Source organism: Gimesia sp. (genome assembly GCF_048260065.1).
Classification (GTDB): Bacteria; Planctomycetota; Planctomycetia; order Planctomycetales; family Planctomycetaceae; genus Gimesia.
Genome location: NZ_JBLXHC010000001.1, coordinates 760,818 through 818,488 on the forward strand (window position 1 = coordinate 760,818; position 57,671 = coordinate 818,488).

Annotated in this window: 34 protein-coding genes (2 of these 34 cut by a window edge); 21 read left to right on the forward strand and 13 right to left on the reverse strand. The window is 50.5% G+C overall.

The annotated features are described in order from the left end of the window. Positions 1-495: the 5' portion of a DUF1559 domain-containing protein gene (locus tag ACN0YN_RS02655; protein ID WP_417383429.1), read on the reverse strand. Its footprint begins 594 nt before the window's first position; the window shows 495 of its 1,089 coding nt (coding positions 1-495); the start codon lies at positions 493-495; its stop codon lies off the left edge, out of view. After that, on the reverse strand, positions 485-1,618 hold the full coding sequence (locus ACN0YN_RS02660; protein WP_417383430.1) for a DUF4339 domain-containing protein: 1,134 nt from the start codon (positions 1,616-1,618) through the stop codon (positions 485-487). The genes ACN0YN_RS02655 and ACN0YN_RS02660 overlap by 11 nt, the downstream gene beginning before the upstream one ends. Positions 1,619-2,005: 387 nt before the next feature. On the opposite strand from ACN0YN_RS02660, the gene ACN0YN_RS02665 reads away from it, so the two are divergent. The 6 genes from ACN0YN_RS02665 to ACN0YN_RS02690 all read left to right on the forward strand — a co-directional run bounded on the left by ACN0YN_RS02665 (position 2,006) and on the right by ACN0YN_RS02690 (position 10,389). Next, positions 2,006-2,293, forward strand: coding sequence for an integrase core domain-containing protein (locus ACN0YN_RS02665; protein ID WP_417383535.1), 288 nt, complete (start codon positions 2,006-2,008; stop codon positions 2,291-2,293). 402 nt (positions 2,294-2,695) lie between these two features. Next, positions 2,696-3,868: a hypothetical protein gene (locus ACN0YN_RS02670; RefSeq protein WP_417383431.1), complete on the forward strand. Its 1,173-nt coding sequence runs from the start codon at positions 2,696-2,698 to the stop codon at positions 3,866-3,868. Positions 3,869-4,544: 676 nt separating this feature from the next. Then, positions 4,545-5,636, forward strand: a complete 1,092-nt coding sequence (sbnA, locus tag ACN0YN_RS02675) for a 2,3-diaminopropionate biosynthesis protein SbnA (protein WP_417383432.1) — start codon at positions 4,545-4,547, stop codon at positions 5,634-5,636. A gap of 91 nt (positions 5,637-5,727) precedes the next feature. Next, positions 5,728-7,440, forward strand: coding sequence for an FAD/NAD(P)-binding protein (locus ACN0YN_RS02680; RefSeq protein ID WP_417383433.1), 1,713 nt, complete (start codon positions 5,728-5,730; stop codon positions 7,438-7,440). Between the two features lie 6 nt (positions 7,441-7,446). Beyond that, positions 7,447-8,964, forward strand: a complete 1,518-nt coding sequence (locus ACN0YN_RS02685) for a Y4yA family PLP-dependent enzyme (protein ID WP_417383434.1) — start codon at positions 7,447-7,449, stop codon at positions 8,962-8,964. Positions 8,965-9,033: 69 nt separating this feature from the next. Continuing rightward, complete coding sequence (locus ACN0YN_RS02690) at positions 9,034-10,389, forward strand: dihydrolipoyl dehydrogenase family protein (RefSeq protein ID WP_417383435.1); 1,356 nt, start codon at positions 9,034-9,036, stop codon at positions 10,387-10,389. A 97-nt stretch (positions 10,390-10,486) separates the two neighbouring features. Here the strand turns inward: ACN0YN_RS02690 and ACN0YN_RS02695 are convergent, their stop codons facing one another. Beyond that, positions 10,487-11,113, reverse strand: a complete 627-nt coding sequence (locus tag ACN0YN_RS02695) for a hypothetical protein (RefSeq protein ID WP_417383436.1) — start codon at positions 11,111-11,113, stop codon at positions 10,487-10,489. Positions 11,114-11,435: 322 nt separating this feature from the next. On the opposite strand from ACN0YN_RS02695, the gene ACN0YN_RS02700 reads away from it, so the two are divergent. The 7 genes from ACN0YN_RS02700 to ACN0YN_RS02730 all read left to right on the forward strand — a co-directional run bounded on the left by ACN0YN_RS02700 (position 11,436) and on the right by ACN0YN_RS02730 (position 19,937). After that, positions 11,436-14,171, forward strand: coding sequence for an MGH1-like glycoside hydrolase domain-containing protein (locus ACN0YN_RS02700; protein ID WP_417383437.1), 2,736 nt, complete (start codon positions 11,436-11,438; stop codon positions 14,169-14,171). Between the two features lie 332 nt (positions 14,172-14,503). Then, positions 14,504-15,481 (forward strand): DUF1559 domain-containing protein, encoded by a 978-nt coding sequence (locus ACN0YN_RS02705; protein WP_417383438.1) that lies wholly within the window; start codon positions 14,504-14,506, stop codon positions 15,479-15,481. A gap of 75 nt (positions 15,482-15,556) precedes the next feature. Beyond that, on the forward strand, positions 15,557-15,982 hold the full coding sequence (locus ACN0YN_RS02710; RefSeq protein ID WP_417383439.1) for a hypothetical protein: 426 nt from the start codon (positions 15,557-15,559) through the stop codon (positions 15,980-15,982). Positions 15,983-16,069: 87 nt separating this feature from the next. Further along, positions 16,070-17,107 (forward strand): phosphotransferase enzyme family protein, encoded by a 1,038-nt coding sequence (locus ACN0YN_RS02715; protein ID WP_417383440.1) that lies wholly within the window; start codon positions 16,070-16,072, stop codon positions 17,105-17,107. A gap of 176 nt (positions 17,108-17,283) precedes the next feature. Continuing rightward, a complete protein-coding gene (locus tag ACN0YN_RS02720) occupies positions 17,284-18,273 on the forward strand; it encodes an alpha/beta hydrolase (RefSeq protein ID WP_417383441.1) in 990 nt (329 codons plus the stop codon). 184 nt (positions 18,274-18,457) lie between these two features. Next, positions 18,458-19,291, forward strand: a complete 834-nt coding sequence (locus tag ACN0YN_RS02725; protein ID WP_417383442.1) for an SUMF1/EgtB/PvdO family nonheme iron enzyme — start codon at positions 18,458-18,460, stop codon at positions 19,289-19,291. A gap of 85 nt (positions 19,292-19,376) precedes the next feature. Further along, entirely contained in the window at positions 19,377-19,937 is a 561-nt protein-coding gene (locus ACN0YN_RS02730; RefSeq protein WP_417383443.1) for a hypothetical protein, read from the forward strand. Positions 19,938-19,971: 34 nt separating this feature from the next. On the opposite strand, the gene ACN0YN_RS02735 is transcribed toward ACN0YN_RS02730, so the two are convergent. The 3 genes from ACN0YN_RS02735 to ACN0YN_RS02745 all read right to left on the reverse strand — a co-directional run bounded on the left by ACN0YN_RS02735 (position 19,972) and on the right by ACN0YN_RS02745 (position 22,825). Continuing rightward, positions 19,972-20,451 carry a hypothetical protein gene (locus tag ACN0YN_RS02735; protein ID WP_417383444.1) on the reverse strand — a complete coding sequence of 160 codons (480 nt, stop codon included), beginning with the start codon at positions 20,449-20,451 and terminating at the stop codon, positions 19,972-19,974. Between the two features lie 34 nt (positions 20,452-20,485). Beyond that, on the reverse strand, positions 20,486-21,832 hold the full coding sequence (locus tag ACN0YN_RS02740; RefSeq protein ID WP_417383445.1) for a dienelactone hydrolase family protein: 1,347 nt from the start codon (positions 21,830-21,832) through the stop codon (positions 20,486-20,488). Positions 21,833-22,132: 300 nt separating this feature from the next. After that, positions 22,133-22,825: a DUF1559 domain-containing protein gene (locus tag ACN0YN_RS02745; protein ID WP_417383446.1), complete on the reverse strand. Its 693-nt coding sequence runs from the start codon at positions 22,823-22,825 to the stop codon at positions 22,133-22,135. A 127-nt stretch (positions 22,826-22,952) separates the two neighbouring features. On the opposite strand from ACN0YN_RS02745, the gene ACN0YN_RS02750 reads away from it, so the two are divergent. Both ACN0YN_RS02750 and ACN0YN_RS02755 read left to right on the forward strand, forming a co-directional pair. Then, positions 22,953-23,855 carry a cyclase family protein gene (locus ACN0YN_RS02750; protein WP_417383447.1) on the forward strand — a complete coding sequence of 301 codons (903 nt, stop codon included), beginning with the start codon at positions 22,953-22,955 and terminating at the stop codon, positions 23,853-23,855. 79 nt (positions 23,856-23,934) lie between these two features. Beyond that, positions 23,935-24,342, forward strand: a complete 408-nt coding sequence (locus ACN0YN_RS02755; RefSeq protein WP_417383448.1) for a hypothetical protein — start codon at positions 23,935-23,937, stop codon at positions 24,340-24,342. 69 nt (positions 24,343-24,411) lie between these two features. On the opposite strand, the gene ACN0YN_RS02760 is transcribed toward ACN0YN_RS02755, so the two are convergent. The 4 genes from ACN0YN_RS02760 to ACN0YN_RS02775 all read right to left on the reverse strand — a co-directional run bounded on the left by ACN0YN_RS02760 (position 24,412) and on the right by ACN0YN_RS02775 (position 31,302). Next, positions 24,412-25,437: an alpha/beta hydrolase family protein gene (locus ACN0YN_RS02760; protein WP_417383449.1), complete on the reverse strand. Its 1,026-nt coding sequence runs from the start codon at positions 25,435-25,437 to the stop codon at positions 24,412-24,414. 161 nt (positions 25,438-25,598) lie between these two features. After that, positions 25,599-26,612, reverse strand: a complete 1,014-nt coding sequence (locus ACN0YN_RS02765) for a WD40 repeat domain-containing protein (RefSeq protein WP_417383450.1) — start codon at positions 26,610-26,612, stop codon at positions 25,599-25,601. 211 nt (positions 26,613-26,823) lie between these two features. Then, a complete protein-coding gene (gene ilvA, locus ACN0YN_RS02770; RefSeq protein ID WP_417383451.1) occupies positions 26,824-28,344 on the reverse strand; it encodes a threonine ammonia-lyase, biosynthetic in 1,521 nt (506 codons plus the stop codon). A gap of 867 nt (positions 28,345-29,211) precedes the next feature. Further along, the gene (locus ACN0YN_RS02775; RefSeq protein WP_417383452.1) at positions 29,212-31,302 is read right to left on the reverse strand and encodes an amidase family protein; all 2,091 of its coding nucleotides are present in this window, start codon (positions 31,300-31,302) and stop codon (positions 29,212-29,214) included. Between the two features lie 581 nt (positions 31,303-31,883). Between ACN0YN_RS02775 and ACN0YN_RS02780 the strand changes: the two genes are divergently transcribed. From ACN0YN_RS02780 to ACN0YN_RS02800, 5 genes are all read left to right on the forward strand, one after another. Continuing rightward, positions 31,884-32,756, forward strand: a complete 873-nt coding sequence (locus ACN0YN_RS02780; protein ID WP_417383453.1) for a sulfite exporter TauE/SafE family protein — start codon at positions 31,884-31,886, stop codon at positions 32,754-32,756. Continuing rightward, the gene (locus ACN0YN_RS02785) at positions 32,756-34,219 is read left to right on the forward strand and encodes an MBL fold metallo-hydrolase (protein WP_417383454.1); all 1,464 of its coding nucleotides are present in this window, start codon (positions 32,756-32,758) and stop codon (positions 34,217-34,219) included. The genes ACN0YN_RS02780 and ACN0YN_RS02785 overlap by 1 nt, the downstream gene beginning before the upstream one ends. 292 nt (positions 34,220-34,511) lie before the next feature. Next, positions 34,512-35,762, forward strand: a complete 1,251-nt coding sequence (locus tag ACN0YN_RS02790) for an FAD/NAD(P)-binding oxidoreductase (protein ID WP_417383455.1) — start codon at positions 34,512-34,514, stop codon at positions 35,760-35,762. Between the two features lie 58 nt (positions 35,763-35,820). Further along, positions 35,821-36,855, forward strand: a complete 1,035-nt coding sequence (locus tag ACN0YN_RS02795; protein ID WP_417383456.1) for a DsrE family protein — start codon at positions 35,821-35,823, stop codon at positions 36,853-36,855. Positions 36,856-36,986: 131 nt separating this feature from the next. Beyond that, complete coding sequence (locus ACN0YN_RS02800; RefSeq protein ID WP_417383457.1) at positions 36,987-37,820, forward strand: c-type cytochrome; 834 nt, start codon at positions 36,987-36,989, stop codon at positions 37,818-37,820. 79 nt (positions 37,821-37,899) lie between these two features. On the opposite strand, the gene ACN0YN_RS02805 is transcribed toward ACN0YN_RS02800, so the two are convergent. Beyond that, entirely contained in the window at positions 37,900-38,490 is a 591-nt protein-coding gene (locus tag ACN0YN_RS02805; protein WP_417383458.1) for an antibiotic biosynthesis monooxygenase, read from the reverse strand. A gap of 361 nt (positions 38,491-38,851) precedes the next feature. Here ACN0YN_RS02805 and ACN0YN_RS02810 point away from each other — a divergent pair, with 361 nt between their 5' ends. Further along, a complete protein-coding gene (locus tag ACN0YN_RS02810; protein WP_417383459.1) occupies positions 38,852-39,457 on the forward strand; it encodes a glycine zipper domain-containing protein in 606 nt (201 codons plus the stop codon). Here the strand turns inward: ACN0YN_RS02810 and ACN0YN_RS02815 are convergent, their stop codons facing one another. Further along, positions 39,458-44,596, reverse strand: coding sequence for a protein kinase domain-containing protein (locus ACN0YN_RS02815; protein ID WP_417383460.1), 5,139 nt, complete (start codon positions 44,594-44,596; stop codon positions 39,458-39,460). It lies immediately after the preceding gene. Positions 44,597-44,726: 130 nt separating this feature from the next. Further along, positions 44,727-57,671, reverse strand: the 3' portion of a protein-coding gene (locus ACN0YN_RS02820; RefSeq protein WP_417383461.1) for a LamG-like jellyroll fold domain-containing protein. Its footprint extends 3,600 nt past the window's final position; only the last 12,945 of its 16,545 coding nucleotides appear in the window; its start codon lies beyond the right edge, outside the window; it ends in the stop codon at positions 44,727-44,729.

Genomic DNA, 57,671 nt, shown 5'->3' on the forward strand with positions numbered 1-57,671 from the left:
TCCGACTCCACTGCTGACTACAAAAGATAAATTTCCCTGGCCGGGAACTTCTGAAATATCATCCGGACAGGTTAAGACGGGGATATGCGTTTTTGCCAGCGGAGCGTTCACTGGATCTTTATAGTTTTTCTCGACATCCCATTGATTATAAAGATTTGCCTGATCGATGAAGGGCAGGGTTGCCACGACCCAACTCCGGTAAGAACCTCCTGTGGCAGGTGTACCATCACCAAAATAACCACAGGCCGGAAATCGGTTGGCACTGTCCGTTGACTGCAGTATTCCCAATGTCACATTTCTCATGTTGTTCAAGCATTGGACTTGTCGGGCTGAGTTACGTGCTGACTGCACTGCCGGGAGTGCCAGTGCGATTATAATACCGATCACTGCAGTGACAACCAGCAGCTCCAGAATCGTGTAACCGTTTCTCAGAGGAGACGAAACGGTAGACGGGATTTCTCTCACGTTATCAGCAACTGTGCGTTTACACTTCATCAGCGTGAGCCTCCAGCCACCAGGCAGCAAGGTAGGTGAGAACTGCGACAAAAATGACGACATCCACAAAGTACATCCAATAAGCGAATTGCGAACATTCACCCATGAGAGGAAAAATCAATTTTGCTTCAGTCTGTTTCCGCGAAGGGAAAATCATGTTCTGTTGCTCTGACCAGTTTAGCAGGAAAAGCACGGTAACACTTCCTGTCACAATGGCGGCTCCCAGTTTGTAGCCGAGACGCAGGTAAGGCGAAGCAACATGGACGAGCAGCGGCACCAGTGTGATGGCCACCAGGAAAGAACAGGCCGAATACACGAGAAACAGTAATGGAGAGGTTTCGCCAATTAGTGGAAAGTAGAGTTTTCCCTGCCCCATCCAGCTGACAAAGCCGTAAATGCCAACACTGGCGCACAGGACCAGGGCACAGGCAAAAATCAGCTTACGAAAGACCGGATGTTCCAGGAAAGAAAGATTGATTGCGGGTACCATCTGCCGGGGAGGGGGTACCTCTTCCTGTTTGGGGGCCCGCGCATCAACCCGTTCGACGGCTGCATTCACCGTTGAAGCCCAGGTCTCTTCTGAGTACGCGCCAGTCGATGCCTCATCATCCGCTGATCCAACGAGTTCGTCTGGCTCTGGCAGAGTGTCTGTTTCAGAATAGACCTCGTCTCCGGGAATTGTTGAACCATTCGGAGCAGGCCGACTGAGATCGACACTGACTTCACGCTGCGGATCGACGGGCACCGGGGGGATTTTGCTGCTCCTTAAAGAAAGCAGGCGCTTGAGCCAACCCGGCTGTTGAATTTCCTGCTGCACATCATCGCAGGCAGTTCCCTCAGGCTTAGCTGATTCTTCCAGAAACGCATCCAGGTCATCTACATCAGCAAACGTGTCGTCCGACTCATTAATAGAATGATTGACAGCAGGCAGTGTGGCGGGATCCCGTCGGGCCATATGAAACAGACCAACCACGGAATCAGCTCGCTGCCATTCGTCCATATAGTCAGGACGCACCATAGTCTCAGGCAAAAGCTGCTCTTCGCGGACCATCTCCACCAACTGTCGGAAGGTGACAGGCCCAACCTCTTGATCAGACTGTTTATAATGCCAATTGGTTGCCATTTTCAGTCACTCTGATAATTGAAGAATGTTATTTTATGCCTGAGATACTTATCTACCCTACTTAATAAAATGGTAAAATAACAGATCGCAAAGCAGTATACAGTACAGTATTGGTGAATGCAAACATTTGCTCACTAGCCTGTGTTCTGTTTTGTTGTCACGTCTCCGTTGTCACGTCTCCAGGGTTGTTTAGTAAGAAGTATCTTAGTTTGAGCGGCATTACGGTTAAATGTGATGTGTTCCAGCATTTGTGATGTCAATGTTGATGAGATGAAATGGTACCCAGACTGTGATTGCTGCTCTGGCCGAGTTGTTTTCTTCCCGAGGAGTGCCGCAGCGCATCCGGAGTAACAACGGCCCGGATTTTGTCTCCTGAGTCATTCAACACTGGCTGAGTCAACTGGAGATCAACTCGTTGTATCTCGAGCCGGGAGCCCCCTGGATAAATGGTTATGCGGAAAGTTTCAACAGTCGATCCCGGATGAACTCCTGGCAGTCGAAGTGTTTGAGAAGCCGGGAACAGCCTGCAGGCTCACAACTGTCAGGCAGGAAGATTACAACGGCCAACGCCGACATGGTTCGCTGGGAGATACTACCCCGGCAGAGTTTGCGAGTCGCTGTGCAGTTTCCAATCGAGCTGCGCCCTCATTCCCACTGCACAGCGAAATCACCTAAACCAACCTGCATAAGACCTGGTACAGGTTTTTGAGGTAGGTCAGATGCAGCTGAATTGAGCTTATTGTTTCCTAGAAATCTAAGTTAAATATTTTACTTCATGGAGCTTGTTCGACTAGACTGGTTGTTACTCTGCCGTAGTCTGAGAAATATTGGCTTTGTTCCGTTTAGTTTTAATCATTTTATTGTACAAGGCATAATTAGCAGAATTATGACCAAAGCCTACTCGCCAAGTGCCTCTTGATTAATTGACGAAGTGTTGCTGCGATGCTCGATAGAGATTGCAAGAGAACGTAAAACTTCTAAGTAATTTATTCAACTCAAGGAATCTTACTGTAGATTCCCATTATGTGTTGTTCTTGTGATGCCGGTTAAGAATCAGGCTCTATTGGAGGAATCCAAATGAAACAATTCTTCATCTTATGCACCTGGCTACTGGCCACGCTGATTCCTCTGATTCAGGTGTCTCAAACACAGGGAGCAGATTCAAAGCCAGCAATAATTTCGATCAATGAGTTCGTCCAGTTGGATACTGTTGAGCAAAAAAAACTGTTGCTGAAAATGTTTCAGAAGCGGTTAGACCATTCCAAAAATCTATTTTATGACGTCGAAATAACTTCATCTATCTTTTATAACGAAAAACCTGGAGAACTGAAGGAGCTCAAAAAGAAGACACCTTTCAGGAGATACCAGGAATGGAAACTGAATGATTCGTATAGGATGGATACGGATATGTATCGATCTGATGGCACCACACTTTCTGAGCGGATTGTTGATGGATACGATGCTAAAGAAGGCGTGTCCCGCGGTACAATCACCTATCTTAATAATAAAGAATATAATAGCGCGCGGATCGATACAATACACGATCCTATCGTCGGTGATAATCGCTACATCTTCTGGTTGAGTGGTGAATACCCCCACAAAGAATTGTATTTATTTCAGTATCTTATCAATCATAAAGATGAGTTCGAAATTGAAGCTCCAGTGAAGGGAGATAAAGTACAACTGACAGTAGGGTATCAACCACACTGGACAACGAAATTTGGTGGGAAACGTGTTTTCATTCTTGATCCTGAAAAAGGGTGTCTCCCAATTGAAGGTACTTCACGTTGGAATGAAACATCTGAAAATAACGGTAAGAAGTATTGGCGTGTCGAGAAGTTTGTTGTCACAGAGAGTGAGTTGGTTGGAGGCGTTTGGATGCCAGTCAAAATACGGGAGATCATTGATGCTTCTTCAATACCGGACACTGCCGCAGTTTATGATATTGAAGTCAAAAGAATCGAACATGGCACAGTATCGTCTTCTGATTTGAATGTTCGTTTCCCGGAGGGATATACAGTAGTGGATGCGATCAAGGGGGTCTCTTATACCACTGATGCTACCGGGAATCCTGCTGGACCAGTAGAACTTGTCATGGGAGGCCCTCCTGTAGTGAATAGTTCTAAACCAGTCCAAAATGAGGTAAACCCAATCTGGCGATACATAGTCGTTTTGAATGTGGTGATGTTGGCCTGTTTTATCTCTTTTTTGTTTTATAAACGACACAAAAGGCGTGAAAGTGTGCACTAAGCTCTGTGGCCTATGATATTTCCAAAGGATAGATTAATAGGAAAGTGAAAGATCTAATTCGTAGGGACTGACTGTTTCGCGTTCCCGCATCACTGACGATCACAGCGGGAGAAAGTTTTACCTTAGCATGAGGAACAATGGCCCCTCCGTCAATCAGGCATGCCAGATAGCTAAGAAATCCCGGCACCATTTGACGTAAAAGTATTCCACATTCAAAAGATTCGAGAGCTGATTCATGGAACGAATCGTGAAAACATTTCCGAAGTTGGGTAGCTGACTCAGGCAGCTTTATTTAAAGACGGGGGCTCAGTTGATAGTTTGATCGTCGATTTGATATTTCAATTTCACGTTGAGTTGTTAATAACAGTTCAACGGTTTTTTTATTAAGTGTTTGTTGAGTAAGCAATCTCGCAACCGAGCAGGGCCTCTCGATCTTTGAAGACCGGTTTTCTTAAATGCGGAAGCTTATTGTCCGCTGCCCAACCAGGCTGGTAGTTGGGCGCTCAGGTGATTTTGCCTCTTCCCCCGCTTTACACATGTTTTCGGTGATCAAACGGGGGGGGAAACAGATGCAACGCCGATCTTATCGGGTTTGGCACATTTTTCGCTAACCTTCTGGTATTCCTGTTTTGCAACAACAAAACTTCCCCCAGAGTTTAACCAGAGGTCGCAGCCGATGATTGACAACCGCAAAAGTACTGTGAACAGCTTTCAGGCCCGTGAAGGGGTACTGGAAACCATTGGGGCGACTCCCTTGATTCGCCTGCGTCGCTATCTGGGCAGCTCCGATGTAGCGCTGTTTGCTAAAGTGGAATGTTTTAATCCGGGAGGCAGTGCGAAAGATCGGCCTTCACGCGCCATGATTGAAGAAGCCTTTCATACGGGCGAAATTCATTCGAACACAACGATCATCGAATCTTCTTCAGGGAATATGGGAATTGGTCTGGCACAGGTCTGTCGCTATTACGGGCTGCCGTTTATCTGTGTGGTCGATGTGCGGGCGCAACCTCAAAATATTGCGATTATGAAAGCCCTGGGGGCAGAAATCGAAATGGTAACAGAACCCCTCGAAGGCGACTTTCTGAGAGCGAGACTGGCAAAGGTCAAGTCTCTGCTGAAAACGATTCCTGATTCGTTCTGGCCTAATCAGTATGGTAACAGGCATAATCCCGGGGCACATGAAAACGGAACAATCAAAGAGATCGACGAAGCACTGAATGGTCAACTCGATTACCTGTTTGTCGCGACGAGCAGCACGGGAACGATTCGTGGTTGTCGCGATTATCTGAGGAAGTGCGGTCGCAAAACAAAGATCGTCGCCGTCGATGCGATGGGTAGTGTTTTGTTTGGAGGCAAAGCAGGCGTCAGACGCATCCCCGGACTGGGGGCTGGGAATATCCCCGAACTGGCAGAGGGACAGCAGTTCGATGTGGTACGCCGTGTATCGGAACTGGACTGTGTGGCCGGCTGCTGGCGCATGGTTCAGAAAGAAGCAATGCTCGTCGGCGGTTCAGCAGGCGGCGTTCTGGAAACGGTGCGCGCGATGAAACACGAATTGCAGGATAAAATCTGTGCAGCGATTCTCCATGACTCAGGCACACGTTACCTGGACACGATTTTTTCCCCGGAGTGGGTAGAAAACACCCTGGGGTATACCGAATCCGAAGTGCAACAGCGGCTGGAGAGTAACCTCTGTATCGACTGTGGCCTGCGTGATCGTGGTTATGCCTTCCATCCCCCTCAGTGCTCAGACTTGTCCTCGTTCTAAAACGCATCACTTTTCGTAATAGCGTCTGTCATTCTAATTAACTCGGTCCCAATGGATCTCGAGTCGTTACAGTAAATCTGGACACAGTCTAATGCTCGGTCTGATTGAACAAAAAAATGAACTTACCGTACCCGCGAGTAAGCGTCCTCCGTATCGTATTGCGTTGGTGGGCTGTGGTCCTAAAGGCATGTACTGCCTGGAACGACTGATCCATCGCATCAACCTCTTCGACTCTCATAGTGAAATTCAAATTATTCTATTTGAACCAGAGAAATACCCGGGCGCAGGCCCCATTTATCACCCCGATCAACCGCACTATCTGCGGATGAATTATGCGTCCGGAATGATCGATACGTGGTCTGAAATACCGACTCCTCGAGAGAAAGATGTGTATCCGGATCTGGTTCACTGGCTGCAGCGATATTACCCGGAAATGGCGGACCCGAACGGGGTCATCCCGCGCGCTGTTACGGGAGAATACCTGATTGACTGTTATCATAAAATCCTGCAGTCTTGCCCGGACTTCTGCAGCATTGAACACAGACAACAGAAAGTGATTGATCTCAAACGGTCTCATGGCCGCTGGATATTGAAAACGGACACCACGTCTGAGAGCTACGATGAAGTCCTGATCTCTATCGGACATGAGGGCTGGCGCAGTGCTTCAGATGATCAGGATCAGTCTGAAACCGTCCTGCCTCATGTTTTTCCCGTGACAGAGATGCTCTCTGAACAACGCATCCCTGCAGGAGCGAGTGTTGCAGTGCGAGGGTTTGCGCTGACGTTTATTGATGCCTGTCTGGCGTTGACGGAAGGGCGGGGGGGATCATTCTCCTGTCATGCAGGCAAATGGAAGTATCAACGATCGGGAGAAGAAGCAGGCTGCATCCTGCCCTTTTCGCGCAGCGGTCGGCCGATGTTTCCCAAGCCGGACTATCAACAGCTTGCATTACCGGGACAGCTGGAAACCATCTGGGAGCAGGGACGGTCTCGTCTGATGCATCTGGAACAGCCGGAGCAGGGACTGGAATTTGAAACCATGATCTGGCCTGTCCTTTTACAGACAGCTGCCAAAGCGTTAGTGCTGGTCAATCCCCAGCAGTTTCCACAGATCAAGTCGACAGCGAAACAGCTGGCATCCTGGTACGCTCTATGGATCAGCAGCACCTGTTCTGCCGATGAAGTTTATGTACTCTTGACGCGTGCATACGGCGTCGCGACCGGGCGGGAACGGCCGGATGAAATCTGGGCACTGGGTGAAGCATTTCGACAGCTCTATTCGACACTCGTCCGCAGAATCAGTCACGGCGGTTTATCGGATTCCAGCTGGGATGGCTTTTCGAAATGTGCCATCGAAATGGAGCGTCTCGCCTTTGGGCCTCCGGCTGAAAATACAGGACGGATGCTGGCGTTGATGGAAGCGGGTCTGATCAATCTGGAATTTCTGAACGGTAATATGATTCAGAATGGAACTACTCTGAAACTGAAACAGCAGAACAGAGTACTTGAGGTGGATCGTCTCGTGCACGCCGTCATTCCCCACTGCCAGCAGTTCGCTGAAGGTTCCATTCTGTCCAAACTGATCTCAAGTGGCTGGGCGCGTCAGATGAAGGGAGCAGGTGCCATCGACATCAATCGGTCGGGACGTCCTGTTGCTGAGAACGGAGCGGTGACGCGCGGACTGGCAGTCATCGGACGCGCGACCGAAGGTTGTGTACTGGGGAACGATACCCTGACGCGACAGTTGCATAAGCATCCCGATCAGTGGGCCCGTTCTGTCTGTCGGCACATTCAACAGAGGTAATACCGTATGAACACGCTCCAAATTGATGATCCTGCTTTAAGTTCCCGCTTCGAAAATGAAGAAAATCCGGAGAGATTACGGGAATACTGTCGGGGAGTTGCCCCGCTGCCAGCCCGACTGGAAACCTGGATGCAGTCATTGTGCAGCGGTCCGGTACTGGCTGAAATGGTGCAGGAATATGGCTCGCCGCTGAATCTACTCTGCACTGAGCCTTTTCAGCGGAATATCAATCTGCTGCGGGAGACTGCCGGTGCATTTCAGTTGGATTTTGAAGTCTATTTTGCCCGCAAAGCAAATAAGTGTCTGGCTTTTGTCGAAGCAGCGAATCAGCTGGGCTGCGGAATTGATACCGCCAGTACAAATGAAGTCAGGCAGTCGCTTGCGCTGGGAGTTCCCGCCGAAAAAATAATCTGCACCGCAGCGGTGAAGAGCGAAGAACTATTGCGGTTGTGTATCAAAACGGGAATTACGATTTCCATTGATAATGTTGATGAACTTTTACTGACGCAACGCCTGGCGCGCGAAGCAAAACGACAGACGAAGATCGCATTAAGGATCAGCGGGTTTACTTTTGAAGATCGGAAACTGAATTCCCGTTTTGGTTTTGACATCATGGAGATTCCTTCGCTGGTTCAACGTTTCTGGTCGCAGGGTCTGGCAGAAGCAGGTACTCTATGCATTTCAGGGCTGCATTTCCATCTGGACGGCTACAGCCGACAGCAGCGGATTGCGGCAATTCGACAGTTGTTACCCTGTATCGATATCTTGCGATCGAAACAGCATCCAGTGACGTTTCTGGACATGGGGGGCGGCATTCCCATGAACTATCTCGAGTCGAAATCTGACTGGGAGCTTTTCTGGCGGGAACACCGCCTGGCGCTGCTGGGGAACCGACCGCCACTGACCTGGGAGAATCATGGACTGGGTCTGATCGCGGATGAAGGCAGGCTGCTGGGCAAACCGAAGTGTTATCCCTATTATCAATCGCCTGTCCAGCAGGAGTGGTTGAAGCAACTTCTCCAGGCAGAAAGCGAAGAGACAACGATTGCCGAATCACTCTGCCGCCGAAAACTTCAACTGCGGTGTGAACCCGGCCGCAGTGTTCTGGATGGTTGTGGCATGACCGTGGCGCGAGTCGAATTTCGCAAGCAGCACAGCAATGGCCACTGGTTCATCGGACTTTCCATGAATCGCACACAGTGCCGGACCAGTAGCGATGATTTTCTGGTCGATCCCCTGTTGATCCCGGCTGGCAAAGCCGACCTGGCACAGGAGCCGACAGTAGCAATAGAAGGCTATCTGGTAGGCGCCTATTGTACTGAATCTGAGTTCTTGAGCCTGCGGCGATTACAGTTTCCTCAAGGGGTGTCGCTGGGAGATCTGATTGTCTTCCCGAATACCGCGGGCTATTTCATGCATTTTCTGGAAAGTCGATCGCATCAGTTTCCGCTCGCTCAAAATGTCTTCTTTGATCCGACAGAAGAACAGTTTAATCTCGATCTGATCGACAAAGAGAATTTATGAAATGTACTGATGAAACCGCAGCTGGCACGACATTTATGTTCTGATCTGTTGTGGTGAGAGGGATAGGGGATGACAACTCAATTCGACATTCTGATACTGGGGTCCGGTCCCTCGGCGACCCGTATTGCGGAACGGTGTGCTGAAAAATATCGGGTCGCAGTAATTGACTCACAGGAGATCGGGGGCATCTGTGCCTTGCATGGCTGCAATCCCAAAAAGGTACTGGTTCATGCCGCAGAACTGGTTGACTGGGTCTCACGCTCGAAAGGCCAGTTGATTGATCAGCACAGCCAGGCAAACATCGACTGGTCGCAGTTAATTGCGTTCAAAGAGACGTTTACCAATCCGGTGACGCCTCAAAAAACAAAAAAGTTTCAACAGAAGAATATCAGCCTCTTCCACGGGCAAGCTCATTTCACAGGATTAAATACCATCGAAGTTGATGGTGTCTCTCTGGAAGGTGAAAAAATCGTGGTTTGTACTGGTGCGAAACCGGCAACGCTCCATTTTCCCGGAGAGGATTTACTGACGCACAGCGATCAGTTTCTGGAAACCCAAAAATTACCGTCAGAGCTGATATTTATTGTCGGCGGTTATATTTCATTCGAATTTGCCCATGTGGCTCGGCGCGCTGGATCAGCAGTCACTGTGGTGGAACAGAATGAGCGACCGCTTACTGGTTTTGAACCCTCCCTGGTTGACACGCTCGTAGAGTATTCGCGTTCTCTGGGAATCGATATTGTCCTGTCTGCATGTGTGCAGTCCTTATCCAAAACGAAAGACAGGAAACTTCAACTGACGGTTCAAAATTCGGATGCGCAAAAAGAGTATTTTGCAGAGATGGTCGTGCATGGGGCAGGACGGGTTCCGGCAACCGCTGGGCTGGATCTGGAACGAGCTGTCGTTGAATATGACGAAACCGGTATCAAAGTCAATGAATATATGCAGAGTGTTTCCAATCCGCATGTCTACGCAGCCGGGGATGTCGTAGCCACCGCTCAACCCCGATTAACGCCGGTGGCGAATCAGCAGGGGTATACGATTGTGAAAAATATTCTAGAGGGGAATCATGAAACCCCCGATTATGGCGTGGTTCCCCGTGTGCTGTTTACTGTTCCTCAACTGGCATCAGTGGGTATGGACGAGACACAAGCCAGTGAGGCAGGGTATGTTTATGAGACTCAAACCGGCGATATGAGTCAGTGGGGATCACTTCGAAAAGTTGGCATGACCTGCGCTGCCTATAAAATTCTTGTTGAGAAATCGACCGATCAAATACTGGGCGCACATCTGCTGGCACCTGATGCCGCTGAAACGATTAACCTGTTTGCGATGGCGATGAAGTTCCGTCTGACGGCAAAAGAGGTCAAATCGGTACTGTTTGCTTTTCCTACTTCGGCATCAGGAATTCGGAATATGCTCTGAAATAAGAAAACCAGAACTAATGGGGAAAATTTCAGTTTGTGTCGGATTCAAAATGTAAGACTGACGTTGGGCAAAAATCAGAATCCTGAGAAGGGCTTCAAAATGCATAGGGATCGGGGGGAACCTGACCGAGTGGTTCTGCTTGTTCCACTGGAATCTCGGGGAGAGGTTGCAGTGAGGGAATCTCAAGCCGCTGTACGATGTCAGCTTTGCGTTCCATGAACGATAAGATATCGTCTTTAATCTGCCAGCGATCTGCAATTTTTGTGAATTGCGGCGGCCACTGATCGCCGATGCGATAGACGAAGGTCCAATGTTTTTCCCGGTAAACCAGGAGAGCAACATTTTCATCGTACCATTCAAGTAGACCGACATCGCATCCGAAAAAGGGATTGTAGGACTCAATATCGATAGCAGAATCGCGACCGCGACCGGAGGCGTCAACAAAATGAATCTTAATACTGATATCAACGAACTGCTTGCCTTGCTTCGCCTGTGATTCAATATACACAATCCGTTTCTGATCGGGGTGGACGGCTGCAGCAATGATTTCACATTCAAAGCCATTCTGATTGATCAGGTATGTTTCTCGATTCATCAGAGCAGCTGCTTTTGCGATCTGTTCCTGACTGGGTTTGACACCATTGCAGGCACGAAGAGATTTACCAAACTTCCAGGGATTCGGGATTCCTTCTGAAAATATGTGATCGGATTCCAGGTTCACAATATGGTTCCTGTCTGATGAGAAAGAAGATCAAACTGTACTTTTTTATCATATCCGTTTTTACACCTGGATCCCAGAAAATACCCGGGAAGAGGAACTCAAATGGGATTGTATTTAGAAGGACCGGTCTGGTGGTTGCTTTTCAAGAGAATTCCAATTAGACCTGAGTGATGGGAACGAAATTCGCAATTAGTCTATCAGAAGTGTAATTCTGGTGCCGAATTATTGATTCCTGTATCGGAAAGCAATATTCTTGCGCACATCCTGCAAATTTATCAGGCACGCCTGCCTCTGCCTGACTGTTTAAAAAGTATGTACATCAATGCCTGAAGTCGAATGGGAACGTCTTGTCAACGAATCGGAGCGTGAATCTGGTGCCAACTGGAAACGCTGGGGACCTTATCTGGCGGAGCGTCAGTGGGGGACAGTAAGGGAAAGCACCGCGGATGGTGATCCCTGGCTGAATTTTACCCATGAGGGGGCGACCTGGCGGACTTACCGCTGGGGGGAAGACGGTCTGCTGGGAATCAGTGATCGGCAGTGCCGCCTCTGTTTCAGTCTGACATTGTGGAACGGCAAAGACCCGATTTTGAAGGAACGCCTTTTCGGTCTCACCGGACCGGAAGGCAACCACGGGGAAGATGTCAAAGAGGCCTACTACTACCTGGACTCGACTCCCTCGCATTCGTACATGAAGGCACTCTATAAGTACCCGCAGTCCGAATTTCCTTATGCAAAACTCCGCGCGGAGAATGCAAAACGATCTCGTAAAGAGCCGGAATACGAATTAACCAATACCGGTATCTTCGACGAAGCACGCTACTTTGATATTGAAATTGAATACGCCAAAGCGGCTGACGAAGACATTCTGATTCGAATCACCGTATTCAATCGCGGTCCGGAAGCGGCGCCGCTGCATTTACTGCCGACCTGGTGGTATCGCAATACATGGAGTTGGGGCGAGACCCTGGAACGCCCCAGCAAAAAACCCAGCCTGGCCCAAATCGAACCGGATCGGTTGCTGGCAAAGCATGAGTCTCTAGGCGAGTTTCAGTTAATCGCTGATGCCGGTCCAGACGGAAATCTGCCAGATTGGTTGTTTACCGAAAATGAAACGAATACCTGGCGGTTCGATGATCACAACAGCAAGCGACCGTCCTGTAAGGATGCCTTTCATCTGGCGGTAGTGGAAGGTATCGAAAACGTCGTCAATCCTCGTCCGAAAGGGACCAAATCCGCAGCCCATTACCAGTGTACGGTTCCCGCTGGCGAGTCGGTTGAATTTCGTTTTCGCATGTCCGCGGTTGAAGTATTACCGGACGAAGCGTTTGGCTCCGGGTTTAGTGAAGTATTTGAACAACGGATTGATGAAGCCGACCGCTATGCCGAATCGCTGGTTGCGCCGGGGCTCTCGGATGACGAAGTGCAGATCTTAAGGCAGGCCAATGCCGGCCTGTTATGGACCAAACAGTTCTATCACTATGTCATCCCTCGCTGGTTGAAGAATCCACGCAAAGGGGAGGACTCGACTCCTTCACCCGGATTGCCCAGCCCACGCAATAAAGACTGGGGGCATTTATACAACCGGAACATCATCTCGATGCCCGACAAGTGGGAATACCCGTGGTACGCTGCCTGGGATTCCGCTTTCCACCTGATTCCCTTTGCCAAAATCGACCCCTATTTCGCGAAGGAACAGGCGATCCTGTTTCTGCGCGAGTGGTACATGCATCCCAACGGTCAGCTGCCTGCTTACGAATGGAACTTCAGCGATGTGAATCCGCCCGTGCATGCCTGGGCCTGCTGGCGCGTCTATCAGATGACGGCCTCCAACGGCGACCGTGACCGGAACTTCCTCGAACGCGTATTCCAGAAGCTGCTGCTGAACTTTACCTGGTGGGTGAACCGCAAGGATATTCGCGGCAAGCATGTTTTCAGTGGGGGATTCCTCGGGCTGGATAACATCGGAATTTTCGATCGCTCCAAACCACTGCCGACAGGCGGGCATCTGGAGCAGGCTGACGGGACTGCCTGGATGGCATTTTACTGTTCGAGTATGTTGTCGATCGCGTTTGAACTCGCGGATGGCAATCCTGCCTATGAAGACATGGCATCGAAATTCTTTGAGCATTATGTCTCAATCGCTGAAGCAATGAATTCACTCGATGGAACCGGACTGTGGGATGAAGAAGACGGTTTTTATTACGATCATCTGTATCTGAATGACCAGAGTATCCCGCTCAAAATTCGTTCGATTGTGGGTTTGATTCCTCTGTTCACGGTCGATGTGCTGTTTGATGAAACGATTGATAAGCTGCCCGGATTCCGTAAGCGAATGGACTGGTTCCTCAAGAGTCGTCCCGATCTGACGAAATTCATGACTTACATGGAACGGGATCAGGAAACCGAAAACTGTGGACGCCGCCTGCTGGCGATTCCGACCCGCGAGCGTCTGCTGCGATTATTGCGTTACCTGCTGGACGAAGAGGAGTTTCTGTCCAATTTTGGGATTCGCTCACTTTCTAAATATCACGAGGCGCATCCGTTTGAATACGAATTGAACGGAGAAAAACTGTGCGTGCAGTATATGCCGGCAGAGTCGGATAGTGGCCTGTTTGGCGGGAATTCCAACTGGCGCGGCCCGATCTGGTTTCCGCTGAATTACCTGTTGATTGAAGCGTTGGAGCGGTACCACCTGTTCTACGGTAAATCGCTGCGGGTAGAATGTCCGACCGGTTCCGGCGTGTATATGGATCTGCAGGAAGTTGCCGACGAAATACGCAAACGACTCTCAAGACTGTTTCTGTCGAAAGATGACGGCGACCGTCCCAGTTACGCGCGGACGAATGTCCTGTTGAACGATCCGCACTGGCGGGACCTGGTTCTGTTCTATGAATATTTTGATGCCGAAACAGGGCGGGGACTGGGGGCCAGCCACCAGACCGGGTGGACGGCTCTGATTTCACCAATTCTGGGAACACTGGCCAGTCGCTGTTTACAGGAAGAGCAGAAAAAGCAGTCTGCACCGGGGGCCATGCAGCCGGCGGAGACGGATTGAAATCACAGCAACTGATGCCGAAACAGTCGCTGCCAGGCATTGATTCATTAAGGATAACGAAACACATGCTGATTCGTGCCGGGAAACTTCTCGTTTTGTTCAGCAAGTAATTGACAAAGATATAAGTATACGTAAGAATTGATTTCGAGAGATCCAGATTCGTCTCGTCAGGAAAAACGACTCCTTTGGTGAAGACAGATGGAGTGAAAGCACGATCCCACTTGCGTGCACGAATGACGAATTGCTCTCAGCCTTCCTCCAGCTAAAAATGCAGAGCTCGCATTTACGGTATTGTATTGCCTTCCTACCTCTTCATTAATTAGCAGGATTTCATGATGCAACGTCGTGGATTTACATTGATCGAATTGTTGGTGGTCATTGCCATCATTGCTATTCTCATTGCTCTTTTACTTCCCGCGGTTCAACAGGCCCGGGAAGCGGCTCGTCGTTCCAGTTGCAAAAACAATCTGAAGCAGCTTGGTATCGCTTTGCATAACTATCACGAAGCACATGCAGTTTTTCCGCCTGGCTGGATAGTGCCTCAGTTCATGTCTTCGGGGGGCACTCCAGTTCCCAGTAATGACCATCGTTATGTTGGCCATAACCCTGCCTGGGGACTGTACCTGCTTCCGTTTCTGGATCAGGCACCGCTGTACAATCTGCAGGACTTTAACAAAAGTGACTACCAGGTTTATGTCCACGGGGGCTCGTTCGTATCCGGCCATGGACTGCTGCAGGGACCTAACAGCACGAATATGCTGGGCACGACACTGTCCGTCTTCTCATGCCCGTCAGATACGCAGTTCAATAAAGGGACCACCATCAACGGTTACGGCCGATCCAGTTATGTCAGCTGTCGTGGTAACATCAACAACTATGGACAGGCGACTTCAATGAACCCCATGCCTGGCGTGTTCTATACAAACTCTTCGACACGATTTCGCGATATCATCGACGGCACGAGTAACACCATCGCGCTGGGTGAAGTCAGTAACAATCAATATACCGAAGTTGACAGCAGCTCAATCTACGAAACAGGGGGAGCCTGGGGCGGAATCGGGATTCACAAACGCTACACACTAGTCTCCCGCAATACAAATTCCACCCGCCCCATCAATCGAAGTACACCCGATGATGACGGCGTCTATCCGTTCGTGGTCGACAGCGACGGTTTCGGCAGTCTGCACACGGGGGGCGCACATTTCACACTTTGTGATGGCAGCGTGCGTTTCATCAGCGAAAACGTCAGCATCGCCATCTATGGGAACCTCGGCGACCGCGCGGACGGTAAAGTTCTGGGAGAATTTTAAACAGATCGTCTGTGTAAGAGTCCGTCTGTTCCCACTGTTTCGTTTTTCTGTTAAGTCTGTCGTGGAGATGTCTGGATGAACCGTCTGTCGTTTGCTGTATTGCTGACTTTGTTTCTCGGTCTGACCGGTCTGTCAGGTTGTGGTAGCAGTAATGATGGCCCTGAACGTTATGATGTCAGTGGCTCCATCAACTATAAAGGAGCGCCCCTGGAGAGTGGGCGTATTACATTCGTGCCTGATGCGGAAAAAGGGAATGAAGGTCCCGTAGGCTACGCCATGATCAAAGGGGGTAAGTACGATACGGGAGCGTCCGGCGGGAAGGGGACTGTCGCCGGCGCGATTCAGATCCTGATCACCGGATATGACTTCACTGCAACCGGTTCTAATGAAATCCGTCCGCCTCTGTTTGAGGATTACCAGGCGACAGCGGAGATCGACCCCACGCAGGCCTCGACGACCCTCGACTTCGATGTCCCGGCCACCGCCACGAGCAAGAAGTAGGCTGTTTCGAATACGATCTTTCAGGAACCACTGATCCCCTCTATACTCTGATGCAGAACTGCCAACATCTGTACGGGGGAGTCCGCTTTGAAACCGAATCATCTACCTGTCAGCGATTCTGTGCCTTATTTTAATGCGCTGGCACAATGTGTCGATCACTGGGGGTTGGTTCCTGAAAAGACAGTATTGGTACGCGACGGTGTGAATCATGTGTTTGCCACCGAATTCGTTGATGGGGCACCGGTCATTATTCGCATCAGCGACGGAGTCGTGCGCGATCGCGACGAACTGCTGGGGGAATTGCTCTGGCTGGAACATCTGATTCAGCATGGCTGTACGGTCACCACACCTGTTCCTTCCCGTCGTGGCGAACTGCTGGAAACAATCGGTCTGGATGAAGGAGCCATGCATGTCTGCTGCTTCAAGCGATTTGGAGGTCGGCAGCTCGATCCCACAAATACCGCAGAGTGGAATGACGAGCTGTTTCTGAAACTGGGGCGTGCACTCGGAAGGATTCATCGGGCATCAGACCAGCTGCAGTTACCTGTCGACCGAGACCGAAGGCCCTGGTACGAGATCAAACTTGGTCAGTTTCCCGATCCACTGCCAGAAATCTTCAACCCTGTTGTTGTTGACGCGATGCGCGAGTTTACAGACGATTGTCGCAGCCGACCAACTGTGCCCCGTCACTATGGTCTGGTACATCGCGATTTTCATGCGGGGAACTTTCTGGTAGAGGAGGGCAAGGTCCAGGTGATCGATTTCGACCTGGGTTGTTATGGTTGGCGTGCCATGGATCTGGCGGTACTGCTTTTTATCTATTACTACTATCCCAGCCTGCAGGTTCCGGGTGCCTGCGCGGAGACGGCGGGACATGTTCTGGCAAAGCTGGTAGAAGGTTACCGGGAAGAATACACAATCGACCGCGAACAGTTAGAGACCGTAGCAGACATGATCATGTTGAATACGGTGTCCAACTACTTCCTGATGCTGCCCGACCCGGAACACTGGCAGACTGCGATGGGGAACCCGCATCCGCATGTCAGGAAAAGTCTGGCGTGGATCGAACAGCTCTGGCTGAATGGTCAAAAACTGTACGTCGATCTCAAACAGTGTCAGCTGTGAAGCCTGGAATTCCTCATGATTCGGGATTGATTGATAACCGTGCGCAATTCGAGTAGCCTGAAGGCTGGTTTTCCTTTTTTCAATCCTTACCCGCCTCGATGGGATCTCTTATGCTGCTCAAATTTCAAAAAGTCTGTTGTCTTTTCGCCGTATCTGTAGCTGGGTTTTCTTCCAGCATGTTGTTTTCTGCAGAAAAATACACGGAACACCCGGGTACGAAAGGGAACGGCAGCTATGTTGTCGGTCCCAAATACAAGGTTGATCCAGCGCTCACGGATCAGGGCAACCCCAAGGGGAAACGGTTCGAGTTTGAGATGCCTCTGGCGGAGAGTAAAATCTTTCCCGGTACCGACAATACACTCGATCCGAAAAAAGAAGTACGGGAAACCCGTAAGATCTTCGTCTACGTTCCCGCCGCGTACAAAGATGGAACGAAAGCACCGATTCTGGTGATGCAGGACGGACCGAACCGGATGGACCTGGTCTGCAATGCCCTGGACAATCTGACGATTTCGAAAGATCCTGCGCGCAGGCTGCCGGCGTTTATTGTAATCGCAGTCCAGAACGGCGGTAACGACGGGAAGGGGAGTGAGCGCGGCCTGGAGTACGATACAATGTCCGACCGCTACGCCCGGTTTATCAATGACGAAGTTCTGCCGGCTGTGCTGAAGAACAAACAGATTCGCGCCGCTTATCCGCACATCGCCTTTACCGATAATCCCTGGGGCAAGGCCACCATGGGCTGCAGTTCCGGCGGGGCGGCTGCGCTGACGATGGGCTGGTTCCGTCCTGATCTCTTCCGCCGTCTGATCACGTATTCCGGCACCTTTGTCGATCAGCAGGACGATGATGCGCCTCAGGAAGCAGAATATCCTCTGGGCGCGTGGGAATATCATTCGAGCATGAAGCTGATTGAAAACAGCGACAAAAAGCCGCTACGAATTTTCACACATGTGGCGGAAAATGATAACCGGGCCGACGATCCGGAAGAGACCTACCATAACTGGGTGATGGCTAATGAGCGAACCGCCGAGGCGCTCAAGTCCAAAGGTTACGACTATCGCTACGTCTATAGCAAGGGGACCCGACACTGCGACCGCAAAGTCTTCGAACAGACTCTGGCTGACACACTACTCTGGATGTGGCAGGGATATCATGCCGAGTGATTCGATTGCAAACTATGAACAGTTCTAAAGGTACAATTATGGAAGGAAAAAAGGGTAGCCCCGAATGCAATTCGGGGTGAGCGCAGTGAACAGAAACGGTCAGTGAAAGCTTACTTCACGAGGAAAGGTTACTGGATTTGAAGTCTGACCGTTTTACATTGCTCAATTGTTACAGGTAATGCCGATGTCGATGCAACTCGATACGTGGAACAGATTGACAAACTCCGAGCGGGTAGATACGGCGATCGCAGCTGTGAAAACGCTCCCCGTCCGTTTTGCCTATTCCGGCATCAGAACGTTTCAGTCGGGGGAGCAGAAAAATACCCTGGCGATCTTCACATACGATTGCGCGGAATTTGTCCTCATTCCCGGACAGACGCTCCGCCTGGGATTTACCTGGAAACGGCCTTTTCCACTCACGGAAGAAGAAACAGAACTCTGGGAGATGGCCCGTGAGGAATTCGAATCTGAAATTTCCTTCGACGATTATCTGGACGAACTTTTGACGCCGTTGCGTACGGTCTCCCTCTCTCCCTTTCTTCTGGAGGCACAGGCCCGGATTCCCGGAAGGAAGCAGGTCCAGGACAATCCCCCCGCGTATGTAGAACCGGCAGTGCGTCATTCACAGATCAAAGCCGAGCTGGAATCCCAGGGGTTCCGACTTCCCACTTCAGACGAATGGGAATATGCCTGCGGTGCAGGGGCCGGCACACTCTTTCGCTGGGGCGATCATAGCCCACTCAACCGGAGCCCGTCTGCAGATCAGGACTGGTTGCATGCGCAACCCAATGCCTTTGGGTTAACAATCGCGAACAATCCCTGGAACTGGGAACTGGTGGCAGAACCCGGTGTCATGCGCGGCGGGGATGGCGGCGGAATGAGTTGTGGGGGAGACTTACCTTATATGTTTGAGTGGCACCTGCTGGCAACGTCGTATACTTATCATTCTCAATCCGCTTTGGAAGATAAACCGATCTTCGGTGCGCATGTCCGTCGTACCATCTCGGTTCAGCTCTGAAACGGCCTCTGTTTTATACCCGCGTATTCAAATTAGAATGAGGGCTCTTGTCCTCCCGCCATCTTGTTATGCGAGAAAGCAACCAATGAAGCCGAAGTTTTATAAATTTGACGATCACTTTGAGGGTGTGGGGGTAGACCCGCAACATCAGACGATGGGGGCCGACTATGATTATGATGCACCGGATTCCGTACATCAGTTGCCCTTCGATGGGTTACCTGACTTCACCCCCAACTTTAATACAGTACTGCTGGAAGACCGGGCGATCGTTACGGATCTGATCAGCTCGGCACCGATCCGGAACTGCGGCTGGTTGATCAGCGGGAAGTTCAAGTCGATCCTGGAGACGTTCACACTGCCACCACACCAGTTTTACCCGGTACCGGTTATCCATCGTCGTGCGAAGATTCCGGATTACTGGTGGTTGCAGTTGCCGCAACCCCCGGTGAGTATTCCCCCTGAGGCAAGCTATGCCGAGGCGGAAGATCTGATTTTTGACTGTGAAGCTTTACATGACGTCGCCCTGTTCAGTCTTTATCGACCACCCCGTTTTACGGGATGTTATATGCGCAAAGATCTGAAAGCGGCAATCGAAGCAGCCGGAATCACGGGGTATCGACTCAGTACTCCCCGCTTGTTTCGTTAGCTGGTTTAGGGGCTTATGAATCTCGATCCGGCAGTCAAATCACGATCGGGTTTAATACGAAATCGACAAGAAGCTGACCGCTGGAAAACAGGGTGACTGTGGTTGCGACCAGAGTAGTCACATCGTACCGGCGAGAACGGATTTCTGCGCCGAGCAGAATTGATGCATACAAAAAAACTCCCATCGAGAAGAGAATCATGATTAGTAAGTATACAGGCCCCAGTGGCAGCAGCCATGTGATCAATATCAGGATCAGCCAGAATCCCGTATACGCAGCCCAGAGTATCACTGCCGGTTTCAGCCGGTGGTTGTAGATCCATTGCCAGAGCAGCACCAGTGGACCAATTTGAAGCGCCGCGAATAAGATCTGAAACAGCTTTTGGGTCGGATTAAATTGCGATCGCGGGGATTGCCCCACGATCGCATATGAGATGAGATAAATCGCACACAGAATCACGATGGCGGTGGTGATCCGCAAAAAACTGGTTTTCAATTGTGTTGTATGTGACGACATAGATTTCATCTTGCAGTGAGAAACCGATTCATTATCAGTACAGTGTCCGGCCCAGCCAGCGGTCAAACCAGGCGAAGGTCATCCTGCGGGCGACACCGGGAAAGCTGTGACCACCGGGAAATGAAAACCAGCTGAAACAGTCTCCTGCACCGAATTCGCCAAGCTGTTGTTCTATTTTTTCCGGTTTAATCAGATGCTGCGTTCCGTAATATTCGAGCGTTTCGGCGTATCCGCGTCGTTCCTGACGTGCTTGGAGGACGCTGGGTAAGCCATCTGTATCTTTCCAGTCGGCATAGATTTCCAGGGTCTCCTTTGCTTTGGGGAAGAAGCGGTGCCGATAAAATTCGTGTTCCGTTGAGATGATCAGCAGGGGCCGCGGAGCGACCAATGCCATCAGACTGTCGAAGTCGATGGGAATCTGTCGGGAGGGATCGTCGATGTAGGGACGGAAGCTTTTGATGTAGATATAAGGGCCACTATTGGTTTTGAAGCCAAACCGGCGTTCCAGTTTTTTGCTGCTGGTCGGCGCATCGATGCCCTTTCGCCAGGGAGTCCAGGTTGACGGTTTACGGGACCAGGCCGCCGTATTTCGCCACCAGTCAAGGACGCCTCCGTTACTGACAGTGGCTGTGATCCGTTCATCAAAGGCCGCTGCAAAGAGCGCCGTGTGTCCTCCCAGTGACCAGCCCGTACATCCGATCTGGTCATGGTCCACAAAGTCCAGCGTCTGGAGAAAATCGACGCTACGCATAATATCCCACGTGTTTTTGCCGACGATCGACCATTCTGGATGCTTTTGATAAAACGGTCGAGTGTCCATTACTCGATACCGGGGATCGATCCGTTCGCCGTCGGCCAGCAGATCAATACTCAATGTGATAAAGCCATGCTGTGCCAATGTCAGTCCGTAGGCCGCTCCCACCTGTGGATCGCGCGGTGGATCGACGGGACGGCGGCCGGAGAGACCGATGGTGGCGTCTTTGCCTGAGCCCCAGGTTGTGCTGTGGATGCAAATGACTGCGGGGGTCGGCTTATTCCTGGCAGCGTCAGGCACCAGCAACCAACCGGTGACCCGATCGTCTGCTTCGGTCTGAAAACTGACATGATAACGAGTCAGACCATCTTTCTGTTCTATCTGCTCCATTTTGCTGTCAAGCGGAAGGACTTTCTCGGGGAAAGGTCCCAGCAGTTCCAGCCAGCGACGCTTGATCTCTTTCCGTCGTTCGGGCCAGGGCCGATCAGGCAGGATTTCAGAGAGACGCGTTATATTGGCACTCTGGTCGGCTGCCTGGACGGACTGTCCGTCGATCAGAGGGAGCAGGCAACAGACACAGAAGCAGACAGCAGTGTAAGATCGGGAGACTTCCAGTTTCATGAGCATGCAGGATCCTCTGTTGTTGTCAGAAAGTGTGATGGATTTCATCTTCCGTCAGTGTACTGTTTTCAGACACCGGGAAGAAACCCTTTTATGAAATACGGATTCCGTAACAGAGAATTTGTCTCCGATTCCGACTCAAGAAAGCAGGACTGAACTACTCGAAGCGGGGGTTGGGGTTCCTGGCACGGAGCTGTGTGATCGTACTGAGAGTTTTATGGCAACTGAAAATAAGGTGCGCCGTTTTATAATCGCTTACGTTCAGTCTGGAATTGAAATAATGCGGATGTTGCCCGGTGCCATCGATTACTCAGGTTCGCTCAGCTTCCAGGTAAACGGGGGCGAGACGACGTCGCCGTCTGCGAAGAGTGTGAACAGGATCGTGGGTGAGGCACTGGTCTGATCCTGCTCTAGTTGGTCGATTACCTCGGAGATCGAATAATCGCCCGGTCTGGTCCAGGGGACTCGTTCCGCTGCAGCGACGCCGACGCAAAGGACCGATTTGCCGTTAATATAAAGTACCGGCTCGCTGTCCGGATCGGTGCCGTTCCAGTTGCCGCTGGGATTTTTCACCCCCAGGGCACTCGTCAGGCCTGCCTCACGCTGGTCACTCAGAGTGACCGGCCTGTCATTGCCCGCATGTTCAAACAGATCGGGAAGAAAGCCCGTCAGCTCGCTGTTGCCGGGGGCGTCCCACGGTTCGGAATTTTGATAACCAGGCAGCGTCTCGTCCACTTCTTCGGGTAGAAGCACACGCCAGCTGAGCAGGTTCTCGCCCGTTGATGTGTCCCTGATGTTGTCTGGCAGAGACCCATGTCGCTCTTGATAATAATGGAGCGCCAGCCCCAGCATTTTCATCGTGTTCTTGAGCGGGATCGCGCCGTTAATTCTTTCACGGCGAGTCTGACAATAACGCAGGAACTGATCAAATGCCACAACCAGAACCAGGAGCATCAGCACTGTGTAACCGATTTTCTTGCGAAGTGGTATGTTCGTCATAGGGGAGCCCTCTGCGGAATCGGGGAGCATATTATGCTTGTAGAGAGCTCATCATTACAGGAAAATCAACGGAGAGCAAATTTATTTTCAGCTGGCTGCAATTCCACTTAAACATTCGGGACCAGAGATGATTCAGATTCACACCACCTGCCATCAACGTATCGCTGCTTTGATATTTCTCTGCCTGCTGCTTCCGGGGCTCAGTGGTTGCGGCCAGGAAACGTCGTCGCCGGTCTCGGAAGTCGTTAAGGCGGAAACGACTCAGAACAAGGCAGGAGAGATCAACCTGACGCAGGTGTATGAAGTCCTGCAGCGGAAGAAGTTCGTTGACCTGACGCATGCCTTTGAACCGGGGATTCCGCACTGGCCTGGTTTTCCCGATGAGAGTGTGAAGACCATTTACTGGTACGACAAACGGCCCGATACGCTCGGCTCGGGCTTTTTCGCGCAGATGTATTGTCATGTCGGTCAGTGGGGGACGCACGTTGATCCCCCCGTGCATTTTGTCAAAGGGGGCCGTACGCTGGATGAGATTCCTGTCAAAGAGATGATTATGCCTCTGGTCGTGTTTGATGTGCATGCCGCCGTGGAGCAGAATCCCGATTACACGATTACGATGGACGATGTCCGCCAGTGGGAGGCACAGCACGGTCCGGTTCCTGAAAATGCATTTGCGGTGATGCGGACCGACTGGTCGAAGCGCTGGCCCGATAACGCTGCCATGCATAACAAAGATAAAGACGGCGTGGCTCATTATCCGGGCTGGAGTCTGGAAGTGCTCAAGTATCTCTACGAAGTGCGCGGCATCACCGCTTCCGGTCACGAAACGACTGACACCGACCCTGGCAGCGCGACCACCGAAGACAACTATTCCCTGGAATCTTACATCCTGAGTCAGGATCATTATCAGATTGAACTGCTCACGAATCTCGATCAGCTGCCAGAGACAGGGGCCCTGGCCGTGGTGACGTTTCCCAAGCCCAAAGGGGGATCAGGCTTCCCGGCACGGGTGTTTGCTATTTTACCGTGAGCTTTCCGGCTAATTACGGTATGCTATTCCTTTGTAAACATTTAATAGAACTTCTTTTGATATTTGGTCGAACTCAAGCATGACTTATCTGAGAACCACACTGGGACTCTTTCTGTTCGGCATTCTGCTGGGGTTCATCATCATGGTACTGCCTTATGGCTCGGCCCTGGTTCTGTTCCTGGGCTTTGCTCTGGCTCCCTGGATCATTTATCACTTCGGTCTGCGGGGAAAATTTACCGGTGTTGTGGCAATGGATACCGGACTGATTGTCGGCGTGATGGGGTGCATTGCCAGTGCGCGATTGCAACTTGGCTTGACCTCCCTGGTGAACTGGAATCAGGCAGCTTACTTCGCAGCGGCCGCACTGTTGATCTCCGGAACGACAGGTGGGGTCTTTTATCTGTTCGGACGAATCTCGCCACTTAATGAATCTTCAGAAACATCGCCTCTCAGCAATCAAGGTTCGACGGAGAAGCATGAACCATGATGTCACTTTATCTCATCTTCACACGTGGTGTCTGGGATATTTTTTCCTGAAGTTATATTTGCGTGTTACTTATTTCTGTTCTTTCACTTTCTTCCCGGACCCGGTCTGGAACTGCCATTCGTCTTTGGGGTCGAGTTGCTGCTGGCAGGGTTTGCCCTGTAACCAGACGCGGGCCTCTTCGTTCTGGCGGAGGTAGGTGTCCCAGAAGGCGGTTGTGACGGCCAGGATTTCCTCATGGTATTTAGGATTGCGGCGGAAGCGGCCCGGGCGTTCCGTGCCGTCGGCAAACGCGGAGTGCGGCGCGTCGATGAGGACGAGTTCGTATCTGTCGATTGAGTCGGGCAGACCCTGAAAGACTTTGCGGCGGTCTTCGACGGTCGTGTCGTTGATGGGGGAAGTATCTTTCGTGCCGGTCAGCAGCAGCCAGGGAATCTTCACCTCGCCGAATGAAAGTGCGGGATCGGTTTTGCCTTGCGTACTGGGACTGAACATGACGGCGGCTTCAATGCGGGGATCGGTAAACCGCTGGCCGACGAGTCGCCAGGCCTGGCCGCTGACCCCCTGCGTCGTGACAGCGCCATAGGAATGACCGGACATGCCGATGTGCCTCAGATCGAGTTTTTTGTGAAACTGGCTGGTCGCATCGTTGTTCCACAGTGACAGTTGATCGAGTACCGCCGAGACATCCTGGTAGCGGTCGACGGTATTCTGCAGCGTGGTTGCCGATTTCAGTGCTTTGAGTCGTTCGAGGACGGGGACGCCTTTCCAGACCGTTTCATCGCTGCCGGCGTGCTGCATGTAGACGACAACATAGCCGCGGGCCGACCAGTGTTCTCCCAGGTACTGGCAGCCCGTTCGCGATCCCCCCAGTCCATGGCTGAACAGAACAACCGGAGCCGCCTGTTTCTGTGCGGGGAGGTAAATCCGCAGGGGAATGTTGCGATCCCGGTTTTTGTCCCGCATCGTAATGTCGATCGGTTTCGATGAGCTGTTTTCTATCGTTTTCAGGGGATTGTATTGTTCTGCCAGTGCAGAATTGTGGTCAAGCAGGAGCAGACTGGCGGTCAGAAACAGACAGAGGGACAGAAGTTTCATGGGTTTATCCTGTTCTACACTGCCGGGATGAATCGACTTGAATTCGACAATGATTGTATTTGATGGTGATCGAAATGTTAATTGAATCAAGAACGAAACATTTATCTAACAGTTTAGATCATCTCGAGTATCGCTTGAATTTAAGGTTTTTGCGAAGTAATTCAGTTTGCCGTGTTGATTGTCTGCAGCCGTATCCCCGTTCCGTAATTGCCGGAAAACGCGATCCATTTTCCATCGGGTGAAATTGCGCAGGTCACTACCTCATTCGCTCTTCCAAAGTTTCGGGAGAATATCAATTTTTCATCTGAAACTTCAATAACTTGAACTTCCTTATCGAAACAAACCGCAAGTCGTTCTCCATCTCGACTAAAACTAAGGCGATTCTGAAGTGCATGATCCAGTTCGATCGTATCTGTTGAGACAATACTTTTATTGATCTTAAATAATTGCTCTGGGGCGCTTTGCCCTAATTTCCATACCGATAATCCATCTGCTTCCAGTGCAGCCATCCGTTGTCCGTCAGGGCTGAGTTTGACCCAACAATCTGTAAGTTGCGGAAGGCGATATCGCAATATCATCGTTTCGTTCTTGTAATCCCAGATTTCGACAGAGCAATCACCCCAATAGGATGCGGCAACAGATCCCTCCTTTGTCTCTGCACAACTTATGGAAAAGATCGTACCTGAATCACAACCTCCAAATTCTGTGGTAACAGATTGTTCTATTGAACAACAGGCATTGATGACCGCCGGGGACTCATCAGGATGTTTGAAATCTGCAATCAATATCGGGGCTACAACGAGCGTGTTTTCTGTTAAATGCTTCACGATCCCTGCTGGCCATTGGAAGTCACATCCTTCTTTTACCGATTTTTGTTTGACATCGAAGACATCAATCCGATGCTGCTCTGTGTTCAGAAAAAAGATCTTTTGACTGTCATGGCTCCATTCAGCATTGCCTACCTGAGTGGAAAGTGAAGCGATCCGTGTCAGGTTATTCTGCTTTGTAATGGAAAAGACCCGGGTAGTATAGGCATCATCGAATCGTCCTGTGGCCAGTAAATAGTGGCTGTCAGGCGAAAAGCTTAAATACCAGGCAGAGCCATCTGCCTGCGGTGTTTCTCCACACCCTGAGATGATCAGCACGGCAATCAGAAGCCAATATCTGATTATCATGTTTCGTTCTCCTGATCTCATCAACGGGGGATGTTTGATTATCAGGCACAATTACATGAGCATTCATTTACCGGATCCAGTCACTTTTTACCCGGAAAGATTAATCTGCTCTGTCAGACGAGAGAAATTCCTTTTTCACTCGCGTTACTTTTATTCTAATTTACCCGGCTCTTCCAGCATTGGAAAGACTATCTTCAACCAGCTGGCAATCTTAACGCAGAAACAGTTGATAGACGGGGTTTTCTGATTCATCGATGTGGCGGTAACCTAATGTTGCCAGGAAGTCCTGGAAGTCAGGCAGTTCGGCGTCGGGAACCTGGATACCGACCAGGATACGGCCGAAGTCGGAACCCTGGTTACGGTAATGAAAGAGGCTGATGTTCCAGCTGGGATGCATCCGCGAGAGAAATCGCATCAGAGCGCCAGGGCGTTCGGGAAACTCGAACCGGTAGAGCCGTTCATTGCCGACGAGGGGACTTCTGCCACCGACCATGTAGCGGAGATGATCTTTGACCAGATCATCGTCGACCAGATCGAGGACGCCAAATCCGCGAGAAGCGAAGTCCTGTGTGATTTCGGGGACTTCGCTTCGATTGCGGATCGACAGGCCGACGAGTACATGCGCTTCCCGTTCATCGCTAATGCGGTAACTGAATTCAGTGACGCTGCGCTGGCCGACAATTTCACAGAACTGTTTGAAGCTGCCTCGTTCTTCCGGAATGGTAACGGCGAACAGGGCTTCACGTTCTTCACCGACCTCAGCCCGTTCGGCGACAAATCGCAGACGATCAAAATTCATATTGGCGCCGCAGGTGATGGCGACAAGATTCTGTCCCTGCAGCTGATGCTGTGCGACATACTGTTTGAGCCCGGCGATGCCCATCGCGCCGGCCGGTTCGAGGATGCTGCGCGTGTCTTCAAAGGCATCTTTGATGGCGGCACAGACGGCGTCGGTGTCGACGGTGACAAAGTCGTCCACCAGTTCCTGTGTCAGGCGGAAGGTTTCCGTGCCGACCAGCTTGACGGCGGTTCCGTCGGAGAAGAGACCGACATCGGGCAGGGTGACGGGGTGACCTGATTCGATAGACTGCAGCATCGCGTTGGAGTCGGCCATCTGGACCCCGATCACTTTGATTTCAGGACGCACGGCTTTGATGTAAGCGGCCACTCCCGAGATGAGACCACCCCCGCCGATGGCGACAAAGACGGCGTGAATGGGATGCTGGTGCTGGCGGAGGATTTCCATGCCGACCGTTCCCTGGCCGGCGATGACATCGGGATCGTCAAAGGGATGGACGAAGACGTACTGATGCTTTTTCTGAAGTTCGAGTGCGTGCAGGTAGGCATCGGAATAGCTGTCACCGAAGAGGATGACCTGTGCACCCAGTGCCCGGACGGCGTCGGATTTGAGTTCGGGAGTGGTCACCGGCATGACGATGTGGGCCTGACAGCCGAGCTGGCGGGCGCTGAGGGCGACCCCCTGGGCGTGGTTTCCTGCGGAGGAACAGACGACGCCACGCTCGAGTTCGGCGGGAGTGAGCCGTGACATTTTGTTGTAGGCACCGCGGAGCTTGAAGCTGTGAACCGGCTGTTTGTCTTCCCGCTTGAGCCAGACCTTGTTAGCCAGACGGTTTGACAGTTTCTCGGTCAGTTCCAGCGGTGACTCAATGGCGACATCGTAGACGCGGGAGTTGAGAATTCTCTGCAGGTAGTCCAGTAAACGTGTTTCCATGAAAGTGTCTTTTTTATAGCGATGAAATGGGAGCAGTAAAGGGTTTCTGATCAGACAAATCAGAACGGTTCGGGTTCATCAGGCATCTCTGCTGGTTCTTCATCTGCATGCTGTCTGACCTGATTTAGTAGAATACAGGGCGTACTGTTTTGAAACCAGTGAACTGTGAGCGAGTTGCTACAGGACTTCGATTTGTTGGGGAGAATCTCTGGGAAGCTGTGAGTCGATCTGTCAGTTTCCTGCTCGCTGCGCTCGTCCCGGATGTGCATCCGGGACCACCCTTTTTTTATGTGTATTTGACTGGTTACTCGGGCACTGTCGGGCGAGCCGACAGATGGCATCCTGAGATTTAATCCGAAAAGGTCTCAACATGTCAGCTTTCATAAATTTTTCTGATTCTCTGCTGTTTGATAAGACTGGATTTTCTGTAGAGGCGCGGGGGCGTCAAGGGGAAGTGGACAAAGTCATGTGGCGATACAGGTTGATACCGGTCCGATATGGGAACGACCAGCTGCAGTGCCGAGGCGATCAAGGGGCGATATGTGTCGACCCACAGAGTATGTTTGAGCAGGTTTTTCATGAATCGTGCTGAGACAAGGTTGTTTTATAGTGCCGATGTTTTCAGTGATGCGCGCTGTTTCGCTGAAGAAATACTGTATCGCGCGCGACGCAGATTAGCGTTTATCGCCAGCGGCGCGGCGGGGTCAAGTCGAATTTTCACAGTGGGAAGAAATAGGAGCAGACGTGAGCTGAATGACACTGATGCGTTTTCTTCAGACGCTTTTTGATTACTCAAGTATGAAGGGGAGGGAGCGAATGAATGTGTATCGCTTTGAATATGAATCACAACAATCGGCGGTTGCCGTCTTATTCAATTACAGGGCTGTCGCGATCGTTGCTTTGGATCTGCTCCAGATGCACGCCTTCGGCATTCTGTTTCAGCTGGTAGGTGATCTGTCGGTTTTTCCCCGTGGGGCGGATGTCTTCGGGATCGCTGGTATAGAGCGGATAGATTCGTTCGATCGTCGTTGCATTTACCGAAAAGTGATCATTGCCGTAATATCCCACCGTGTCAGTCAGGTTGGGGAAATCGATTCTGGTTAAAGCATCTTGATTATTGAACGTATAGATGAGCAGGGAATCGGTGTCGTCTGCATCGCGCACAAAAATATAAGCTTCCGGGATACTGTCCTGATTGAGATCTCTGGCCTGCATGCCAAGGACTGAACCTTTAATTTCCTGGCGGATCGGTTTTGATTTGATCTGTTTTTTCGCTGATTTCAGTACGAGCGTATTTCCGAAATGGATGTTGGGCGACTGCAGATCAAAGGTAACGCCCTGGAATCGATGAATCTGCCTGAATGGTTTGCCCGGATTGATTCGATACCTGGTCGCCTGTTCGAACGCGAATGCCCGGGCCAGTAATTTTGCATCTTCTCCCTGCTTGCCGATCAATGTGACGCCGATAGGGGAGCCGGCCTTATCCAGACCCAGGGGAATCGTAATCGCCGGATAACCGGCTGTCGCGTAAAGCGGCGACTGGTCATTTGCCAGACTGACGATCAGATCGATTTGATTTTCAGCGAAGATTCGGTCGAGTATATCAGCGGCCTGCCTGCGAACTTGCAGCGCCAGTTGTTCATACTGTCTGGGCAAATCGTTTTCTTCAGAACCGACCTGATCTGCGAATTCGCCAACCATGCTGCAGGCATAGGCGACCAGCAGCTGGCCGAACGGGACACGTGTTTCGGGCTGTTGTTCATTGTAATTCCGCAGATCCGAGAGCGAAGTCACCGGTGCTCCTGCATTGACGAGATAGCCAACAGTGTCTTGAGCAAGACCAATAAAGATCAGTTGACTTAATGATTTGAGCTCTTCCGATGGCAGTTGTATTGCCCGGGGACTGGCGTGAGTTTTCTGCAGTCCACGATCAATTCGCTGCATGAGAGCATGCTGCTCTGAAAAGAATTCCAGAGGGAGCGGCGGGGCGGAAGACCAGAGGATTTCCTCGCGCAGAATGCCGACCGACACGTCTTTCAATGCATCTCTGTTTAACAGGGAAAGATAATCGACGTCTCTGGTGTCAATTGCCGCGAGCATGATGGCAGTATCCGTGACATTGCGGGTGATGGGGCCGGCGGAATCCTGAAATCGGACCAGCGGGATGACTCCAGTGCCACTGACCATGCCCAGGCTGGGCTTCATGCTGACACACCCATTCTGCGAAGCAGGGGAAATCAGTGAGCCTGAAGTTTCGGTGCCGATACTGGCTGTCGTCAGGAAAGCAGAGGTTGAAATGGCAGAGCCACTGCTGGAACCAGAGACTTCCAGTTCCGGATCGTAGGGATTCACACCGGCACCACTGACGGCATTCGCGCCGGTCGGATCCATCGTTAATGCCCCTGCGAATTCAGAAAGACTGGCTTTTCCCAGTATCACCGCTCCGGCTGTGCGCAGGCTGGTAACGAGTTCAGCATCCTGTTCCGGACTGTGATTGAGCAGAATTTCCGCGCCGCCGGTCGTGTGCAGCGGGGACTTTGTATCAATGTTGTCTTTAAGATTGATCGGGATTCCGTGTAAGTGACTGTGTACGATTCCCCTGGCGCGTAAGGCATCAGCGGCCCTGGCTTCTGTTAATGCGTTGGGGTTCAGCTCAGTAAAGCTCCGCAGGTTTTCATCAAACCGGTGAATACGATCGAGAAAAAAAAGCGTGAGCTCTTCGGATGTCAGCTTACCGGCTTTCAGAGTTGCCTGGAGATCCAGGATTGTTGCATCGCGGAGCAATTCTTCGATTTCAGTCGCTCGGTGGGCGGAAAAGCGATTCAGCTCTTTTTGAAATGGGGTGAAATCAAGTTTTCGTAAACGAGGAGTATTCTCTTCTCCAGCGAACAGGTTGTCCCAGTAAAGAGGTGTCAACAGGACGAATAAAATAAGATAGACCCTGCCGAGTCGATTCATACAATCTTCCCTTTAAATCATTGAGCACGATGCCAGAATCAACCTGACGGAACGGCAGGTGATTTCCTACATGCTACCCGGAACGAAAACACGTTCCAAGACAGAGCATTTCGCGCGGAACAGGCAGATTTTATGTAGTCCAGCCGAAAACCGGAATGTAACACAGTTTCGTATCGCGAATTGATTGTCGGAGAGTATGAATTGAGTCCGCATTAAGTGTCCAGTTCAGTTGAGGAGCGACTCTGGAGAGCTGAGCTGCGGAAAATAGCAGTCCTGAAAAGTGCGTATTTGAGAAATCAGCCTCAGAATAAAACACGGGATGTTTCGTAAGTGCAATGATAGTAGTTATTTATAGGTGCCGTAGTTCAGGCGGTTTATTAATCAGCTGTCCTATCATTGAAAACGAGACTCCCTCGGCAGTTCTGCTCTTATGTCCCGAATTGAAATATCCGATAAGTTATTAACATGAAATATTGTAATGTCGCAATATTACGATACAATGTGATCAGGACAGGAAGTCAGGACGAATTGTTTGTCCGTTGTCTGTGTAACAGATTGTCAGGACTTATCGGAATTACGTCATGGTTTATATTTTGACTGGTTCTCTTTTGATTGGATTGACCTTAGGTCTGCTGGGAGCAGGAGGATCTGCGATCACGGTGCCGGTTCTGATCTATCTGGTCGGTCATGGGACGAAGGAATCGATCGCAGAATCGATGGCAATCGTGGGACTGATCGCCATAGCGGCAGCCGTTCCCTATGCCAGTTCAAAACAGATTGACTGGCGCAGTGTGCTCTTTTTCGGTCTCCCGGGAATGCTGGGAACTTTGGTGGGAGCCTGGTTGGGGGGACTGGCTGCTGAAACCATTCAACTGGTGGTGTTTGGCGGTGTCTTACTGGCGGCCGCTCTGATCATGCTCAGAAAACCAGGCAATACAGAAGTGATTAATGACTCGTCCTCTCAACGGTCCCCGGCGTGGAAGATTGGACTGGAAGGCATCCTTGCGGGAATCCTGACGGGTTTTGTAGGAGTCGGAGGGGGCTTCCTGATCGTGCCGGCGTTAGTGATTCTGGGTAAACTTCCCATGCGTCTGGCGATCGGGACAAGTCTGGTCATCATTGCCTTTCAGGCCGCCGTCGGTTTTACAAAATACGAATTCTATCTGGAGGCAAACAATCTGTCAGTTGACTGGCAGACAATTCTGATTTTCGCTGTCATCGGCATTGTTGGCAGCATCATCGGACGCCAGATAAATACTCGACTGAATCAGCAAAAACTGAAATCGATATTTGCAGGTTTTCTACTTTTATTGGGAGGATTTGTGATTGTTCATGAAGGGGGCAAGTACCTGCATGCTGCAGCACCTGCTTCCACTCCTCCCGGAATTGTCCACTCGAATCACATTCAAACAAAGAGTCTGATCTCTGTTCATATTAACAAAGGAGAAAAGTGATGTTACTGAAATATTTCTATGATCCGAAACTGGCCCATGCTTCTTATCTTGTCGGGTGTCAAAAAACAAAAGAAGCGGTCGTGGTTGATCCGGGCAGAGACATCGACCAATACCTGGAAACAGCAAAACGCGAAGGGGTCAAACTGACCGCAGTCGCAGAGACACACATTCATGCTGACTATGTCTCCGGTGCGCGCGAACTGGCTGATCGTGTGGGGGCGAAGCTGTATGTCTCTGATGAAGGCCCGGCAGAATGGAAGTATAAATATGCAGCCCAGTATGAATCACAATTACTGAAAGATGGGGATACGTTCCTGATCGGGAACATCCAGTTTCAGGTAATGCACACTCCGGGGCATACTCCCGAAAGTATCTCGTTCCTGCTGACAGACCAGGGGGGCGGCGCGACAGAGCCGATGGGAATCTTTACTGGCGACTTCGTATTCGTAGGCTCCATTGGTCGACCAGACCTGTTGGAAGAAGCTGCGGGTATTAAAGGGAGTGCGGAAGCAGGCGCTCATCAGCTGTTTCATTCGGCGGAACGTTTCAAACAGCTGCCGGATTATCTGCAGCTCTGGCCGGCGCACGGCGCGGGAAGTGCTTGCGGGAAAGGGCTGGGTGCCATTCCCTCTTCAACCGTGGGATATGAAAAACGATTCAATCCTGCATTGCAGTATGATGACGAAACAGCTTTCGTCCAATACATTCTGTCTGATCAGCCTGAAGCACCGAAATATTTTGCTGTCATGAAACGCGTGAATAAGGAAGGCCCTGTCATTATTGGGGACGCCGGTCTGCCTGAGTTTTTCGAACCAGCTCAAATTGAAGTAATCCGTGATCAGGCGACTCTGCTTGATCTTTCTCCTTCCGCTGAGTTTTCACAGGCTCATGTGCCGGGAACAATGAATATTCCGCTGTCGATGCTGGCGGGTTGGGCCGGCTGGCTGGTGGACTATTCGAAACCGCTTTATCTCATCACGGAAGCAGATACATTGGCAGAAGCTGTACGAGTACTTCAGAAAATCGGAATTGATGATCAACTGCTGGGTGCGTTCCGCCGCTCTGAAGTTGTGACACAAGAATTGGCGACAGAAAATTATCCAGTGGAATCCCCCTCTGAGCTGGCTCCACGGATTGAAGCAAACGAAGTCAAACTGATTGACGTGCGTGCGGATTCAGAATGGAATGCCAGCCATATCCCGCAGGCAGAGCATCGTTTTCTCGGTCGTCTTCCGGAACATCTGACGGAAATCAAGTGTTCTCAGCCGATTGTCGTGCAGTGTCAGAGTTCTGCCCGATCGGCGATTGCCGCCAGTCTTCTGCAGGCAGCGGGACTTGATGTCATCAATCTGGCAGGAGGCTTTCTGGCATGGCAGGCGGCTGGATTACCTTCCACTTCGACAGCTCAGGATCCGGTAACCTGCAGTCCCGGAAGTATTAAAGCCTGTTCTCTGGAGAAATAAGCATGGTACCTTTCCTGGTTTTACTCACTATTTTCGCAGCATGGATTGTGATTCACATGTATCTTCTCCCTCGACTGGGAGTCGGTTCCTGTCCATTCAACTGCAGCAGCAGGTCAGAGGACGCAGCGCAAAATCAGTCGAAGACGGACCGCTGCGATGACCGTTCCCGTTTCAACTCGATAACTAGATCGCGTCACATTTAACCATAGCGTGTTTCAACCTAATATACTGGCCCCAATTAGCCTTGGAGACGCTACAGTAAACCTGGAAACAGGCTAGCGGAGAATAAAAAATGATTTCCAATATCAGTGAAAACTGCCAGAAACCTGATCAGACAAAGCATGACTCTGATCAGGTGATTCACCATCAGATTGTGATTGTCGGTGGGGGGACGGCGGGAATTACCGTTGCCGCCCAACTCACACGGGGTTGGGCGAATCAACTCGATGTGGTCATCGTAGACCCTTCGGACAGTCACTATTATCAACCGGCCTGGACACTCGTAGGTGGGGGCGCTTTTCGCAGGGAAAAAACACGGCGTGACGAAGCATCCGTGATTCCGCGCAAAGCGAAATGGATTCGCGATGCGGTTATTCAATTTGAACCACAACAGAACCGACTGAAAACTCGTGATGGAAGAACAATCCAGTACGATTATCTTGTCGTCTGTGCCGGAATTCAGATTAAATGGGATGATGTGAAAGGATTGAAAGAAAGTCTGGGACACGGAGGAGTCTGCAGTAATTATTCCTTCGAATCGGTGGGAAGTACCTGGGACAATATCAGTCATTTCAAAGGCGGGACCGCGATATTTACGCAGCCAGTCACCGGAATTAAATGTGGCGGTGCTCCTCAGAAGATCTGTTACCTGGCAGATGACTATTTTCGTCAGCACGGGGTGAGAGACAAGACAAAAATGATCTTTGTCTCAGGAACCGGCAGTCTGTTTGCTGTCGAGAAATATCGGAAAGTTCTGGAACAGGTTGCCCAGCGCAAGAATATTGAGACCCGGTTCAATCAGAGTCTGGTTGCGATTTCTGCTGATACGAAGGAAGCAATCTTCCAGGATATGGAAACAGGAGAAGAGACCTCCGTCAGCTATGACATGATCCATGTGACCCCTCCCATGGGGCCGCCAGAGTTTATTGCACACAGTCCACTCGCTGATGAGAAAGGCTGGGTCGACGTTGATAAACACACGCTGCAGCATGTGCGTTTCCCTAATGTCTTTGCACTGGGAGACAGCAGTAATCTGCCAACCTCAAAAACGGCAGCGGCCATTCGCAAGCAGGCCCCCATTGTCAGTAAAAACCTGAGTACGCTGATCGCGGGGAAACCTATGACTGCGAAGTATAACGGTTACACATCCTGTCCACTGGTGACGGGGTATGGAAAACTGGTTCTGGCAGAGTTCGATTATGACAAACTTCCCGACGAAACATTTCCTTTCAACCAGGCAAAAGAACGCTGGAGTATGTGGCTGCTGAAGAAATATCTGCTGCCGGTACTGTACTGGCGGGGCATGCTCAAAGGACGCGTTTAAAGAGTTAGCTGAAACTGGCGCTGATACAAGAACTGATAATTAAGTAGGAAAAAAAAGAATGAAGACATCAATTCTGCGAAATGGAATGCTCGTGATTCTGATCTGTGTGGTCGCTGGTGCTGCTCTGGCTCAGGGCGGACCAGGAGGTCGTGGCCACGGTCGAGGAAAAGGGGGGCCTGGGCAAGGGCACGGGCAGGGCCAGGGGCATGACCGCGATCATGCCGACTTTCGCTATCTGCTGGCCAATCATCAGAAAATCAAACGGGAAGTACAAGAACTGCCCAACGGCGTCCAGACATTAACGGAATCGGGGGATCCCCAGGTCGCTGCGAAAATCAGAGAACATGTCTACTGGATGAAAGAACGGATTGAAAAACAGCAGCCAATCCGGATGCGGGATCCGTTGTTTGCAGAATTGTTCAAACACGCCGGGCAAATCAAAATGGTGACTGAGAATACCCCCAATGGGGTTCGTGTTCAGGAGACTTCTGAAAATCCCTATGTTGCGAAACTGATCAAAGAACATGCGAAAACTGTTTCCGAATTTGTAAAACGCGGATTTCCTGAAGCAATGAAAAATCATCCTGTTCCCACGACCAGGAATGAGGTGAAGCAAAGGGAATACCTTCATCCGGTCATTCAGCAGTATGGAAAAGTGGTACAGTTACCTGATGCTGCCCAGCAACCACGGCCTGAGAGTAAAATCTGTGTTGATCTGACCAAGGGGGGAGACGCAGACCAGTTGAATCCTTCGATTGAGAAACTGGCGCGCTATGTCAATATTTATCAGGGGGCCGGTAAAGCACCTGCGTCAGTTCAAATCGCCGTCGTTCTCCATGGAGATGCGACTCTGTGCGTACTGAACGATGATGTCTATGCACAGCGTTTCAAAACAGAAAGTAATCCCAACCTGGATTGTCTGCACGAACTGCATGAGGCGGGAGTTGAGATTTATGTTTGTGGCCAATCACTGATCGGCAAGGGAGGCCAGCCGGAAGAAGTAGTCGTGTTTGCTGATGTCTCGGTCTCTGCATTGACATCGCTGGTAAATCTGCAGACAGACGGATATGCGTATGTCCCTTTATTAAAATAACGGTTTGTATTATTTCTTACAGATCATGAATTTCGCTCTGTTTATAATCCCTTCTGAAGTATGCCGGATGCGGAAGCTGTTCGAATTGCGTTTCGGTGATGAATTTCGGGATTGCACAAGGTGAGATTGTCATGCGTTATTTCAGGGGAATTGCTTTCTTCTTTCTTTTGACGGGATGTTATCTGCTGTCTACTTTGGCGGCAGAAACTCCAGATACAATCGGTGACCAGTACAAAGTTCCTGCTGAATACCCTCCCTCTGAACTGGGGGAGATTGTCAAGCTCGGAAAAGAAATTGTCGAACAGACAAACGTGCATCCACTCTCGAAAGACTATGTCGGCAATTCGCTGACCTGCAGTTCCTGTCATCTGAAGGCAGGCACTGATCCACGCGCTGCCACTTTCCTGGGAATTGCGACTGCCTATCCCGCCTGGTCTCCCCGTGAAAAACGGGTGATAACCCTGGAAGACCGCGTGTTGAACTGTTTCATGCGCAGTCAAAATGGAATGCGGCCTCCTCTGGGGAGTAAAGTGTCGACTGCGATTACCGCGTATATCACCTGGCTCTCGTCCGGGAATGCTATCCGGATGAATCATGAAAAACCACTGGGGCCTAATCATGTCAGACCTCTTAAAATCAAGCCTGAACTGGCAAACGTACAACGCGGTGCGACTTTATATGTGAATCAGTGTGCCGACTGTCATGGAGATGAGGGGACGGGAACCGAAGAGGGGCCTCCTGTCTGGGGAGAGAAATCATTTAATACGGGAGCGGGTTTGAGCCATAATGACAAGCTGGCTGCCTGGCTGAAGGTGGCGATGCCTCCCGATGATACGAATCTCTCAGAGCAGGATGCGCTGGACATCGCGGCTTACATCAATTCGCATGAACGGCCCCGATTTATCCTGAAGGAGCATTTGCCGGCTGTGGAACGTCTGGGGACTTACGACTGGCAGGAAAAATAATTGGGACGCATGTGCTGTGATTTATTCTTTGTATCAGGTGAGAAGAGCAGAGTGATCTGGCTGATGAAGCAGAAACAGGTCAGTCATGCTTTGTCACGGATTGATTTGAGCCGGGATAAAGCCAGCCTTTCAGGAGCCAACTCAGCAATGGAATCATGACCCATGTCATCAGAGGAACTGTGATAGAAGTGGTAATCGCAGCAGAAAGCAGAAAATGCAGTTCCGTCATATAGGGGCGAATGAGGTTGATGATGGGAATGATCGAGACATAAACGGCAATCCACACAATGACTGCAATTTTATACTTGGGAGGCGGCTCGACCTGCTGGTGATCGTCGTGATGCGTCAGTTCAAACCAGGTTTCCAGACCTGTATTATGAGTAATCGCGGGGGGACAATGTTCCAGAGCATGCAGCCGGGAAATCCAGTATTCACGTTCCGGTGAACTCTTCCAGTTTTCCAGGTTCTCCAGTTGATCAAACCGCAGAACAATCTGGTAGGTCGGTTTTCGGGTGGATTCCTGTTTCAGAACTGTGGTTCCCATGTGGCCGGGAAATTTGAGCGAAGCCTGTATCGTATTCGTCAGAGTTTCTTCCCATTCCTTTTGATTTCCGGGAGCGGGGTGAGCTGTCACGACCATCGTCACAGGGTCAGAACTGGTGGCACGCATTGAATTCTGTCTTTCATGGAATATAAATTGCTTTCTTTGGTTACCTGTCAGAATCATTGTTTTCTGTACTGACATTTTACCGGTAACTCGACGGTATTATACGCAGTCCTCAAGCTGGAATTTTGAGAATTTTTAAGCAATTAAACTGGTAAAATATCATTAAATAACAGCTTACAGACAACCGCTGCGGCAGCTCCGGAAACCGGTTTTAAAAATAGTCTATACAACAATTAAAATTTCTGATAATGCAGGTCTGCAATCCCGATATATTTAGAGAGAGCCATCCTGATGGTCTCTCTTACAATTTCGAGTGCATCAGGATTGTAAAAAGTGCAAGTGAAGGGTGGAAGGATTCACACAAATGAACTGTCTGTCACGTAAATCAGGGGTTGCCCTGCTGGTTCTGGGACTGGTCTCTCAGGTTGGTTGTGCTTCGATGAATCATACCGAAGCAGGGGCCGCTCATGGTGCTGGAATTGGTGCCATCACCGGTGCCATTATCGGGAATTCATCTGGTAACGCCGGCGCAGGTGCTCTGATTGGTGCCGCCACCGGTGGACTGGCAGGGAGTCTGATTGGGAATGCTGAAGACGCCCGGGAAGAACGGGATGCGGCCATTGCCCAGGCAAATCATGAACGCGTCGCCCGGGCTGCCATTCATAACGGCGATGTACTGCAGATGGCTCACAACGGTGTGAGTGACTCTGTGATCATGGGAGCCATTCGCAGTCGAGGTGGTGCCTTTGATTTGAGCCCCCAGACAATCATCATGCTCAAGCAGCAGGGGCTCAGTGACCAACTGATCGAATTCATGCAGCAACACAACTATGTGAGCTCCCCACAGCCTGTGGTGGTCCAGCAGGCACCGACGGTTGTCACTTCACCCTCTGTTGTGTTTGTACGGCCTCGTCCGCGACCCCGCTATGTTCGACCACACTATGGCGTGCACGGCCACTTTCACTTTTAATTAGCGGTTTAACTGCACAACCTGAGGGGCTTTGTTCTTCCAGTCAACGGTGAGCCATAAAATCGCCTGACCATCCTGGCTGCCTGTCGCCACAAAACGTCCATTCGGCGAGAAATCAACCGATGTGACTCCCTGTGCATGGCTGCTGAGTGTCAGGATTTCTTTTCCGGAAACCGTATCCCAGAGCTTGGCTGTACCATCGTCACTGGCGGTAAAGGCGCGGCTGTCATCAGGTGAGAAGACAACCGATGCCACGGGAGCCGTATGACCGGCGAGAACGGTTTTCTTTCCGGTCTCGATATCCCAGATAATCGCGGTATTATCTTCCGACCCTGAAATCAGTCGTTTGCCATCATGAGAGTAAGCGACTTCCCGAACCGGCCATTCGTGTCCTTTGAATGTTTTCAGTTTTTTACCAGTTCCAGCATCCCACATCACCAGAGTTTTGTCACTGCAAGCGGTTACGATTTGTGATCCATCAGGTGAGAAGATGGCACTTTTCACATGCGTTTCCGGTTGTTCCAGACTCATCAGTATGGCGCCGCTTTCGGCATCCCAGATTTTGGATGTACCATCATCGCTTGAGGTGAGAATCCGTTTTCCATCCGGGGAATAGCGGACCGTGTTGACGTAACCGTTATGTTTCTGTTCCAGTTTCTTTTCAGCCTGGCCTGTCTGGGTATTCCAGATTTTTGCAGAGTTATCCCAGCTGCCTGTCACCAGCCATTTTCCGTCTGGTGAAAATGCAGCGGATGCCACAACACCGTGCGGGTGAAACGCCATGATCTGCTGGGCGGTTACATCGTTCCAGAGTCGCGCATCGCGCCCGCCAACCGTCAGAATCGAATTGTGGTAAGGTGAAAAGATCGCAGTCCACAGCATGCCACCTTTGGAACGAAAATCCAGAAACGGTTTCAGTTGGCCGTTCTTTCCGGGAATTCGCAGTTCGGCTCCGTTTTCCAGAGCCCAGACTTGAATGACACGTTGTTGCACATTGGCGGTCAAGAGTCGTTTATTATCCTGTGAAACACTGACAGAGTTGATCAAGCCATTCACAGGCTGAATGGTTCGAGTCACTTCCGTTGTCGTAAGATCCCAGACTCGTACCAGTCCATCAGCACAACTCGTCACGGCCTGTTTACCCTGATCAAAAACAGCCATGGAGAGAATGGCGTCGGGATGTTTCAGGATTTTGCCCTGATTTTCTTTGCCCGTCGCTACATCCCAACTCCCCACGGTGTTATCACCACTGGCAGAAAGTACGGTTTTTCCGTCTGGTAAAAAAGCGATTGCTGTGATGCGTCGCGTATGCCCGGTCAACTTATGTAATAATTTACCCGTTTCAATATCCCACAGCATACAATGCCCGCGTGCATCGCCACTGACGCAATATTTTTTGTCGGGTGAAATGTCGACTGCACTGACTTCAGAATGATGGCCGCTCAGTTCTTTGAGCAGTTTTCCTGTCGCGATGTCCCAGATCCGAACCGTTTTTTCATCGCTGCCTGTTACCAGCAGTTTGGAATCAAATGAAACTGCAATCGCGGCACTGCGTCCGGTATGTTCAAAGCGTTCGTGTTCGGTTCCGGTCTGGATATCCCAGATGCGAACCGAGTTATCAACGGCTGCCGTGGCAAGTCGTTTGCCGTCAGGCAGGAAGACAGCACTTGAAGCCAGGAATGCGTGCCCTTCCGTAAATTCTTTGTTGGGCTTTCCGGTAGATACGTCCCAGGAAATGGCTGTTTTATCGCGACTGGCGGTGACCAGCTGTTTTCCATCGTGTGAGAATGAGACATCCAGAATAGCGTCGACGTGTTGAGCCAGAACACGTCCCTTGAGAGTGCGGATTTCGGCATAGTTCGCGATGTTCCACAATTTCAGCTGGGCATCGTGGCTGGCAGAGAGAATCCACTTTCCATCATTGAGGATCATGGCAGCCTGAACCCAGCTGTCATGGCCACGAAACGTTTTCAAAGCTTTCGTCGTCTCGATATCCCAGAGTTTGACGGTATTGTCATGGCTGGCCGAGATCAGCATCTTTCCATCCTTGGTGAATTCCGCAGACTGGACGCTCTCCTGATGACCTTCAAAGGCGACATATGCTGGTGGTTCGTTTTCTTTTCCGGAGACCAGTTTTGAAAAATCGTAAGGGACGATATCTTCCGGTCGCCATAAGAGAATGCGGCGATCGTAACCGCTGGTAACTACATGTGTGCTTTCTTCATCGGGCGAGAAGTGCGCTGAATAGACCGGGCCCTGATGACCGGTGAAGGGGGCTCCTTTTTCTCCGGTTTCCGTATTCCAGATGACCGCCGTTCCATCCTGACTGGCTGTGACAATTCGTCGTTCATCTGTGGAGAAGCTGGCATCCCAGACCCACCAGTTGTGTCCCCAGTAACGCTTCAGCTGATCGCCTGATTTCACATCCCAGAGTCGGGCTGTCTTGTCATAGGAACTGGTCAAAAGCCGTTTACCGTCTTTCGAAAACGAAATGCTCAGAACACCTTCTGTGTGTCCCCGGTCAAAAGGCGTTGTTTTTGAAGCGTCCTTGAATTGAGTCGGAATCGGTGCATGAGATTCCAGATTCCAGAGCTTGATAAAGCCGCTCGGGTCTTCACTGCCGGTTGCCAGAGTTTTTCCGTCAGGGCTGATGGCGATAGCGAGAACCGGATGTTTCTGGTGATCGAAGGTTGCGAGAACTCGTCCCGTCGTACGGTCCCAGAGGCGGGCAACGCCATCTTTACCCCCCGTCGCAAACTGCGAACCATCTTTGGAAATCGCCAGCGCGTCAATGGGAGCCTGGGCATCGAACGTGCGACTGCTTTGCGAGCAGAGATGCATTAAACGCCCCCACTCCCAGTTGCGCAGATTTTCCGGGCACTGGTTGAGTAATTCCACTGCGCTTTCAAATGCATTTTCATCGATTTTCGCAGCTGCCAGACCGATACGGGCGATATAGGCTTCGTATTCCTCCTGTTTCTTAGCTTCTTCCGCAATCTCTTTCTGCTCAATCGCTTTTTTCTCAGATTTTTGCGATTTCAAAAGCGCGACTGCTTCCTGATGTTGCGCTTCAATGGCTTTTTGTTCGGATTCTCTCGCTTCATCACGAGCTGCGATCGCTTTTTTACGTTCAACTTCCTCCTGGGCGCGGGCTTCATCTGCTTTTTTCCGCTCCTGGACTGCAGTATCACGTTCTGTCTCTGCGACTTTTTCTGCCTCGAGTGCGCGATTGGCCTCGGCGCGGATCCAGAAGAAGGCTCCGGTGACGACAAACAGCACGGTTGCCAACATGCCCACGAATACACGTTTTGCAGCACGAAGACGCTGCTGACGGGCATCACGTTCGGTTTGCGCGGCGCGGATTTTTTCGATCAGTTCCTGGTGTGCCGGGGTTTCTGAATTTAAAAGCGAGAGTCCCAGGTCATAGTCGCCTTTGCCGTAGGCCAGACCTGCGTAGCTGAGTGTTGCTTTTTCCGCTCCCGCACTCGCTGTACTGTTTTCCGGCCAGAGCGAAAGAGCTTCCTGAAATCCAAACAGAGCACGGGAAAACAGTTCGTAATTTTCCGTCTCGATGGCTTTGTTCAAATCGGATTCAGCACGAGTTGCCAGTGAGATACTTTCCGAATGGGACTGATAAGCCAGGATTGCCTGCTGGAAGGCCTGCACACTGGAGTATCGATCCTGTGGGCGCAGCGCCATTGCTTTCATGGCGATGTCGACGAGCTCGCCTTTTTTCTCGGTCGGAACAATTTTATTCTTCGCGGCTGCCATCAGGCATTTCATGGCGGTCTTGCCTGTATGAGGCGGACGACCCGTCAGAATTTCGTACAGAATGGCGCCCAGCAGGTAGACATCCGAGAGAGGCGATATTTTATCAACAGGCCCCGTTGCCATTTCCGGCGCCATGTAAGCTGGGGTTCCCCCCATACTGGATGTGGTGATGATGCTGCTGGATTTACGAAATCCGGATGTCGACTGTGCCAGGCCCCAGTCCATGACCAGTACTTCACCAAATTCCCCCAGCATGACATTTTCGGGTTTCAGGTCGCGGTGGACGACACTGCGGGAATGGGCGAAAGCGACCGCATCGGCGACTTTCATCAGAATGTTGAGGTTCTCTCCCAGTGTGTTTTTACGGATCGTTTTGAGCCAGGGACGTCCTTCGACTTTTTTCATTGAGTAGAACAGCGCGCCTGTATTATTGCTGCCCACATCATAAATGGGAACAATATTCGGGTGGTCGAGTTCTCCAGTGACCACAGCTTCTGCAAGAAACTTATGACGTTGCTCACTACTTTGCGCGGTCTTGCTTTTCAGCATTTTGACAGCGACCTGTCTATCGATGGAAGTCTGTCGTGCGGTATAGACAACCCCCATCCCCCCCTGACCGAGGATTTCCAGCAGTTCGTATTCTGCATTATCATTGAATTCTGAGTTTGTGGTATCACTGAACTCACGTTTTTTGATGACCAGTGAAGTCTGATTGGAAATCAGTTCTCCTGGTAGATCGGGGGCTTTGATCGTCATGTCCGGACGATCTGCCATCGTTGCCATGTCATCACCCCAGGCAGAATTCATCGTTGCCATCAGCTCAGGAGGGACGTCATCAGAGACCAGAGTGGCTTCAATATCGGATCGCGAGTTTCCGTCTTCCACAAAAGTAGCACCGATATCGGAATTCTGAACGGATTCATCCAGAATCAAAGTCTGGTCATTTCTGTCTTCCGGCTGTTCATCGGGGTTTTCGTTAATCGTCTGCATCCCCGCCCAGTTGCCTTGTTCATCCGACTCCATGGTCTGATCAAGGTCCATTGATTCAGGATCAACGACCGTCGCATAAATATCATCCTCGAGACTGCTTTCGGCGATTGTCTGGTCATTTGAAGGCAGGTCTTCGAAAGTATCCTGTTCCGACTCAGCGGCATCGCTGGTCTGGAAAAGCTCTTCGGAATCTGCCGTGTCAAATGTATCACTGGAGATTGTTTCGGAATCCCATTGATCGGAAATGATTGTCTGATCAATTTCGCTGTTGCGGTCATCAGAATCAAATTCGGAATCAGATTGAGTCTGGCCATTTTGCGCATTCAGCTCATCAGACGATTCTTCGTTTTCTTCTTTTTTGTCTGGATTGTCATTCATAATGTTACCCGCATTTTAACGTTACAGCCGGTTTCGAGTGTAACGTTGCTCTCTTTACTAATTGAGAATGATGACTGTGGTCGGATATCTGCTTTATTTATAACAGGAACGATCTCAGCAAACGCTGACATCAGGGATTATTACGATAGATATTGTAATGGCGATTGAGTAGACGGTTACTGTACTTCTCGAGTGCTGTTTCTCGTTCTTCAATCGTTGCCGGTTTTTTCAATAATGATTTTCCATGATAATAGCCAGAGAGGAGAGCGGCACTACTCCAGGCCTGCTCGCTGGTAATTGACTGCTGCTGATCACCACGTGTGTCGAATTTGTTGAATTCCTTCAAAGCATCGCCAGAATCCAGCCGTGGAAATTCAGCTGCGCCTTCCAGGAATGTCGCTTCAGAGGGGAACCAGTCGTGTATGAAATCAGAGAGTCCACTGTCAGCAAGGATGACCGTTACCAGCTCTTCAATCTGACGCAGTGATTCCGAAAGCGAGTCTTCCGTACTCAATTGACTTGTTTTCTGCTGACTGGCGTCGTTACCGGAATCCGATTCTGTGGGAGGTGCAGACTGCTCCTCTGTAACATCACTGGCTTTACCGTTACGGATGTCGACATCCATCAGCAGACGAACTCGTTCTTCTCCCGCCTCTTTCAGATAGATCTGGTAGCGTCCGTCTGGCAGTGTTTTGAACAATTTCGGCAGGTTGTCCAGATCCGATTCCTGGAGTGGTACATCTTCGATGACATCGCCATTGGGTGCCAGAATTCTCAAAAAGACGAGGCGTTCTGCGTTTTTATTTGCTTCGTTAATTGCCGAGTCCAGCAACTGTGATTCTTTGTTTGTGAAGATACTCTGGAAATTCGATGTCGAATCGAGAATGATTTCCTGTTGCGGGAAGACCAGTTGTGGCACCTGGGGAGTGGTGTCAATGGCAACGGTAGCCAGACCCTCACCAGGGGTTTCCAGTAAACCGGTTTCGATAGTGAAATCCAGAGTTCCATTTCCATCAGAGAACGTAAATTGCTGATCGCCTTGCATTGTGACGATAATCGGGATGTCTGCTGCCGGGTTTTGTGGATCCGGGTTTCCGGCGTAAGTATGCTGGAACTCAAATGAGCCGGGGTTATCGAAGTTGAAGGTTTCAACCGTCCCATCACCCCAGTCGATGGTGATGAAGAAATTCTGTTCTGAGAATCTTCCGAAATCACCCGTTACCGTTCCCACACCTGTTGGCAGAATCTGTGGCGTCAGGATATTCCGCAAGTCAGGAGGCAAGCCTGCGATCGCACCCGTTTGTGAATTCAGAGTCGTGTTGGAATCAATTGAGACTCCACTGGAGCCATGGCCGGAAAAGATCCCTGTGCCTGCCACACTGTAATCAGAGGGGGTGCCTGTGTCGTTGATATCCAGGATGCCATCACCCGCCTCAACATTGATGTTTCCATTTCCACCGGATGCGCGGACAGATGCATTCAGTGTTAAGTCGCCTGGACCTGTTGATTCCAGATCAATGTTTCCACCGGAATTGTTGATGACGGGCGAATCAACGGTCAGCGGACTTGCGTTTGAAATGATGATATCACCCGCTGTATCGGCTGAGTTGGTGATCCCTGCAACACCATCCACGGTACCAATGGTTAATAACCCGCCTCCCGTGCTGTTATTGATCTGCACGCTGCCTGCATCAGTATTAACTCCGGCCAGTAATGAAACGGCGGTCTCAATGGAATCTGTCGAACCGGTGCCGTTTGCTGTTCTGAATACAAGCTGTTCAGAAATAATGTCTCTGCCGCCGGTATCGCCCGAATCGGTGATACCCCCATCCGTGCTTGTCAGCCGGGTGAATGTGGTTGTCATCAGTTGACCGACATTGATATCGTCGCCGGCCTGCAAATCCAGAATACCGGTTCCCGCATCAAAAACAGTACCGTCAGACATACTGATGCCACCGCCGCCTGCTCCCAGACTGGCCGAATCTGCCAGTAATGTGATCTGACCATTGGATGAACTGATATCGCCTTCTGCGCCGAAGTTCAAACTGTTTTGTGCTGTCAGGTCAATGGTACCACCACTTGTACTGAAACCATCGTTGACTTGGATTGAGGAATTAAGACCAGTCGCGGTAATCTCGATGGTGCCCGATCCATTCGTTGCGACCACATTTGTCAGAACTCCCGGATTTTCGAAGAGCATCGATCCGTCACCGATGATTGTAATTGCGGAATCGGTCGTTGAGACTTCTTCGAATGTTGTATCTCTGCCTCCCGATTGCTGGAAATCAATGGTTCCATTACCAGTGGTCAGGCGGGTAAAGCTGACATCGCCGGTGTCGGTCGAAGAGGTATTATTCAGGTTAATGTTACCGGTTGTCGTGTTGACGGAGAGAGTTCCACCGGATATTTCAACGGGGGCATTATTACCAATTCCGTTTTCGGCCTGCAGTGTGATTGATCCACCGACAGCATCGATATCGATTTCAGGAGAACCCTGATCGTCAACCACGTCATTGATTTCTCCCGCCGAGGTGATCGCAATGACCCCGTTTGGCCCACCGACGGACCCGAGCAGAATATTTCCAAATCCAACAGTTGAAATTGTGATTTCCGGAGTGGTTCCACCGGCTTCAACCGATGTCAGTGTCAATAGATCTGCATGTTCATTACCGGTATTGGAAATGATGATATTTCCCTTGAGGGTGGATGCGGAGCCAATGGTCAGCGATTCATTTCCGACCTGTTCCAGTTCGATATTTCCCTCAGCTGTCGAAAGGCTTGATGCCGCGGCAGAAGTAAATGCCGTGTTATGCAGCAGGATATCGCCCGTTGTTGTGTCTGCAGAAAACGTTTCAGCACTGAATTCGAGAGTGTCGCCCGTGCCGATTCCTGTCGCTGCGTTGAGATCGAGGCTGGATGCATGGATGTTGAGCGGGTCAGGTAGCCCGTCATTCTGATCAATAATGGCAGCTTGCGAATCGATGAGTACATCATTCGATACCGTTTCGATAAATCCGGTGAGGGTGACATCGCCCCCGGTAAAGATTCTGATATCTCCGGATGTCGTTTGACGGATATTATGCACAATCAGTTCATTAGTTTCCCTGATCTGAATTTCGCCTGCAGTCGCGTTGACGATATTGATCTGGTCCACGTTCGTTTCAATATGCTTGTTGGAATCTGCTTCTATACCAACTCCCTGGGTAGCAACAATAGTAACCAGAGCGCCGGATTCATTGGCGATCAGATCTTCTCCCAAATCATCACCCGAGTCCAACAGGCTGGAATCTGTTTCGATGTAAATTGCAGAAGCTGTCGCATTTAAGGTCTGGATCTGGCTCAATTTTATGTCGTCAGTTGCATCCAGACTGACTGTACCAACGCCGGCATTGATGAACGTTCCATTGTTCATTGTGATACCACCACCCGCAACAGCGTCTTTATCGGCGGTCAGGGAGACGCTGCCTGATGTACTGGTCAGGCTTGTTGTGTCGTTGAATATGATATCATTTGCCGTTTCAATAGTGACAAAGCCTGTCCCGCTCTGGATGTTCGCATTAAGGATTAGATCTGCGCCAGTATCAGTGGTTTTCAGGAGTAGAGTGCCTGTTCCCTGTGTCTGGACCAGATTTGAAATGGTGATACTGCCGACAGATGTGAGAGAAACATCGGTGTCGGTTCCGCCGAGCAGCGCAATGGAATCGGAATTGACATCCACCAGTTCCAGGGCAGAGGAGTCATTGCTGATGATCAATTCGTCGCCGGTTGTTGTGCCGTCAAATTTCTGGGCTGTGATCGTAACGGTTTCCGCTGACTGCGACTGGAATAAAATTGTGTCCACAGCATTGATATCAATATCACCACTATTGGCGTCAATAATATCAGGTGCATCCAGTCGCAGGTTTCCGGTTTGCAAACCGGTTGGTACTGTGATGGATACATCGGAGACGAATGAGATTGTATCATCCAGGTTGTCGATACCGGACGTCGTAGAGGCATCGATGGCTCCACCGGTTACTTTCAGGTAAGTGGTTCCCGCGGTTAAATGACCTGCGTCCAGATTGATCAGGTCCGGTGATGTATTGAAGTTATGAATCGCAATCTGCGGGTCAATGAGCGCATTACTGGTGAGATCCATCTGATTGACTGAAGTCTGCAGTGGATCCAGATTGGCATCGGTAAAGACATTGGTAATACCACCGATTTTGCCGCCAGCAGTGATTGTTAACAGGTCTCCCGTGGTCCAGTTTGTGTCGCTGCTGTCTGAGTCCAGAACATCGCGGCCGGAATTGAGTGTGATATCGGCCGTGTTCTGTGCAGTTGCCGTATTAACCGCATTCAAGGTAGTGACGATAATGTCGCTGTCAGTTCCTGTTGCTGTCAGCGTAATTCCGTTATCAGGATTGACCACCGTTTTATTGTTTGAATTCACATTGATCGCATAGATCGTCCCACCTGCATTAACAGTAATAAATCCATCAAAAGTGGTGAGCTGAGTTAAAGTGACACCATCCACTTCATCGATGTGGATGCCTCCCGCATTGGTCTTCACTTCTGCGGTGATACTGTTGACGTCGGTATCGACTTCAATTCCATCTGCTGTCAGATCTGCACTGCTGGAGGTTAACTGCAGATCGTCTGCAGTAATGCGGTTCCCGTCAGTGGCAGTATCAAGAATTCCGTCATCAGCGGTTAATATAACGTCTGCATTGCCGGCAGCTGTGATTGTGGTGACGCGTATGTCACTGCTGCTGCCTGTCGCGGTCAGTGTGATGTCATTGTCGTCGTTTCCTGAGTTATTGGTTGATTCGACAGAAGTCGCCGTGATGGTGGCTGTCGCGTTAATGATGATCTCACCGTCAAAAGTAGACAGGTCCAGTAATTCAATGGCAATGCTGTTGTCAATTAACAGACTACCAGTGTCAGATACCTTAGCAGAAAGGGTACCGATGGTGGTTTCCAGTGGATTGCCGGTTCCAATACCTGTTACCGCATTGAGAATTGCAGTGGAGGCTGTGATGTCTGTGTGAAAATCTCCATTGTCCAGAATCGAAGCAGAGTAGGACTCAATATTCACGGTGCCTGTCGTAGTTAATCCAGCCAGTAACACGTTGCCATCCGCATTCAGAATGATGCCGCCGGAGCCGGCATTGATCAGAGACTGGTCGGTCATGGCAATGCCATTTCCATTGTTACCAGCCGCATTATCAGCGGTCAAAGTCACTGTGCCTGAAATGGAAACAATCGATGCATTCTCGCCAAAGAGAATGTCGTCTTCAGCGGTCAGCGTCACAAGCCCTGTATTGCTTTCAATAGTGGTATCCAGATCAATGCCGTTACCCGTTCCGGTCGAATTACCTCGAAGTTCAATATCACCTGATCCGGAAACTGAGATCTTGGCACTGTCAGAGATCTGAATGCCGTCATCACCAGTTGAAGTTCCGTCGATCGTGATTTTTCCATTTGTGGAATTCACCTGACCGCCGGACGTCTGAATTAAAACTCCCTCGGAGGCGATTCCTGCACCGGTGGAAGCTCCGGTTATCGTGATGAACCCGTCGGTCGATTGAATGATACTGTTGATCTCAACGCCGGCCTGGTCGGCCGTTGTTATCCCGTTGATGATGATGTCTGCATGATTGACGCCTGAATCATCAGTGGCAATGATCTCCGCCTGGTCTACCAGCAGGAATCCAACACCGGAACTGGCATTCCCCGTGATCTCAATCGTTCCGACAGCAGATTTGACTGTGGTTCCGAGATCCTCAATTAAAACACCAGTGTTCTGGTCGATTCCCGTCCCACCAGTGCCATTGATGTTGATTGCCCCTGCTGTGCTTAACTGATTCGTAGAACTGACTGTCGTTCCCGAATGCAGATGTACGCCGTAATGATTACTGGTACCAGCATCCAGCCCACCAAAGCCAGTCAGGTTGATGCTACCGGATCCTGAAGTAGTAATACTGGCAGATTCAGCTTCAATCCCCGTAAAATCTCCTGTTGTCATTCCGGTGGAATTGGCCTGCAGCGTGATGCCCCCATCGACAGTCTCTAGCTTACTGTCAGAGTTGAGTCTGATATTGCGTGTTGACGTCAACAATAACACACCCGCACTGAAGGTCGCGACGGTCGTCATGTCATCGACCGTCAGGGTATCAGATGCATGGAAGGTGACTGATTCAGCTGATGATTGCGAATCTTCCGTGATGTCCAGTGTACCCGTGACGTTGACGATGATGCTGGCGTCCGCGTCCAGTCCGACCTGGGAACTGATTCCCCCGATTGTCAGATTGCCGGTATTGTCAAGGAACAGACCGCCGGTTCCCGCATCGGCTTCAAGGAATGACACGGAAGTGTCAATCGCTTCTAAAAGCTGCCCGATACTCAGGTTTGAGTTCATGATCAACTGACTGGCGGTAACATTATCGACGCCCGTACTGTCATTGTCTGTGATGCCTCCGGCTGTGGACGTGATATCAACCAGACCACCCGTAGTTGTGATGGATGACAGAGCGACATCACCGTATGCGGACATCAGAATCTGGCCACCCTGAGACTGGATAGAACTTCCAGAGTCGAGTGTAATCGCGCCTGCACTTGTATTGTCTTTATCTGCGGTCAGCGTAATCAGGCTGCTGGATTGGGCGACAATGCTGCCTGTAGAAGTCAGATGGATATCATTGTCGGCCAGGAACGTGATGGTGCCATTCGTACTGGAGACCAGAGCGGTGATCAGGATGTCATTCCCGGCTGTGGCAGAAATATACTCGTCCATCGTGAACGCACCATTGATGTTGATGTCATTGGTCGAACTGATGTCCACCGTAATGCCCGCACCACCTGTGACGGAAGCATTATATGTGATATCCCCTGACGTATCCGAAGTGAAGACTGTCGAAACTACCAGCACTACATCGTCATGATAGGTTTGTGATCCGGTCGTATTGACGATACCGCCGCCATTGATATTGGTCGTTCCGCCGGCATTCGTTGTCAGACTGGCAAGAGGAGTAGTATTACCTACGATATCTTCAAAATTTGTACTGCCAGCTGTATTGATGACGAGATTAAAAGCTCCATCTAAAAAGTAATCAAAGGTGATATCACCAGTGTCGGAACTCTCCAGACGTGTATCGGCACCCAGCAGAACTTCATCATAAAAGGTCTGACTGCCAGTGGTATCAATACTGCCGCCGTTGATATTGGTAACACCACCGGCATTGGTCGTCAGGCTGGCAAGGGGAGCATCGTTTCCGACAGTGCCGTTAAAGGTCGTGTCATTATTCGTATTGATCAGGAGTGTGTAGTGCCCGTTCAGAGTCCGGTCGAAGATAATGTCTCCTGTTCCTGTACTCGTCAGAACAGTATTTGCTCCCAGGATAACATCGTCGTAATAAACCTGAGTTCCGGTCGTATTGAAAATTTCACCATTGAGGTATGTGGTCCCTCCCAGGTTGGTCGTCAATGTGGTGAGGGGTAGAATATCACCGACAGCACCACCAAAGATCGTGTCACCCGTGGTGTTAATCATCAGGTTGATACTGCCGTCGACTGTTGACACGAATTCGATCTTATATCCGTCTATGCTTGTTAATGTCGTGTCGGTCAGAAAGTGGACGGCATCATTGTATAACTGGGAACCTGTAGTCGTGATCGTCCCACCTGTGAACGTACTGTCGGACGTTCCTGAAGTGCTGACTTCGACGGAAGTCGCGATCACTTCCGTCTGAATGTCAACGTTTCCAGCATCAATAAGCACGTCTCCCAGTAAAATGGGAGTGGGTCCCTGAAAAGTGACACTGTCATCGCTGTCTCCCTGAATCGTCAGGTTGGCAGTGAAAAAACTGTCGAGTGTTGTGATCAGGATTGTATCTGCACCTGGAGCGGCACTGCCACTGTTGGTACGAATCGTGATCGAGTTGGTGGGGTTCAGGAACAGAACGGATTCACTGGCATCGGAATCAATAAAAGAATAGTGATCGACCAGACCTATATCGTCTGAGAGAGAAATGGTTTCGGCAGCGTCAGTGAAGTCATACTCGCGATTTGCAACCGACAGATTGTCTAGAATCGGTTCCAGCCCGGTGAATGTGATTGTGGTGGAACCATCGCTGGGGAGCAGGCTGTTAAACATAATTGTGATGACACCATCATCCCCCTCTGAGGGGACGGCATCAGGCGTGAAGACGTAGGAGACCGAATCCGCTTCCAGTGGAACGTCATGATTAAGTACTAAAGCGTCTCCGCCTGTGGGACTGGTCAGGTAATTGCCGTCGTTATTTTGTGAGCCACCATGAAAGAAGATGCCGCCTGAAGGATTTGCGAATCCATTGTCAGGCTGGTTGATGATGAAGACATCGTCTCCATCCAGACCATAAAAGGTGATTGAGGTAATGCCTGTCAGCGTGACCGTAGCTTGAACAGCGGGTGTTCCCGTGACATCGCGTGTCAGTACAAAGGTTGCTTCATTTTCACTCGTGAAAGTGAGTTCGAGCAGATCATCTTCGCCCGTTCCATAAATAACGATATCGCCGGTTCCATATACTCCCGGATAAAGTGTCGGCGGATTCTGGTACGCTCCAATATGTGGTGTGGTTGTGTTTGTGTCTGCAGCAAATTCCGAAGAACCATAGGCTGCGGCAGATCCAAAGCCGATGGTAAACTGAGTTTCCAGCGAGTCAGTAGGAACATAGTTGGGATCATTGGCATAAGCAAACAGGGGATCGCCGAACGTATTGGTAGAATCCAGGGTAACGTTGGAGTCCAGGTCGTTCCCATTAAACGTGTTGTAAGTTACGTTCGCATTCAGGGGGGCTAATACACCAAATCCCTGGATGGGGGGCAGGGGAGGTTCGGCCTGAATGTAGAGCTGAATCGTCGTGCCACCATTTCCAGCTGCAATCGTGGTACCGGCGGCATCATCCAGATTCCAGTAAGCAACCAGACGTGAATCACCATTTAGAGCAGAGCCTCCAATGCTGTTGTTCATAATATCAAGACGTTCTGTTTCTGACAAAACGTCGTTAAACCAGCCGATATCATCCATCAGACCGTCAAATGCACGCGAAGGATCGCCAGGATCTCGTCCGACATTCATTAAACCGTTGATGGTATCGGTGAAGTGAGTCATATCAAAGCCAGCCAGGTTTTCGTCGTAGCCGGAAAGATAAGGGTTCTCAACTCCATTAATATAAATGTGCATTTCGCCGGTATCGGCATCCCACGTGTATTGGATATTCGTCCATACGCCTTCGACGCCGGCTTGTCCACCTGCCTGGATTGTGAAATCGGAGCCATCCTGTGTACGGCCGTAGAACTGCCCGCCGGAATTAGTACGATACTGGAATTCCATCCCACCATTTTCGGGACCTTCGAAGAGCTGGTTCCGTCTTCCTGTATCATCCATTTTGACCCAGAAGTTGAGCGTACCCTGGTAACCAACATCAAAGGTCACGTCCTGGAAGGTAGCGAAATCATCGATACCGTCGAATTCCAGAGCCCCACCAAATTGCCCCTCTCCCGGTTTGAATTCCGGACCAAAGGGGACAATCCCATTGGTGGAAATCAGCATTTCAATTCCACTGACATTATCAATGGCAATATTGCCGGAAGACTGGTCGAAATCCCAGTGTGCAACCATGCGACTGTCACCAGCTAATGCCGCGGCACCATTGATGCTGGTACGGATTGTATCTAGATCAGTCTGGTTTAATGCTTCGTTGAACCAGACAACATCATCCATCATGCCGTCAAAGAAGCGGCTGCTGTCACCCGGGTCACGACCGACGTTCATCAGTTCATTGACGGTACTGACGGTGGCTGTCCACTGGCTGAGATCGGCATCATAGGTTCCACTCAGGTAGCCGACCTCGGTGCCATTAATATACAGGTGCATTTCAGGGCCGGATGTCCCATTAAAGTCCCAGGTGTACTGGATATTCTGCCAGACTCCCGTTATTCCTCCGGCACCGCCATTTTGAATGACGTAGGTGTTCCCGTTGCCGTCGTTGCGGTTAGGGCTTCCGAAGAACTGACCTCCACCGTTGGTACGGTACTGGAATTCCATACCACCATTGTTGGGACCTTCAAAGAACTGATTGCGACGTCCCTGGTCATCCATATTGACCCAGAAGCTGAGGGTTCCTGCTTCCCCTACATCAAAGGTGATATCCTGAAACAGTCCAAAATCATCAACGCCGTCAAATTCGAGTGCACCACCAAAGACGCCACCTGTTGGATTCCAGAGCGGGTCGGTTGTTGGCTGAGGCCCATCGTAGGTGAAGCCATTAAAAATGTTATCGGTAATGTTGACCGTATTCGCAGCAACCGCAATGGATGGGTCAAAATAAATGCCCCCGGGCTGTGCATAAATACCGTTACTGTTGGTGACCGCAGAGTCCTGCCAGTCAAAGGTGTTATGGACAATATCGATACCATCGGCGGTCATACCACCATTGGTAATTGTCAGTGTGTAGTTCTGATCTCCGGCTTCCTGGAAGTCACCCGCGATCAGTCCATTACCAAAATAGTTGTATGAAATAACTCCACTGAAAGGGTTGTTATACGGATCACCAAAAGTACCCTGTGGACCAATCGAGATGGGTCCCCAGCGGAAATGATCTTCACGAAATTCGTTGCGAGTGATCAGAAAGTTTTCGCCGCTGCCGCTGTTTCCATCCCGGATGGCAGCACGCCCGTAGATACCTTCAAAAATCGAATCCGAAACTTCAAGGTAATCCGCACCTTCAAAGACGACGGCACTGCGGTAGTTATCGCCGAACAGCAGATTAGTCAAAGTTGTATAGTCAGCGGAAGTGTAAACGACATATCCACGATAGTCTGTGGTAGACGTGTGAGTTTCCCAGCCCAGCTGCGCCCCTGAGATCGTAACATTATCCGCAGAGATATTCACTGCGACGTCGTATGTTCCGGTGGGGGCTCCCGTTTTACGAATTTCTACAACATCTTTCCCGGCTCCCAGCAGGGAAACCGATTCGTCAATCTCCAGAGTTCCATTCGTCAGGTAGGTGCCGTCAGCGATATTGATGATCCCGCCTGCGCCGGCGATATCGACAGCATCCTGCAGGTCAACACCACCAGAGGCGCCTAAAATCTCGACAGTTGCTGCATCACCTGATACGTTGTTGGAGATCAAGTCACCGTCCAGAACCACCGAAGTGGCATTGAAGGCGATGGATGAAGCGGTCAGAGTAATACCGTTATCGACATTAATGTCTTCTACATTAAATTCCAGGTTCTTACCTGTATTCAGTGAAATGCTGCCGTTTGCATTGAGTGTATCAGAATCTCCCTCGCCGTTGATTATGAGGTTGGCTGTGAAGTTGGCAGCCAGAGAATCGAGGTCAATTGTGTCTTCGCCGGCACCTGTGTTGATCGTCAGTGTGCCCGTGGGATTGGCAAAGGTGATGATTTCGCCTGCTGTCGAGTCGACTGTCGTCTGACCGCCGCCTGCGTCAGAAATGGTGATTGTTTCGTCAACACCACTATAATTTAATGTGACATTTGTAGTGGTGACGGTGGAAGTGATGGGTTCGAGACCGCTGTAGATAATGAAATCGGTCATTGAACCATTGACTTGAATACTGCCGGAACTGCTGTCGACGAAATAGTATTCAACGGATGAAGAAGATCCTGTCAGATTCAAAACATCGCCAGGATTACTGGTCGTCTGCAACTGGCCATCGTAGTAGATGACGATGCCTTCTGCAGCCAGGGCGATATCGACAGTCAGGCTGTCATCACCGTCTCCACCATTGAAGTTAATGATGTTGGTCGATGTCAAAGAACTTGTCCCAATCAGAATTCCACCACTGTAATATTCAATATTGGAACCTGAGACCAGGATTTCGATCTGGTCACTGTTCGTGCTGCCATCCAGTTGAATATCCACTTCGCCGGAAATCGCAAAGTTTTCAATTTCACTGTACGTCACTGTGGGGAAACTACCCGTAACCGAACCAGAGCCATTTCCATCGGAAGAAACGACGGCTGTACCAGCTGTTGAGGTATCGATATTAAGTTGATCGCCGAATGGAGTACTTGTGGGATCACCGCCTGCGATTGTGTAGGCTTCCGCGTCGGGAGTGACATTAAAGATATCCGTCAGACTTCCGCCGGTCAGATTCGTAAAGTTGCTGAAATCCAGTGTGTTCGAGCTTAGATACGAATTGGTTCCCGTCAGGGTCCAGGTCGCATTGTCGTTGATACCGGTCAGGGAGTTCGTTCCCGATCCACCAGTGATTTGATCAATGTTTGCAAACGAGACAGATTGATTCAGTTCCGTCCCGTCAAAACCGTCGGCACTGCCGAGTGCAGATAGAGTAACGTCCAGGTCAGCGGAGTAGCTGGCGAGGTTCAGATGGTCGGTCCCGTCCTCTCCATCAAATGTTCCAGTCAGACTTGAACTATTGTTGCTGAACTGCAGTGTGTCGTTCCCTGCGCCGGCTTTAATATCAACAGTCTGATTGCCTGAGATGACAAAGAGGTCAGATTCGCTGCCGCCCTGTAGCTGTTCAAAATTGGAGAAGCCAAAAGAATTCGTACTGCCATAATTCTTGTTGACTCCGATTGACCAGGTTGCGGTTGCATCACGACCGGTTAACTGATCTGCCGCCCCTGATCCAGCGATGGCTTGATTGATGTTATCAAATCCACCCGTGATGGAAGCCACCGATCCCTGATGACCGTCAAAAGATCCCAGGATGGACAACGCAATATCGATGGACGAAGTATAGAGTGAGAAGTCCAACTTATCTGAACCAGCCTGACCATCGATGGTTCCTGTCAGTACGGCTCCGTCGGCAAAGGCGAAGACATCATTCCCGGAATTACCGGCCAGATTATGAGTCTGACTGCCCGTGATCGCAAAAGTATCGACCTGGGTGCCGCCGGTGAGATTCTCGAAGCCTGCGAAGCTCAGGGTGTTCGTCGACGTGTATTCGTTGGTTCCATCGATTGACCAGTCAGCAGCCGCGTTGATGCCTGTCAGCGTATCCGTATTCGCACTGCCGATAATCGAATTGATGTTATCAAACGAAGTTAATGAGGCAGATTC

Coding starts and splice junctions, on each gene's coding strand:
- ACN0YN_RS02700 (WP_417383437.1), top strand. CDS start 11,436: ATGCCTGAAGTCGAATGGGAACGTCTTGTCAACGAATCGGAGCGTGAA.
- ACN0YN_RS02755 (WP_417383448.1), top strand. CDS start 23,935: ATGACTTATCTGAGAACCACACTGGGACTCTTTCTGTTCGGCATTCTG.
- ACN0YN_RS02685 (WP_417383434.1), top strand. CDS start 7,447: ATGAACACGCTCCAAATTGATGATCCTGCTTTAAGTTCCCGCTTCGAA.
- ACN0YN_RS02765 (WP_417383450.1), bottom strand. CDS start 26,612: ATGATAATCAGATATTGGCTTCTGATTGCCGTGCTGATCATCTCAGGG.
- ACN0YN_RS02735 (WP_417383444.1), bottom strand. CDS start 20,451: ATGTCGTCACATACAACACAATTGAAAACCAGTTTTTTGCGGATCACC.
- ACN0YN_RS02720 (WP_417383441.1), top strand. CDS start 17,284: ATGTTGTTTTCTGCAGAAAAATACACGGAACACCCGGGTACGAAAGGG.
- ACN0YN_RS02690 (WP_417383435.1), top strand. CDS start 9,034: ATGACAACTCAATTCGACATTCTGATACTGGGGTCCGGTCCCTCGGCG.
- ACN0YN_RS02660 (WP_417383430.1), bottom strand. CDS start 1,618: ATGGCAACCAATTGGCATTATAAACAGTCTGATCAAGAGGTTGGGCCT.
- ACN0YN_RS02795 (WP_417383456.1), top strand. CDS start 35,821: ATGAAGACATCAATTCTGCGAAATGGAATGCTCGTGATTCTGATCTGT.
- ACN0YN_RS02740 (WP_417383445.1), bottom strand. CDS start 21,832: ATGCTCATGAAACTGGAAGTCTCCCGATCTTACACTGCTGTCTGCTTC.
- ACN0YN_RS02745 (WP_417383446.1), bottom strand. CDS start 22,825: ATGACGAACATACCACTTCGCAAGAAAATCGGTTACACAGTGCTGATG.
- ACN0YN_RS02680 (WP_417383433.1), top strand. CDS start 5,728: ATGCTCGGTCTGATTGAACAAAAAAATGAACTTACCGTACCCGCGAGT.
- ACN0YN_RS02775 (WP_417383452.1), bottom strand. CDS start 31,302: ATGAATCGACTCGGCAGGGTCTATCTTATTTTATTCGTCCTGTTGACA.
- ACN0YN_RS02760 (WP_417383449.1), bottom strand. CDS start 25,437: ATGAAACTTCTGTCCCTCTGTCTGTTTCTGACCGCCAGTCTGCTCCTG.
- ACN0YN_RS02670 (WP_417383431.1), top strand. CDS start 2,696: ATGAAACAATTCTTCATCTTATGCACCTGGCTACTGGCCACGCTGATT.
- sbnA (WP_417383432.1), top strand. CDS start 4,545: ATGATTGACAACCGCAAAAGTACTGTGAACAGCTTTCAGGCCCGTGAA.
- ACN0YN_RS02730 (WP_417383443.1), top strand. CDS start 19,377: ATGAAGCCGAAGTTTTATAAATTTGACGATCACTTTGAGGGTGTGGGG.
- ACN0YN_RS02815 (WP_417383460.1), bottom strand. CDS start 44,596: ATGAATGACAATCCAGACAAAAAAGAAGAAAACGAAGAATCGTCTGAT.
- ACN0YN_RS02705 (WP_417383438.1), top strand. CDS start 14,504: ATGATGCAACGTCGTGGATTTACATTGATCGAATTGTTGGTGGTCATT.
- ACN0YN_RS02790 (WP_417383455.1), top strand. CDS start 34,512: ATGATTTCCAATATCAGTGAAAACTGCCAGAAACCTGATCAGACAAAG.
- ACN0YN_RS02710 (WP_417383439.1), top strand. CDS start 15,557: ATGAACCGTCTGTCGTTTGCTGTATTGCTGACTTTGTTTCTCGGTCTG.
- ACN0YN_RS02810 (WP_417383459.1), top strand. CDS start 38,852: ATGAACTGTCTGTCACGTAAATCAGGGGTTGCCCTGCTGGTTCTGGGA.
- ACN0YN_RS02805 (WP_417383458.1), bottom strand. CDS start 38,490: ATGCGTGCCACCAGTTCTGACCCTGTGACGATGGTCGTGACAGCTCAC.
- ACN0YN_RS02725 (WP_417383442.1), top strand. CDS start 18,458: ATGTCGATGCAACTCGATACGTGGAACAGATTGACAAACTCCGAGCGG.
- ACN0YN_RS02780 (WP_417383453.1), top strand. CDS start 31,884: ATGGTTTATATTTTGACTGGTTCTCTTTTGATTGGATTGACCTTAGGT.
- ACN0YN_RS02785 (WP_417383454.1), top strand. CDS start 32,756: ATGTTACTGAAATATTTCTATGATCCGAAACTGGCCCATGCTTCTTAT.
- ACN0YN_RS02800 (WP_417383457.1), top strand. CDS start 36,987: ATGCGTTATTTCAGGGGAATTGCTTTCTTCTTTCTTTTGACGGGATGT.
- ACN0YN_RS02750 (WP_417383447.1), top strand. CDS start 22,953: ATGATTCAGATTCACACCACCTGCCATCAACGTATCGCTGCTTTGATA.
- ilvA (WP_417383451.1), bottom strand. CDS start 28,344: ATGGAAACACGTTTACTGGACTACCTGCAGAGAATTCTCAACTCCCGC.